We start from the raw sequence: 55981 nt of genomic DNA on the forward strand, positions 1-55981 counted from the left end.
TGGACAAGGTCGACCTGCTGCCCGCGCGCGAATTCCCGCTGACCGAGCAGGCCGCGAAGGAATTCCGCGACAACCTGCGCGAACGCTTCCCCATCGACGTGCGCCGCTGCCCGCTCTACCAGGACATGAAGGAAGGCGTGACGCCGGGCGGCATCGAGTACTACCTGCCGCTGTTCTTCGAACACACCGCGACCTTGTTCGACTACCTCGCCAACGATGCGCTGTTCGTGCTGGGCGAAGGTACCGGCGAGGCCAGCGAGGCGTTCTGGACACAGACCGCCGAACGCTATGACCAGCGCGCACACGACATCGAACGCCCGGTGCTGCCACCGACGGAGCTGTACCTGTCGCCCGAACAGTTGCGCGAGCAGTTGAACAAGCGCCTGCGCGTGGAAGTGGTCGACAGCAGCCACGAACATGCCGTGGCCGCCGGCACGCAGCCGGCGCCGGAACTGCCGCTCAGCCGCAAGGGCGAGGAACCCGGCACCTCGCTGCGCCACTTCCTCGAAAACTATCCGGGCCGCGTACTGATCGCAGCCGACTCGGCCGGCCGGCGCGAAGCGCTGATCGAAACGCTGGCCAGTGCGGGGCTGAAGCCCGAAAACGTTGAAGGCTGGCCTGCGTTTCTCCTCCCCCTGCACGCAGGGGAGGGAGTCAGATTCGCCATCACCATCGCCTCGCTCGAACAGGGTTTCGCTCTCACCAAGCCTGCGCTCACCGTACTCACCGAACGCGAGCTGTTCGGCGAGCGCGTACGCACCGAGCGACGCAAGCGGCGCGGCGCGGCGCGCGACCCCGAAAGCATCATCCGCGACCTCACCGAACTCTCGGAAGGCTCGCCGATCGTGCACGTCGACCATGGCGTGGGCCGCTACCACGGCTTGGTGTCGATGGAACTGGGTGGCATGGAAGGCGAGTTCCTGATCATCGAATACGCCAAGGGCGACAAGCTCTACGTGCCGGTGGCGCAGCTTGGCCTGGTCAGTCGCTACAGCGGCACCGCGCCGGAACTGGCGCCGCTGCATTCGCTGGGCGGCGATGCGTGGGAGCGCGCACGCAAGAAGGCCGCCGAGAAGGTGCGCGACGTGGCGGCCGAACTGCTGGCCATCTACGCACAGCGCGAGGCGCGGGGTGGTCAAGCCATGCCGATCGACCGTCAGCTGGTCGAGGAATTCGGCGCCAGCTTCCCGTTCGAGGAAACCCCCGACCAGGAACAGGCGATCGACGCGGTGCTCGCCGACCTGGCCGCGCCACGCGCAATGGATCGCGTGATCTGCGGCGACGTCGGTTTCGGCAAGACCGAAGTGGCCCTGCGCGCCGCCTTCGCCACCGCCACCGCGGGCAAGCAGGTGGCCGTGCTGGTGCCCACCACGCTGCTCGCCCAGCAGCATTACAGCAACTTCGCCGACCGCTTTGCCGACTGGCCGGTGAAGGTGGACGTGCTGTCGCGTTTCCGTTCGTCCAAGGAAGTGAACGAGGCACTGAAGCGGCTCGCCGACGGCCAGATCGACGTGATCGTGGGCACCCACAAGCTGCTGCAGTCGGACATCAAGTTCAAGAACCTCGGCTTGGTGGTGGTGGACGAGGAACAGCGTTTCGGCGTGCGCCAGAAGGAGCAACTGAAGAAGCTGCGCGCGGAAGTCGACCTGCTCACCATGACCGCCACGCCGATCCCGCGCACGCTGAACATGGCGATGAGCGGCCTGCGCGACCTGTCGCTGATCACCACCCCACCCGCGCACCGCATGGCCGTCCGCACCTTCATCTCGGCGTGGGACCCCGCAACCATCCGCGAGGCGTTCCAGCGCGAACTGCAGCGCGGCGGCCAGGTGTTCTTCCTGCACAACGAGGTGCAGACCATCGAGCGCACCCTGCGCGAACTGGAAGAACTGGTGCCCGATGCGCGCATCGGCGTGGCGCACGGCCAGATGGCCGAGCGCGAGCTGGAAAAGGTGATGGCGGATTTCCACCGCCAGCGCTTCAACGTGCTGGTATGCACCACCATCATCGAAACCGGCATCGACATTCCCACCGCCAACACCATCATCATCAACCGCGCCGACCGCTTCGGCCTGGCCCAGCTGCACCAGTTGCGCGGTCGCGTGGGCCGTTCGCACCACCGCGCCTATGCCTATCTGATCGTGCCGGATCGCAAGTCGATCACCGCCGATGCCGAGAAACGCCTGGAAGCGCTGGCCTCGCTGGAAGAACTCGGCGCCGGCTTCACCCTGGCCACGCACGACCTGGAAATCCGCGGCGCTGGCGAACTGCTGGGCGACGAGCAATCCGGCCAGATCCAGGAGATCGGCTTCGGCCTCTACACCGAGCTGCTCGACCGCGCCGTGCGCGCACTGAAGAGCGGCAAGGTGCCCGACTTCGACCTGACGAGCGAGCACGAGACGGAGGTGGAACTGCACCTGCCGGCGCTGATTCCGGACGATTACCTGCCCGACGTGCACGCGCGCCTGACCCTGTACAAACGCATCGCCAGCGCCCGCAACGACGACCACCTGCGCGACCTGCAAGTGGAAATGATCGACCGCTTCGGCCTGCTGCCCGAGCCGACCAAAACCCTGTTCGCGCTATCCAGCCTCAAGCTGATGGCCACGCCACTCGGCATCCGCAAACTCGACTTCGGTGCCAACGGCGGCCGCATCACTTTCCGCGAAAAACCGGAAGTCGATCCGATGGCCATCATCAAGCTGATCCAGAGCCTGCCGCGTGTATACAAGCTCGAAGGCCAGGACAAGCTGCGCATCACCCTCGACCTGCCCGGCGCCACCGAACGCATTCGCAGCGCGCAGGAAGTGCTGGTACTGCTGGGTGCGCGACGACCGGGTTAGAAGCGAGGAGTGAGTGGAGAGGAGTGAGGCGATAGAGAAAGCGGAAACGCAGCACTTCTCTCACGTCTCACTCCTCTCCGCTTACTCCTCGCTTATCCATGACAGCTGTCAATGGCCCCCGCGCTACTGCGCCCGGACAATCGCCTCGTTCACGGGAGAATGCGATATGCCGGGGAAACCGCAATTCGGCATCGACGCACCCACGCTCGTGCTCGGCTTCGCCATCGGTGGGCCGTTGCTGATCGCGCTCAGTTTCGCCGGCTTTCTCGCCCCGTCCCAGCCACTGGTATGGACGATGCGCTACACCGGCGCGATCCTCGCCGCCGAAGCCGCCTTGATGACGCTGAGCAGCCTGTACGGCAAGCGCGCGTTGCTGCGCCGAATGATCGCCTCGCTCGCACTTCGCGGCGACGAACACCTGCTGGACGTGGGCTGCGGACGCGGCATGCTGCTGCTTGAAGCGGCACGCCACCTGCCACGAGGCCACGCCACCGGACTGGATCTGTGGAGCACTCGCGACCAGAGCGGCAACGCCGCCGGCGCCACCACACGCAACGCCGAACTGGCCGGTCTCACCGAGCGTGTGCAGATCGACACCGGCGACATGCGCCGCATGCCCTACCCCGATGCCAGCTTCGACGTGATCGTCTCCAGCCTCGCCATCCACAACCTGCCCACGCAAACCGACCGCGAGCAAGCCGTGCGCGAGATCGCGCGCGTGCTGAAACCCGGTGGCCGCGTCGCCCTGCTCGACTTCCGCCACACCGCCGACTACGCCCACACCCTGCGCGCCAACGGTCTGGCCGACGCTCGCCGCGATGGGCCAGGATTCCTGATGTTCCCATGGACATGGGTCGTGCGCGGGCACAAGGGCGAAGGCTGAGCGTCAGCGATCCAGCGGATTCAACACGCACTGTTCGCCACGATTGAGCACATGGGTGCAGACCTGCGCCGCACATGGACGTACCAATGCCGCGGGCGCTGTTTGCCATCAGCCAGAATGAATCGCCAGATTTAATCCACGCAAACGCGTTCCGTATGCAAGTTGTAATGCTTCAAGCGCAACCGTGCCCGCACCTGATCCAGCAACCGCGGCGTTGTCGGCCCCGTTACACCCTCACTTTCGCCCGGTAACTCATACCGCCCCAAACGTCGCTGATAACAGCGACAGCATGCTTGCTCACCAGCCCAAGAGCATCCGTGCAAAGCCATGATCTGATGAAAGAATCCGCCGCTTGCGCGGTCAGGATAGGCGCGACATACTCGGTGCAACACCCCACTTTTAGGGCCTACTAAGCGTTAGGCAACAGGGGACGCCATGAATACTCTTCGCATGATTTGGCTCGCAACAATCGTTCTCGGCATTGGCGTAGAAGTCATCCTGCTTTCACTTCAAGCTGAGGCGTTGCGCCGCTATGGGCACAGCAGCTTTTGGCTACTTATAGTTGGTAGCGCATGTGCCGCCGTCTATGCGGCGATCGGAGCCATCCCTTACTTCATCACCCTCAGCGCAGCAGCGCTTACCAACCTTCTAAGTATCGGGCTGGCATTTGCCTTAGTCGGCGTCATATTTGGTGTGTGGGGCACTGTGTCGCTATTTCGTCGATTTGGGCAGCTTCATCGGGTATCAATTGGTGTAAGCGACGAGGCTGCCTAAGGATGTTCTGATTTTGCCCGTCATCCCAGCGAGGCGCTTTTCAACGGCCGAAGGGCCGGTCAAGCTGGGATCCAGTGTCTATAGGCCATTGAAAGCAAAGACGCTGGATTCCTGCTTGACCAGCCCTTCGGCTGTTGAGAGCCGCAGGAATGACGGGAAAAAGCAGATTGATCAGGCCTTCCCTAACTCGTTCAAGGCGCTCAATTCCAGCGTTGGGCCAGTCTAGACGTCACAAAGGTTGATGCATGGAACTGACGAATTTCGACCAATACCAGGATCTCTGTGGCGAGTTCCAAACTCAGTGGGTCGCGCTCCTACGTGACACTCTGCGAAAACACGGAATCCCGGACCGCTCCGCAAAATCAATTTGCGGTGACTTTAGCTTCGATTTATCTATGCTGTTCGATCAGGGCGAGCTCGAATATAAAGGTACCGCGTACCGCCCAGTTGTCGCGTTCACGGACGACGATGAAAGTGCAAAAGTAGTTCTTCGCACAGATGGTCCTCAGTTTCACGAGTACGCCTTCGGTACAACGGCTGACGCCTATGATCTTGATGCATAAATCATCTGTTTTTGGCGCACCGCATTGTGCAGACTGTGTTGCATCGTTCTCATGTAGTAAATTCTGCGCACCTTCACGCGACAAGCCGTCCAAATGTGCCTCGTCGCAGTCGTCTAACATCTCGTTCGAGGCGCCCTCCCAATTCCAGCGTTGATACCTAAGGAGAGCTTCATGCAGGAAAGCGATTTCGAGTACGTAGGCTTCTGGCCACGGGTTGGCGCATCCATCATCGATGCCATCATCGTGTTCATCATTACCGCACCGCCGCTGCTCGCCATCTACGGCTGGGGCTACTTCATAAACAATAATGGACCGCTTGTTGCCGGTCCCGCTGACTTCTTGCTTTCTTGGGTTTTGCCTGCTGTGGCCGTCATCCTCTTCTGGCTTTACAAGCAAGCCACCCCTGGCAAGATGGTAGTGTCTGCCCGAGTAGTGGACGCAAGAACCGGGAAAACGCTCACCGTCGGCCAATCGATCGGTCGTTACCTTGCATACTTCGTCGCGATTCTGCCCCTTTTCCTCGGCATCATCTGGGTTGCTTTCGATCCTCGCAAGCAGGGTTGGCACGACAAATTGGCCGGCTCTGTCGCTGTTCGCCCCAAGCACCGTGGCCCTGAGCCAGTTAGGTTCGGCGGCTAACCAACCGGTGTCCACCTCTGCGCATGAAATCTCTCAATCTCACCGCCAGGTGCAGGTATGGAAACTCAATCACACAACGTACCGTCCCGGGTGGCAGTTCGCTGGCCGTTCCGCATCCTTGCCGCCATCATCGTCTTGGCGGGGCTTGTTGCGGTCGTGGGCGCAACGCTTGCATGGTGGTCCCATGGCGCGGGCTTACCCAAGTGGCGAATGCTGTTCGCGCTCCCAGGCGTCGCCTGGCTGATTCGCGTGGCGTGGACGTCTGCCATCCGCGGTCGTCCACCGGTATCCGAGTATTGGCCGTTTGCCTCCCAAAACATTTTCACGGTGTACGTCATCGTTTTCCTGGTGGCTTCGTACGCCTGATCCATCCGCAAGCGAATCGCTCCGCAGGCTTTGAGGAGGCTCCCGACATGACCTACGACCAATCGCAAATCGACGATGCAGTGCTCGCGCTACTTGCAGCATTCAGTTTTGACGGGTACCGGGCATGGAAAGGGTTTGACTTTGATGTCATGGATCGCCTGTGTGAGCAGGGCTTCATCGACAACCCGGTGGGCAAAGCCAAGTCGGTGTGGCTCACCCCGGAAGGTCTTGAGCGCGGCCGCGCCTTGGCCGAGCGCCTGTTTTGCGCCAGCCCACGCCATCCCGGCTGACATCTCATTCGAGGCGGGTGGCTGCACCGCCGCTCGACTTGCCAACTCCCCTTGAACTTGACCGGTCATGGCCGGGAGTTCTGCATGCGCTCGCGCTTTTGATCTGCGATTTCGATGGCACGCTGGCGAATACGCGCAAGGCTGTATGGATGTGAATGCACGCTGCCGCCACCAGTAGTGCGTGAGGCTTGCCGTCCCCGGATGCCCGCCACTGGCATTGCGCGCCCTGGTGGTCGATCATCGGACGCGTTGATGGCCCGGGATGACCGGGGAACCATCAGCACCCACATGAATGACGAGGTGTCCCATGAAATCCATCGTCACCGCACTATCCCTTCTGGCATTCGCCTGCGCTTCCGGCGTTTCGGCGGCACCCGCCACATCGCATGACCCGGCTTACCATCCGCTACGCCCGGTGTCCTCGTGCCTGCAAACCGATCGCATCAACGAGTGGTACATCGTGGATGCGCGTACGGCCATCGTTCGCACCGGGCCGGATCGCTTTCTGGTGAAACTGCAGTCGGATTGCCCGCGCCTGGGCTATCCGCCCAAGGGATTGATCTTCCACTCGAACCCGGCCAACCAGGCGGTGATGCCGTGGCGCATCTGCGGCGAAGTCGGCGAAACCGTGCGCTCGCGCAACCAGCCACCGTGCGCGATCCAGTCAGTCAGCAAGATCGACAAGGCCGAGTTCGACCGTCTGCGCAAACATGCCGTCCGCCACGGCACGGGCGCGAACCAGCCGAGCAAGCCCTGAATCTCGTCCCGTCATCCATCGGCAGGAGCGGCTTCAGCCACGATGCTTTTGGCAGGGCGTCCGAACAGCCCTGAAAAGCATCGCCCGCGAGCGGGCTCCTGCCGGCGAAACAGTGCTGTCCGAGGGGATGTGGAACCGGCCCCGGCAGTTTGCACGGCACAGAGGCACGAAGCCCGGCATGGAGCCGGGCTTCGCTTTGCACTTTTGCAGACTGGAACGAGCGATCAGTTGCCGTAGTAACCGTCGTCGCGGACGTAACGCGTCGGCCCGTTGTCGTAGACCACGGTACGCGTGGTCACTACGCGACGCGTGACAGGACCACTTTCGTAAACCACCGGCGCACCGTTTTCATAGACCACGGTGGAAGGCGGCCCGTAGATCACGGGGGGCTGCTCGTACACCACGGGCGGGTTCAGCGCATTGCTGACCAGACCCACGACCGCGCCGGTGATAAGCGCGCCGGCGATCCAGCGACCGCCGCTCCAATGACCGCCGCGGTAGTAATGGCCGTGATAACCGCCGTGGTAGCCGTGGTAGCCACCGTGATAGCCGCCACCGTGGCCCCAGCCGTGCGCCGAAGCACCCAATGGCATTGCCACCGCCGCGGCCAACCCAAGGCCGATCGCCATCCACTTGCCGAGAGATTGCTTGGTCATGAGAGACCTCCGGTTGTTCATGGGGCTCATGCTGGGCCGTCGGCACTTAATCAAAACTGAAGGGTTCACTTTTTAATGCGAGCGCTGTCCCAGGGATTCACATTGGCGTCAGGCCGATGTGGCCGAAGCAGCCAGCAGCCATGGATATCGGCGCGGCGGGCGAAATCGAACGGAATGCTGGGCGCGCTCCAGTCCTCGATCTCGAACCGTTCCGCCAACGCTTCGTGGTCGAGCTTGAAGCGGCGGAAATTGTTGGAAAAAACGATCACGCCATCGCCGGCCAGGCGCTCACCGCAGGCTTCCAGCAGTTTCACGTGGTCGCGCTGCACATCGAAATCGTCGGCGCGTTTGGAGTTGGAGAACGTCGGCGGATCGACGTAGATCAGCCCGTAATGCGCTTGATCGCGTTGCAGGAAAGCCAGCGCATCGGCCTGCATCAGGCGATGCTTGGCGCCGGTGAAGCCGTTCAACGCCAGGTTGCGCGAGGCCCAATCCAGATACGTGGCGGACAGGTCGACACTGGTGGTGTCGCGTGCACCGCCGGCCGCGGCGTACACGCTGGCCGTGGCGGTATAGGCGAACAGATTGAGGAAACGACGATCCTTGGCCAGCTCGCGCAGCTTCGCGCGAACCAGGCGGTGGTCGAGGAACAGGCCGGTGTCGAGATAGTCGGTAAGGTTGACGCGGAACGTGAGCGCGCCCTCCTCCACGTCGATGAACTCGCCGCGCTGGTCGAACTGGCCATACTTGGAGCCGCCCTTGCCGCGCTCGCGCGTCTTCAGCGCAATGCGCTCGCGCGGCACACCGAACACCTCGCCGGCCACGCGCACGACCTCGCGCAAGCGCGTGCGCGCGACGTCGGCCGGGATCTCGGCCGGGGCGCGGTATTCCTGGACATGCAGATGGTCGTGGCCACGCGTGTCACCGTACACGTCGATGGCCACGGCGTATTCGGGCAAGTCCTGGTCGTAGCCGCGCCAGCAGCGGATGCCTTCGCGCTGTACCCGCTTGCGCAGGTGGCGCAGGTTCTTTTCCAGCCGGTTCTTCAGCATCTGCGCGCCGGGCGACAGCGGCTTCGGTTCGCGCGGAGTGTCATCGCGCGCATGCAGCTCGAAGGTGAGCAGCACGGTTTCCAGTGCGCCGTTGTAGAGCGCGTATTTCTTTTCCGCGCGCAAGGCCAGGGTACGGCCGAGTTCGGCATCGCCCGCAAGCACGGCGGCGCGCCAGCCGGTGAAGCGCGTGCGCAACGCATCGCCCACGGAGCGGTACAACGCCGGCATCTGCGCGCGTTCGCCCAGGCGCTCGCCATACGGCGGATTGGTGACGACCAGGCCCGTTGCCACGCCCGGCGGCGGCGCGGCGTGCGCCACGTCGCGCTTCTCCAGCGTGAAGAAGCCGGCCACGCCCGCCTCCTGCGCGTTGCGCTTGGCGGTCTGCACCATGCGTGGATCGGCATCGGAGCCGAAGAAGCACGGGCGCAAGCTGCGCAGGCCGGCTTCGGCGCGCTGGCGCGCCTCGTCCAGCAGGCCACGCCACAACGCGATGTCATGCTGCTGCCAGCCAAGGAACCCGTAGTAGTCGCGGTGCAGGCCGGGTGCCACGTCGGCCGCCATCCACGCGCCCTCGATCAGCAAGGTGCCCGAGCCGCACATGGGATCGAGCAGCGCCCCGCCCGCAGCGTAGGTTTCCGGCCAGCGCGCGCGCAGCAGGATCGCCGCGGCGAGGTTTTCCTTCAGCGGCGCCTCGCCCTGCAGCTCGCGCCAACCGCGTCGGTGCAATGGTGAACCGGCCAGATCCAGCGACACGATGGCGCGATCACGGCGCAAGTGCAGGTTGATGCGCACATCCGGCTCGTCGGTATCCACGCCCGGACGTGTGCCGTCCTTCTGGCGGAACTGGTCGACCACGGCGTCCTTCACCCGCTGGGCGATGAACTGGCTGTGGGTGAGCTTGCTCTGCGCAGTGTGCGCATCCACCGCCAGGGTGGCATGGGCGGCCAGGTGCAGCGACCAGTCGATAGCCTGCACGCCGGTGTACAGCGCATCGTCATCGGCGGCGTCGAATTCGGCCAGCGGCATCAGGATGCGGCTGGCCAGGCGCGACCACAGGCATGCGCGGTAGCCGGTTTCCAGCGTGCCGGAGAAGTACACCCCGGCCAGCGCCTCGCGGACATCCTGCGCGCCCATGGCGACCAGTTCGTCGCGCAACAAGTATTCCAGGCCCTTCGGGCAGGTGGCGAAATAGGCGTTCAAGCGGAGGCTGCCAATGTCGTGAGGAAATGTCGGAACTGCGCGGCGATCATGTCCATGCTGTCGATCAGTCGGTGATTGTCGTCAAGCACCACCAGCGGCAGGTGACGACGACCCGCAAATGCATGCACGCCAGCCAGCGGACAGACTTCGTCGCGCCAGCCGTGGATCAGCAATGTCGGCACGTCCGCGCGCGTATCGAACGCACGCGGATAACCGGGGATCGCGCTGGGCGTGGCCAGCAGGAACAGGCCGGCCACCGGCACATCGAGCGAGGCCAGGCCGGAAGCGAATGCGCCCATGCTGGAGCCCACCAGCACCGGCGCGACCGGGCTGGCCTCGATGGTGGCGCGCAGGCGGGCGATGCGTGGCGCCACCGATCCGGCAAAGCCGCGCGCATCGTCGTGGCGGTAGTCCGGCCGCTGCGTGTCCCAGCCCAGCGACTCGGCCAGTGCTGCCAGCGCACTGACCTTGGTGGCGTCGGGGCTGGAATCCGAGCCGTGCGAAAGAATGATCCGGCCGCGCATCGCGGTCTCCATGGCATGGTGCTGAGGCGCCCATGATAGCCGGCAACCGTGCGAGACTCCGGTTTCCGTCCCTTTTCCGCCACCGCATGTCCCTCCCTATCCACGACCAGCTGCTGCCCTACGTCACGCAGTTGCCTGAACGCCCCGCCGAAGCCGTGACCCTGGTGGTAATCCATTGCACCGAGCTGCCCGACCTGGCCACGGCCCGCGAATACGGCGAGAAGGTGCTGTACGACAGCGGCGCCGGCAACAGTGGCCATTACTACATCGACCGCGATGGCGCGACATACCGCTACGTGCCCGGCACCCGCATTGCCCACCACGTGCGCGGCCTCAACGCGGAATCGATCGGTATCGAGCTGGTGAACAGCGGCCGCTATCCAAACTGGTTCGACTCGCGCCAGCAGATCATGCGCGAGCCCTACACCGACGCACAGATCACCGCGCTGCGCGAACTGCTTGCGATGCTACGGGAAGCATTCCCGAACCTGCGCCATATCGCCGGCCACGAAGACCTGGATACCGCGATGGTGCCGGCCAGCGACAATGCTTCGCGACAGGTATCGCGCAAGCTCGACCCGGGCATCCAGTTCCCATGGGACGAAGTGCTGGAAGGCAGCCGGCTGGAGCGGCTGGCCCGGCGCTGACGTCCATCCGCCCCGAAAGAAGACATCCCGCTGGTGTCTCGACGAACCGGCGCAGGCAGCGAGTCCCGCCCGGCTATAATCACCGTATTACCCGGCATCCAGGCTCCCCCATGCGCGAAGAACACGTCAACGAACTGGTTCAACTGCTCCAGCTCGAACGACTGGAGGACAACCTGTTCCGTGGTCAGAGCCGCGACATCGGCACGCGCTTCGTGTTCGGCGGCCAGGTGCTGGGACAGGCGCTGGCCGCGGCGCAGCAGACGGTGGATGCCTCGCGCGAAGCCCATTCGCTGCATGCGTATTTCCTGCGTGCCGGCGACATCGAGGCGCCGATCGTCTACAGCGTGGAACGCACCCGCGACGGCGGTACGTTCTCGGCACGACGGGTGGTGGCGATCCAGCACGGCCAGCCCATCCTCAACGGCTCGATTTCGTTCCAGGTACCGGAAAAGGGCTTCGAGCACCAGGTCGCGATGCCGGAAGTACCCGCCCCCGAAGACCTGGAGCCGATGCGCCACCTGCCGCCGGACGAACTGGCCAAACTGCCGGTGAAACTGCAGCGCTGGCTGGGCATCGACGGGCCGTTCGAGTTTCGCCAGGTATGGCCGCGCGACGAACTGCACCCGCCCAAGCGCCCGCCGATTCAGCACATCTGGTTCCGCCTCACCGCCCCGATCGGCGATACCGCGATCCTGCATCGCGCCCTGCTCGCCTATGCCTCGGATTTCCACCTGATCGGCACGGCCACGCTGCCGCACGGCATCTCTTATCTCACCAGCAACGTGCAGATGGCCAGCCTCGACCACGCGATGTGGTTCCATCGCCCGTTCCAGGTCGACGAGTGGCTGCTGTATTCGTTCGACAGCCCGACGGCCCAGGGCGGCCGCGGCCTGGCGCGCGGGCAGATTTTCAGCCGTGACGGCCGGCTGGTGGCCTCCACCGCGCAGGAAGGCCTGATCCGCCTGCACAAAGACTGACCGGAAGACTTGCCGCATGCGCCAGCTCTATACCTCTCCACGCCAGGAAAACATCGACCGCGTGGTGGCCCTGATGACCGAACAGGGCATCGAGACCAAGGTGATGAACCGCTCCAACTGGAACCGGCCCACCTACCAGCGCTTCAGCTATACGCACCGCGACAACCAGCCCGGCAACGAGCGCGAGAGCTGGCCGCAGGTGTGGATATGCCATGCCGACGATTACACCCAGGCCCGCGTGCTGCTGCGCGGACTGGGCATCGAGCCGACCACCCGCCACGCCGAGGAGCTGGCTGCCGCGCGTGATCCCTCGCCGGCTGCGCGGCGCAAATACACCGTGGCCAGGGTGCGGCGCATCGTGCTGCTGGCGATCGGCGCCGTGTTCGTGCTGGCGATGTTGCGTTCGCTGCACCTGTTCTGAGGATTTGCGCCGGATGCCGACCGGGCCCTGCACTGGCAAGGCTTCTTCACGGATGCAGGCGCGTTCTGCGCCTGGGAGCGTGGGCGGTAGAAACTTTCGAGGCGAAAAAGTGGCTGCGTGAGGACAGATTTTCGACGATTCGCCGGCCCATAGTGGTTCTATGGGCCAAGAAGCGGCGGAAATATGGACCACACAGACACTTTTGCAGCCCGGAAGATTTCTGCCGCCCACGCTCCTAGAATCGGACCATGCGCTCCGATCCCGTCCGCCTGTTCCAGACCCTGCCGCACGCCTGCGGCTACTACGCCGAGCGTACGGCGCAGAATCTGGTGCTCGATCCGGCGGCGCCGCAACTGGACAAGATCTACGGCTCGGCGCTGGAACACGGCTTCCGTCGTGCCGGCGGCCACCTGTATTTTCCGCACTGCCCGCAATGCCGCGCCTGCACACCCTGCCGCATCGACGTGGAAAAGTTCGCGCCCGATCGTTCGCAGCGTCGCTGCCTGAAACGCAATGCCGACCTGAGCCTCATCGAGGTCACGCCGGGCTACAACCACGAACGCCACGCGCTGTACCGCGATTACCTGCAAAGCCGCCACGCGGGCGGTGGCATGGACGAAGCCGACGCCAGCGACTTTCGCCGTTTCCTCACCGCACCATGGAGTCCCACCGTGTTCCTGGAACTGCGGCTGGGCGAGCGTCTGCTGGGCGTGGCCGTCACCGACATCTGCCCGAACGGCGTATCGGCCGTGTACACCTTCTTCGACCCGACCGAAGCGGCTCGCGGCCTCGGCACGTTCGCAATCCTGCAACAGGTGGAACTGGCTCGCCGGCGTGGCTTGGCGTGGGTGTATCTCGGTTTCTGGATCGCCGGCCATCCGAAGATGGATTACAAGCGGCGCTTCCGGCCGCTGCAGGTGCGCAGGGCCGACGGCTGGCACGAGATGAGGGATTCTGAGGAGTGAGTGGAGAGAAGTGAGAAGTGAGAGAGAGCAAAACCACTGCGCAACCTGCATGGCTTTCTCTCACTCCTCACTTCTCTGAACTCACTTCTCAGCTCTCACCGGATACGGAAACAGCTTCACCAGCGGCACCGACACGCCGTCGTTGCCCATCACGCGGCAATGCGTGCGATCGAGCTGGCGCGGGTCATCCAGGCCACAACTGTGGGCAATGATGCCGACCTCGTGCATCACGTTCCTGGCGTAGTTCGCCACCTTTTCGGTCTTGTCGGTGACCACCAGTCCGCGCTGCAACTTCGGATCCTGCGTGGTGATGCCGGTGGGACAGGTGTTGCGATTGCATTGCAGCGACTGGATGCAGCCCAGCGACAACATGAAGCCACGCGCAGAGTTGACGAAGTCCGCGCCCATCGACAGCGCCCACGCCACGTCGTAGGCGGTAATCCGTTTGCCCGAGCAGATCACCTTGACGCGGTCGCGCAGGTCACGTTCGATCAGCAGGTTGACCAGTTGCGGCAGTGCTTCCTGCAACGGCAGGCCAACGCCTTCCATCAGCGTTTGCGGTGCGGCGCCGGTGCCGCCTTCGGAACCGTCCACGATGATGAAGTCCGGCGCGCTCTCGATGCCGCGCCTGACCACCTCGTCGCACAGTTCCTCGACCATGCGCATGTCGCCGAACACCGCCTTGAAGCCGGTCGGCTTGCCGGTGAGATCGCGGATGTGCGCGATGGAATCCATCAGCTGCGACACGTTGGCAATGTCCAGGTGACGGTTCGGGCTTTGCGAATCCTGGCCCACGGGAATGCCGCGGATCGCGGCGATCTCCGGCGTGACCTTGGCACCCGGCAGCAAGCCGCCCATGCCTGGCTTGGCGCCCTGGCCAAGCTTGATGCTGACCATCTTCACCTGCTTGTGCGCGCAGATATCCTGCAGCTTCTGGTCGTCCAGCTGGCCGTCCGGCGTGCGCACGCCGTACTTGGCGGTGCCGATTTCGAACACGATGTCGCAACCGCCTTCCAGGTGATACGGCGCCAGGCCGCCTTCCCCCGTGTCCATCCAGATACCGGCCTTGGCCGCACCATGCGACAAGGCCCGCACCGCCGGCGCCGACAAGGCGCCGAAGCTCATCGCCGAGATGTTGAAGAACGCGGTGTGCTCATACGGCTCGCGCGCATACGGCCCGATGCGCAGCGGCTTGGCATCCACGTGATGATCACCCAGCGCGGGAAACGCCGCGTTGACGAAAAACGGCACGCCTTCGGCGCGCAGGTCGCGGGTGGAACCGAATGCGGCGGTGTTCTCCGCATTCTTCGCCGCCCGATACACCCACACGCGCTCGGCACGATTGAACGGCAGTTCCTCGCGGTCGCTGGAATACAGGTATTGCCGGAAAAATTCGCCCAGGCGCAGGAAGCCGTAGCGAAAATGCCCAACCACCGGAAAGTTGCGCAGCACGGAATTGGACGACTGGTTGCGGTCCACCAGCCACGTGATCAGTATCACCACCACGCCGATGGCGAAGGCCAGCAGGAACACCACCGCCACCGCTTCCACCAGCGCTACCAGCCAGTGCGCAAAACCCGTTGCTTCCATTGTCGTCCTCCGTCCGGAGCGGCCACAGCCGCCATGACATCAGTGAGCAGCTGTGCTGCATGGTTATCCCGCGATGCTACAGGGTTACGCGCAGGGTCCGCGCCGCACGCACCGCTTTCGCCTTCGCCGCCTCGATATCCGCATCGCGTGCCAACGTCACCGCCATGCGCCGGCGTCCCTTCACCTCCGGCTTGCCGAAGATGCGCAATTGCGTATCCGGTTCGGCCAGCGCGTCGGCCACGCCGTGATACTGCGGCGCCCGCCCGTCACCTTCCACCAGCACCGCGCACGAGGCGGATGGCCCAAGCTGACGGATCACCGGAATCGGCAGGCCAAGAATCGCGCGCGCATGCAGGGCGAATTCGGACAGGTCCTGCGAGATCAGCGTCACCAGCCCGGTGTCGTGCGGGCGCGGGCTGACCTCGGAAAAGATCACCGCATCGCCTTTCACGAAAAACTCCATGCCGAACACGCCCCAGCCGCCCAGCGCGGCGGACAAGGCGCCGGCCTGTCGCTGTGCTTCGGCCAACGCTGCAGCGGCTACCGGTTGCGGCTGCCATGACTCGCGATAGTCACCGTCTTCCTGGCGGTGGCCGATCGGCTCGCAGAAAGAAGTACCGTCGCGATGGCGCACGGTCAGCAAGGTGATCTCGGCATCGAAATCGACGAAGCCTTCGACGATCACCCGGCCCTTGCCGGCGCGCCCGCCCGATTGCGCGTAATCCCATGCATGCTGCAAACCATCGGCATCGCGCACGATGCTCTGGCCCTTGCCTGACGAACTCATCACCGGCTTGATCACGAACGGAAAACCGATCGCCTTTGCCGCGGCGTGGTATTCGTCTTCGGTATCGCAGAAACGATACGGCGACGTCGGCAAGCCCAATTCCTCGGCCGCCAGCCGGCGGATGCCTTCGCGGTCCATCGTCAGCCACGCGGCGCGCGCCGTGGGGATCACATGCAGGCCGTCCTTTTCCATCTCGACCAGGGTCGGCGTATGGATGGCCTCGATCTCCGGCACCACCAGGTCGGGCTTTTCCAGTTCGATCACCGCACGCAGGGCGGCACCGTCGAGCATGTCGATCACGTGGCTGCGATGCGCCACCTGCATCGCCGGCGCGTCGGCGTAGCGATCCACCGCGATCACCTCCACCGCCAGCCGCTGCAGCTCGATCGCGACTTCCTTGCCCAGCTCGCCCGCGCCCAGCAGCAGCACGCGCACGGCGTGGTCGGAATAAGGGGTACCGAACGGCTTCATCCGGATATCTCCGCGCAAAGCGACATTGTACGGGCAGCAGGCAGGTTACCAACGCACCCGGCTGGCGCATTGGGCCGGCCCGCTTCCCGTCATTTGCGGAAGCAGCCGTTTTTGACAGGATTCAGCGGGCTTCGGTCGTGCCAGGCAACGGTCGCCACGACAACTGCGGAAGATGCAGCAGGCGCAGCCCGGGATGGGCCGTACTGGTGACGAACAGCCAATTGTCTTCCAGCACGATGTCCTTGACGCCGGCCACCGACAGGCGTCGCAGGGGGCGACCGTCCGCGGCGTCATAAACCACCAGTTCGCCCGTGTCGGGCTTGGCCATCAGCAGCCAGTCACGCCCTTCGCCGCGCCAATGCGCGAAAGTGTGTCCGTTTGCGGCCGATCCGTTCGCGGTCGATGGAAGCGGCGTTGCCAGCCAGGCAGCGCCCAGAACCAGCGTCATGGCCAGCGTCGCGATGACGAGCCGAGCACGCCATCCGAAGCGCGGCGACGACGTGAATCCAGTCGCCGCATGTGGCATCGACAAAGAGGGCAGGCTCATGTCCATGCCCCGATGCTCGCAGCCAGCCATGACAGCCGCGTGACGGCTGCCCCGCCATCAGCGGCCTGATCGCTGCCCCAGAGTCAGACCCAGCGCGATCCAGCCGACGATGAAAGCCACGCCGCCAAACGGCGTGACGATGCCGGTCCAGCGCGGCGCCCCCAGCGCCAAGGCATAAAGGCTGCCGCTGAACAGCACGATGCCAATGGCAAACGCAGCGACGGCGCAACGCCCCGTCCGCCCGCTGCCCACCCATGCGGCCAATCCCAGCGCCAGCGCATGCCAGAAATGGTATTCCACAGCGGTGTGCCACAACTCGCGATGATCCGCATCGAGCACGCCACGCAACGCATGCGCACCGAAGGCGCCGAACAACACGGCGCTGGCGCCGGCCACGCCGGTCAGCAGCCCTGCGCGCGAGTGGACAATTTGTCGCATGAGCGGGGTTTCCTGGTGTTTTCGGCCGACGCACCGAAAGCGCCGGCGTATGCTGGAATGAACGCAACCGTCCGGATTCTCGCATGAAGCTGTCGCGCACCGCCCTGTTCGCCCTGCTGCCATTACTGCTCATCGCCAGCCTGCTGCTGGCCGGCTGTCAGCATGAGCCCCCGCCGTGGCAACTCACCAGCATTCGCGGGCACATGCCCGACCTGTCGTTCAAGCTCACCGACGACAGCGGCAAGAGCGTCACCGCCGCCGACTACAAGGGCAAGGTGACCCTGCTGTACTTCGGCTACACGCATTGCCCGGATGTGTGCCCGCTCACCCTGGCTCACTTGCACGCCGTGATGCAGAAGCTCGGCAAGCAGGCCGATGACGTGCGCATCCTGTTTGTCACCGTGGACCCGGCGCGCGATACGCCGGCCGTGCTGCACGACTACGTGCGCGCCTTCGACTCGCACGCCATTGGCCTCACCGGTTCGCCAAGCACCATCGAATCACTGGTGAAGCGCTACCGCGCCTCGTTCTCGCGCGAACCGGACAAGCACGACAGCGGCTACGAAGTGAGCCACAGTTCGGCCATCTATATCTTCGACCGCGCCGGCAAGGCCCGCTTGCTGGCCACGCCGGCCGATACCCAGCCCCAGCTCGTGCATGACCTGCACCTGCTGATCAGCAGCGGAGATTGACCATGCAGCGCCATCACTTTTCGCTGTTGCTCGCCGGGCTGTTGCTGGCCGGCGGCGCCCACGCCGCCCAGGCCGACCACGTCAAGGCCAGTCACGCCTGGATCCGCCTGCTGCCGGCCGGCCTGCCCGCCGGCGGTTACGTCACGCTGGACAACGACGGCAGTCAGGCCGCACGGCTGACCAACGCCAGCAGCCCCGATTACGCCAGCGTGATGCTGCACCAGAGCACCGAGCACAACGGCATGAGCCAGATGACCATGCTTGATCATCTCGACGTGCCCGCGCACGGCATGGTGTCACTGGCACCGGCCGGCTATCACCTGATGATGATGAAGGCCGACCGTGCATTGAAGCCTGGCGACAAGGTCAAGGTGATCCTGCGCTTCGCCGACGGCAGCACCCTGCCCGTCGACTTCCTTGCACGCCCGGCCAACGCCACCGGCGCAGGCTGACGCCACCCTTCAGGCGCGTTCCGCACCGAAGCCGTGCAGGAGCGCACCCTGTGCGCGAAAGGCTCTTGGTCACGTCTCGCGAAAAGCCATTCGCGCACGACCGCAGGAAGTCCCTTGTGGACAGGGGGCGCTCCTACGAAAGCGGACTGACCACGTCCGTCTCCACACCGCGTCGCAGGCGCGAGTCGCGGCGGATCCGGCCGCTGCGCGACAAGCGCAGCCAATGCTGCATCGCCATCAGTGCGCCGATGCTTTCCACCATCGCCGCCGGCACCCAGATGATCAGGCCGCCGATCATCTGGCCGGTCAGCACGTTGAAACTGAAAGCACGACCGCACACTTCGAAGATCGGATAAAGATCGTGCCGCGAGAACGTGATGATCGCACCGGCCAGGATCTGCGGCGACATCGTGATGCCCGGCGACAGCACGCGCATCCCCGCCACCATCCGTCCCGGCGGATGCGACCGGTGATCCAGCACCAGCCACCAGTAGACGAAACCGCTGACGATCATCGACCAGTTCATGAAGCGGTACACGCGCCAGTCCAGCATCGCCAGCGTCTGGAACCACGGCACCAGCCAGATCAGGATGAACACCACGAACAGCAGCGTCGCCACCACGGGATTGAACAACACGCCGCTGATGACACGCCAGACCAGCGAGCGCTGCGCCGGCCGCAGCCAACGCGCCCGCCACGACAGCGGCAACCCCGCGCGCAACACGCTGCCCGGGCACGAGGCCACGATGACCAACGGCACGATGTGGTGCAGCAGCAATTGCTGCAGGCGGTGCATGAAGAACTCATGCTCGGCGTAGAAATCGAGGTAGGTGTGCAGCGTCAGGTACATCATCGCCATGCCGCACCAGAACGTGACCTGCCGCCCGGTGCCCACCCGCAAGCGCCGGCTGCCGCGCAAATACAGCACGCAGGCCAGCACGAAGGTGATCAGGAAGGTCCAGGAGAACTCCCACGGCACCAGCCATTTCAGCAAGATCGCGATCATTGACCCTTCCACGCCGACATCGGCGACAACGACCCAGCATAACGCGTGGCCGTGCCCGCCTCGCCCCGCCGTGCTTGCGGCAGATTGCCGCCCGGCAACCCGTGCGGGTCAGCGCCCGCCACGCCGGTTGCGACGCATCCGGCGCCAGCCGTAGAGCAGGCCGATCAGCACCAGCAGCGCCGGCACCAGCACGATGTTGATCACCTTAAGGCGGAAACCCAGCGCATCGATCTCGGCGTTGAGCTGGTGCTGCACGTCGCGCAGCTCCTTGCTGATCGCCAGCTTGCGCTTGAGGAATTGCTCGATCTCGCGCTTCTGCTCTGCACTGGCCGTGCTGTCGTGGTCGCCCTTGACCGGCTGCAGTTCCGCCAGCCGCTGCTTGGTCTCGGCCAGCTCGCTTTCCAGTTCCTGCTTCTTCTGCAGGAATTTCCGGTCGGCGGCGCGCTGCAGTGACTCCACGCGGGTGAACGGGCGTTGCGAGGTGGCACGCCCGCGGATCGACAGCAACGCCGACGAACCGCTGAGGTTGTCCACCAGGTTGGTGACGAAATCGCCATTGTTGGCGATCGCGACCAGGGTGGGCTGGCCGAGGAAGGTCTGCGTGTCCACCCACAGTCGATCGGTCAGCAGGTCCGTATCGGCCACCAGGATCACTTCGCTGTCGGGCTTGGACGCGGCCAGGTGTCCCGGTTGTCCGGCACGATCCGGGAACGCGCTGGTGAAGGTGCCGCGCAGGCGCGCGGCGATCGTGTAGAGCTGGTTGCCCGGCTGATAACCCTGCAGCAGCGAAGCGGGATCGCTGCTGGCCTCGATCACCCGCTGCGCCGGTACCAGCTCGGCGTCGGCGCTGCTTTGCAGCAGCGGAATCAGGCGCGTGGTGGCATGTGGAGCCAGGTCGAAATGGCCGGCGCTGGACACATTCACGCGCTGCAGGCTGGCGGTCACCACATCGTCATGGTTCAGTTCCTGCGTGCCCAGGCCAAGCATCGCCGGATGGGTGAGATTCACCCCGGCCAGTTCGATCGGCAATGCGCGCGCGCGGTCCAGCAGCACCTGGGTCGGGTCGTAGAGCACGCCCCAGTCGGCAAACAGTTTCGGCAGATCGGAATTGTGATCGTCCGTGGCACCGGTTTCGGCATTGATGTACGGCGTGGTGTCGGACTCCGCATCCGGGTCGACGAACACCACCAGGTGCCCGCCGCCCAGCACGTATTGGTCCAGCGCGTATTGCGCATCGTCCGACAGGTGCTTCGGATGGATCAGCAGCAACACCTTGATGTCGGCGGGCACGCGCTTGAGCTTGGCCGGATCCAGCGACTCCACGTCGAACAGTTGCTGCAACTGCCGCATCACCGTCCACGGCGGCTTGCCGAGGATGGGGTTGCCCAATACCTGCAAGCTGCTGATCACGCCGATGTGCGGCTTGTCCGGCTCGTTCAATTCGTACAGCAGTTTGGCGATGTCGTATTCGAGGAACACCTCGCGCGAGGGATCGAAGAACGGAATCGACAGGGTGCGTCCTCCGGCCACGGTCGCGTCATCCGGGTCCTGCTCGCTGTCGATACCCGGCGGCAAGGTGCTGCCGACCAGGCCGAAGAACACCCGCTCGCCATTGCTGCCGCCACTGGCCGCGGTGAGGCCGTTGCCTTCGGCGCTGGCCTCGTCGTCGGAATACGGCACCGGGTCGACCACGCGCAGGCGGATCCGCCCGTGCGAGCGTGCCACCATTTCCTGCAGCATCTCGTTGACGCGCTGCTCGTAACTGCGCAGCTGCGGCAGGTCCCGCGTGGCGTGTTCGGAGAAATACAGGGTGAGTCGCAGCGGGCGATGCAGGCTGTCGATGATCCGCTTCGTGCCGGGCGCCAGCGTGTACAGATGATCGGTGGTCAAATCCACCCGCGCCGGCCCGACCCAGCGGCTGCTGCCCAGCACCACGGCGACATACGCCAACACCAGCAGCACCAGGGCGCTGATCAGGACCGGACGGCGACGGAGGTGAAGGCGGCCCATCTCAGCGCATCCGTTTCAGGTCGAGCACCAGCACGCCGGCGGTCAGCCACGCCACGATGGTGAGCAGGAAATACAGCAGGTCGCGCACATCCAGCACACCGCGGGCGATCGCCTCGAAGTGACGCAACAGGCTGAGGTGCGCCACCGCGTTGACCAGCTTGCGCGGCAGCGTGCCCTGGAAGAAATCGATCACCTGCGCCTGCCCGGCGAGGATCAGCAGCACGCATACCAGCGCGGTAAGAATGAATGCCACCACCTGGCTGCGGGTCAGCGTGGAAATGCACGTGCCGATGGCCAGGAACGCACCGGCCATCAACCAGCTGCCGAGGTAACCGGCCACGATCACGCCGTTGTCCGGCGAGCCGAGATAGTTCACCGTGATCCAGATCGGGAAGGTCAGCAGCAGCGCCAACCCCACGAACAACCATGCCGCGAGGAACTTGCCCAGCATCGCCTGCACCAGGGTCACCGGCAGCGTCAGCAGCAGTTCCAGCGTGCCGCCCTTGGCCTCCTCGGCCCAGATCCGCATCGACACCGCCGGCACCAGGATCAGGTACAGCCACGGATGCATCGAGAAGAACGGCTGCAGGTCGGCCTGCCCGCGCTCGTAAAAATCGCCCACGTAGAAGGTGAGGATGCCCGCCAGCACCAGGAAGATCACCAGGAACACATAGGCCACCGGCGTCACGAAATAGCTGCGCAATTCGCGCCGGGCCACCGCCATCACCGGATTCATGCCGGCACCTCATCGCCCAGCGTGATCTGCCGGAACACCTCGTCCAGGCGGCCACGTTCAAGCTGGATCTCGGACACTTCCAGTCCCTGCTCGCGCAGCAATTGCTCGACCGGCTCCAGGATGCGCTCGCCGGGTCGTGGAAACACCGTGACGCGGCCATCCAGCGGATCCACTTCGACCCCGGCCACTTGCGGCAGGCGCCCCAGCATTTCCTGCGACACGCCACTTCCCGCGGCGCTGAACGACACCGCCCCGTGATAGCGCGAACGTGCCTCCAGCTCCGCCGGCGTGGCGTCGGCCAGCAGCTTGCCGCGGGCGATGATCACCACGCGGTTGCACAACGCGTGGACTTCTTCCAGCAGGTGGGTGGAGATCAGGATGGTGCGTTCGCGCGCCATCGCATCGATCAACTGGCGCACGGCGTGCTTCTGGTTCGGGTCGAGGCCATCGGTGGGTTCGTCCAGCATCAGCACCGGCGGGTCGTGCAGGATCGCCTGGGCCAGGCCCACACGGCGGCGCAGGCCTTTCGACAAGGTGTCGATGCACTGCTCCAGCACCTCTTCCAGTTGCAGCCGCCCCACCACTTCATCGAACCGACGGCGCCCCACGTCGGCCTTGAGGCCACGCACACGCGCGATGAACACCAGGAACTCGCGCACGGTCATCTCGCCGTAGCTGGGTGCTCCCTCGGGCAGGTAGCCCAGGGCACGGCGTGCGGCCAGCGATTCGCGCTGCACGTCGTGCCCGCACACGCGGGCGGTGCCCGAACTCGGCGCGAGGAATCCGGAGATCATGCGCATGGCCGTGGACTTGCCCGCACCATTGGGCCCCAGCAGGCCAAGCACCTGGCCGGGCTCGGCGCGAATGCTCAAGGCATCCACCGCAACGAGGTGGCCATAGCGACGGGTGAGCTGGTCGGTCTCGATCATGTCCGGGCTAAGTGGGAAGGGATGCGCGCGGCGAAATCACGGCGCTCTGCAATGTACCGCATGACGCCGCAAAAGTTCTTCCCGACACGTGGATGCTGCAGCGTGGAAACAGCGGAAACGAAAAGGCCCTCCCCGCGAGGGAAGGGCCTTTCATCGTGCCAGCGGTAGCGCTTACTGCGCGCTGCTGGCCGCAGCCGGTGCGGCGCTGGAACCGGCCGGTGCCGGGGCGGAACCCGCCGCGGCCGGAGCCTGGTCGCCACTGGCGTCCAACGAAGGCTGGGCAATGCCGGCAGCCTGTTCCGGCGTCTGCTGCGGCAGCGTGCCACCGTTGGCCGAGTCGGTGATCGGCAGGTAGACGTCAAACTTGGCGTAAGTGGTGATGTTGCCCTTGTCGTCCTGCACTTCCGGCTGCACCTGGATGTCGTACAGGCGGTGGACCACTTCGTCGTACTTGTAGCCGTGGGTCTGCGCGTAGGCCTTCAGCATGTCGCGGGTCTGCGGCACGCCGGCGGCGGTACCGTTCCACACGCCTTCCAGCGCGGGACCACCGAACGCCAGGGTGGCGCGCACCTTGCCGTCCACGACCAGGCGGCCATCCTTGTCCAGCTCGCCCGGCTTCAGCACCACTGCGGCGGCGGGTGCACTGCTGGAGCTGTCCGAAGCCGGTGCGCTGCTGCTCTCGGCCGGAGCCGTGCCGTCGGCGGACAGGGCCGGCTGCTTGGCGGCCGCCAGCGTGTAGCTCTGGCCATTGATGGTCAGGTCGCTGGCGTCGATCGGCAGCGCGACGTCGAAGCTGTAGGTCTCGTCACCGTAGTTGGTGGTGAAGGTGATGCGCGGACCGGTCACATTCACGCCGAGCTTCTTGGCCGCGGCCTTGATCGCAGTGAGGTCGGTGTTCATCACGTCGTCCAGACCGGCCAGGCCGTCCTTGCGCGGGCTGGAGTCGGAAATCAGCAGCACCGGCGTCGGCTTGGTCTGCACGATGTACGGAATCAGGTCGCTGTAGTCGACGTTCGGCACCGCGGCCAGCACGTTCTGCAGGTTGCTCAGGCTGTACTGGATCAGCGAATCCGGATCGCCATGGATGTACAGGCGCGAATAGCGGTTGATCAGGTTGAAGCCATAGGCCACGTCATACGACCAGGTGATCTTGGTCAGCTTGCCCTGGCGGCCCTGACGATCCAGATCGATCGTGAAGTGCTTGTCGTTGCCGTGCCAGTTGTTGTCCAGGTTCCAGATGATCGTGGCGTGCTTGACGGTCGGATCGATCTTGTTGAAGTCCGGCTGCGCGCTGGCGATGGTCAGCTTGCCGTCGCCCACCTTGTCGTTGCCACCCGTCCACGACAGCGTGGCACCCGGGCCGAAGGCCGGGCCGGACAACGCATACTGGATCTTCGGGTCGTCGCTGCGTTGCGTGCTGTAGTCGGGGAAGCGACGGAGGTTGTCCATCACATCATAGACTTGGCGAATGTCCTTGCCGACTACCAGCGACCGATCCACATGGCCGGTGCTGGGCATGACAAAGCCCGCCACGACGCCAAGAACGGCGACGATAATCAGGGCAACAATGATTTCCAGAACACGCGTCATTCCAGGGGTCTCCGAACGTCTTCTTCTCGACATGATGCGTCACTGGCCACCGGGCATCGGGAAAATCCCGCGGGAATGCGCCCAAGCGTGGCCCAGCAACGCCGAAGCCACCGATGTTACTTGCTCGCGCGCCCGAACGCTACGGCCTGCGAAAACACCCTCGAATTGGCGCCAGAGCACGCCATTCAGCCGTCCGGATGGCCATCACGGCATCGCCCGAAAAACCATGCGCACGCGCATGTCGCGCGAAAATCCCTCGCCCCGCCCATGGCGGCCAACGCCCTAGACGATGCCCAGTTCCAGCGCCTTGAGCACCGCCCGGGTGCGATCGCGCACGCCCAGCTTGGACAGGATGTTGGAAACGTGGTTCTTCACCGTCCCCTCGGCCACCTTCAGCGAATTGGCGATTTCCTTGTTGGAATAGCCACCGGAAAGCAGGCGCAGGATCTCGGTTTCGCGTTCGGTCAGCGGATCGGGCTGCTCCAGGCTGGTGAACTGGTTCTGCATGCGCCCCACCCCGGCCAGCAGGCGCTGGGTGACCATCGGCGCCACCAGCGAGCCGCCCGCAGCCACGGTGCGCACCGCCTCCACCAGTTGCTCCAGCGACACATCCTTCAGCAGATAACCGCGCGCGCCGGCCTTCAGGCCCTGCAGCACCAGTTGGTCGTCATCGAAGGTGGTGAGAATGATGGTGGGCGGCAACTCGTTGCGGGCGGCCAGCGCCTGCAGCACTTCCAGACCACTCATGTTGGGCATGCGCAGGTCCAGCAGCACCACGTCCGGTTTCACCCGCGGAATGTCCTGCACGGCCTGGGCACCATCGGCGCATTCGGCCACCACGCGGATGTCCTCGGCCAGATCGAGCAGCGAGCGGACGCCCTGGCGTACCAGGTTCTGGTCGTCGACGAGACAGACGGAGATCATCGTGAATCCTCGTGGCAAAAGCGGCACGTCATGTGCCGTGGACAGGCAATGAAAAGGGGGCCTGACGGAACATTCTTGCAGGCCATCATCCCAGGCTCAACGCCGGGGGCTCGAACCGTGCCGGCGCATGCGCCAGCGCGGGCGTCTCGCCCAGCGGCAAGCGCACGGTGAGCTCGAAGCCGCGACCGGCCCCACTCTCCACCGTCACGCTGCCGCCGAACTCCACCAGCCGCTCACGCATGCCCGACAGGCCATTGCCGGGCGCGACGTCGGCGGCGCCGCGACCGTCGTCGCGCGCGTGCAACCCGAGCAGGTCGGTTTCCGCATAGGCGAAATGCAGCCACAGGTTGCGCGCGTTGGCGTGCTTGGCCGCATTGGTGATGATTTCCTGCGCACAGCGCAGCAGCACCTGCGCGCGCAGCGGATCCTCCACGCTGAAACGGGGTGGCGTGGTCACGTGAACGGCCAATCCGGGCACGCCCTCGACCAGGCTGCGCAGCGCCTGGGTCAGGTCGATGGCATCGTCCTGGCGCAATTCGCTGACCGCCTCGCGCACATCGGCCAGCAGATGCTTGGCCGTGGCCTGGGCCTTGCCGACGTGTTCGGCCGCCGCCGGGTTGACCAGGTGGCTGGCCACTTCAAGATTCAGGCTCAACGCGGTCAGATGGTGGCCGATCAGGTCATGCAGGTCGCGCGCGATGCGCATGCGCTCGGCGATGCGGGTGGACTCGGCCAGCAGCGCGCGGGTAGCGCGCAGCTCGGAATTGAGCCGGCGCTGCGCCTCGCGCTCCTCGGTCTGCTGGCGCGCCACCAGCGAGGTGAAGAAGGCCAGCGCGGACATGCCCAGGTACATGCACACCTGCAGCAGCGCGGTGGGAATCGTCCAGCCCATGTAGCTGGAGATCACCGGGATCAGCATCAGGTTCTGCCCCAGCATCCACACCAGCCCGACCGCCACCGGCAACTGCCACGGCAGCACCACCGAAATCACCACCATCAGCATCGCGGAGAGACCGCTGCGGCTGGCCCAGCCCATGATGATGGCCGAACCGGTCAGCACCACCAGCCCGCACAGGCGGACGAGCTGCGCGCGACCGCCCTGCGCGGTCATGCCGTCGCGGCTGGTCAGGGCCAGGTAGGTCAGTGCAAAAACCAGGTTCGAGGCAATGCAGACCCAGGGCGAACGCACCCCCGCGCCGATCCCCCAGCTGCTCGGCAACAACTGCAGCAGCGGCAACGACACGCAGACGCAGGTGAACAGGCCGGTATAGCGCAACAACCGGATGTGGCTGAAGTTGGTCCATGACATGCCGTGCATGATAGGCCCACGTCCCCCTCGCGCAATGCGCGGGAAGTCACCCCTGCCGAAAGCCATGCATGCCGGCGTTTTACAAACACTTAAGACCTCGCCCGAAGGGTTGCCTTGATCGGGTTGCCATACGGCAGGGCGCGGCCAGCCAGACCGCTGCGCCACGCACGACCACCTGACGACCCAGAACAAGGTAACGCAAGCCGTGGAGAGACTTTCACTGGCAGACTTCGAGCAGACCCCTCATGGCGCAGCGCGAGATGTGCCGAAAGGGTGCGCATGGCATAATGCCGCTATTGCCGGGTCGAGCCTTGGCCCTGTCCTTGAAACATTTTCCATAGCGGAGCAACGCATGGCTCTTGCCATCCGCGACGTGCATGAGCACGAACTGGATGCCGTGCTGGCAATCAACAACGCCGCCGGCCGCAGCATCCTCTCTCTGGACAAGGCGCAACTGCGCTACTTTTTCGAACATGCCGACTACTTCCGCGTGGCCGAAATCGACGGTCACCTGGCCGGGTTCCTGATTGCCCTGCGCGAGGGCAGCGACTACGCCAGCGCCAACTACCGCTGGTTCTGCGAGCACTATCCGCAGTTCGTCTACATCGACCGCATCGTGATCGCCAGCACCTACCATCGCCATGGCCTGGGTCGCATCTTCTATTGCGACGTCAACAGCTTTGCCGAGGTTCGCGTGCCGCTGCTCGCTTGCGAGGTGTTTCTGGAACCGCGCGACGACGTGGTGGTGCTGTTCCACGGCACCTACGGCTTCCAGGAAGTCGGCCAGCAGCGCACCACGCCCGAGAGCCGGCAGGTCAGCCTGCTGGCCAAGGAACTGCCCAGTTACGCCTACGTGCGCGATACCTATCTGGAACATGGCGGCCTGCCCCAGCTGCCGTGGCTGGCCGGTCGCCAGTTGTCGCCCGCACACCCCGTCCAGCCACGCCGCCTCGCCGGAGAGCGGCACCAGTGAATGCACGCATGACATCCAGTCGAACAACGAACAGCGAAGAGGCCTGCGACCTGCGTTTCGGTCAGGTCGGTATGGCCTGCGTGCGCGTGCGTCGCGCCGATGCCGCAGCGCTCTGCGAAGAGCTTGAGCGCCGCGTGCACAGCGCCCCGCAACTGTTCGCGCGCGCCGCCGTGGTGCTCGACCTCAGCCATTTCCTCGACCTGCCCGACGACGGCACCGTGGATGCCCTGCTCGAAGCCGTGCGCAGCGCCGGCATGCTGCCGGTGGGTCTGGCCTATGGCACCAGCGAAACCGAAGCCCTGGCCAAGCGCATGGGCCTGCCGCTGATCGCCAAGTTCCGTGCCGCCTACGAGCCGGCCAACGGTGGCAGCGTGGCCCCGCCCGCTGCCGCGGAGCCCGCACCGCGTGCCGCCGAACCGCCACCGCGCGAGCCGATCCTCGCCGAGCCCGCGCCCGGTCAGGCGCAGGGCTCCATGCACCATGACGGCGCGGTGCGTTCCGGCCAGCAGATCTACGCCCGCGACCGCGACCTGGTGATCACCGGCACCGTCGCCAACGGCGCCGAAGTGATCGCCGATGGCGACATCCACATTTACGGTGGCCTGCGTGGTCGCGCGATGGCGGGCGCCCAGGGCGACACCCGGGCGCGCATCTTCGTTTCCGACTTCCGCGCCGAACTGGTGGCCATCGCCGGTCATTACCGCGTATTTGAACAGATACCGAACGACCTGGAAGGGCAATCCGTGCGATGCTGGCTCGAAGGCGACAAACTGTTGATCGCCCGGCTGTGACGGCGACCCGCCACGACCACCCCATTACAAAAACAACATTTTTCACGGAGATGCGCCCTTGACTGCTGAGATTATCGTTGTCACTTCCGGCAAAGGCGGCGTCGGCAAGACGACGACCAGTGCCTCGCTGGCCACCGGCCTGGCGATCGCCGGCAAGAAAGTCGCAGTGATCGACTTCGACGTCGGCTTGCGCAACCTCGACCTGATCATGGGCTGCGAGCGCCGCGTGGTGTACGACTTCATCAACGTCGTGCAGGGCGAAGCCACGCTGAAGCAGGCGCTGATCAAGGACAAGCGGCACGACAACCTCTACGTGCTGGCCGCCAGCCAGACCCGCGACAAGGACGCGCTGACCCAGGAAGGCGTCGAGAAGGTGCTCGACGGGCTGTCCGAGGAAGGCTTCGACTACGTCGTCTGCGATTCGCCCGCCGGCATCGAAAAGGGCGCCCACCTGGCCATGTATTTCGCCGACCACGCCGTGGTGGTGGTGAACCCGGAAGTGTCCTCGGTGCGCGATTCCGACCGCATCCTCGGCCTGCTTTCCAGCAAGACCCGCCGTGCCGAGCGCGGCGAGGGCGCGATCACCCAGCACCTGCTGCTGACCCGTTACAACCCGGCCCGTGTCGAAGCTGGCGAAATGCTCAGCGTGAAGGACGTCGAGGACATCCTCGGCATCAGCGTGGTCGGCGTCATTCCCGAATCGGAAAACGTGCTGGCCGCCTCCAACTCGGGCGTGCCGGTAATTCTCGACGCCAATTCGCTCGCCGGCCAGGCCTACAGCGACACCGTGGCCCGCGTGCTTGGCGAAGACCGCCCGTTGCGTTTCATCGACGCACCCAAGAAGGGCTTCTTCCAGCGCGTGTTCGGAGGTTGATCACGATGGGCATTCTCGATTTCCTCAAGCGCAAGCCGGAACCGACCGCCACCGTGGCCAAGGAACGCCTGCGCATCATCGTGGCGCAGGAGCGCTCCACCCGCGGCGCGCCGGATTACCTGCCGATGATGCGCAACGAGCTGCTCGAAGTGATCAAGAAATACGTTCACGTCGACCTCGATGCGATCAACATCAATTTCGAGCGCGACAGCGGCCACGAAGTGCTGGAGCTTTCCGTCGCCCTGCCGGACGGCAAGGCGTCCGCCACCCCGGCCGCCTGAGCGGAAACATTCGCGGCTCGCACCCGCGCGCCGCTTTTTTCTCGTCATTCCGGCGCAGGCCGGAATGACGGCTCCGCAGACGGCGACCACAACCTGGTTTTCAGATTGCGTCGACCATGCCGCTCCAGCTGATGCCAGATGACTTGCGTGCCCCATGATCTCGCCCGATCCTTCCACACTGGTGCTCCGCCTCGCCGATATCGGCGATGAAGCGCCCGCCGCCCTGCTCGCCCGGTACGGGCTGACGCTGCAGCACGTGGCCGATGGCGAACCGATTCCCGGCAGTTACTGGGGCGATGAGGAAGCCGGCATCATCGGCTGCACCGTGCATGCCCGCGCGGACACGCCGGTGCATTCACTGCTGCACGAGGCCTGTCACCTGATCGTGTTGCCTTCGGAGCGGCGCGCACAGGTACATACCGACGCCACCGACTCGGTCGAGGAAGAAGACGCCACCTGCTACCTGCAGATCGTTCTGGCCGACAAATTGCCCGGCGTGGGCCGCCACCGGCTGATGGCCGACATGGATGCCTGGGGCTACACGTTCCGACTCGGCTCCACCCGCGCCTGGTTCGAGCAGGACGCCGAGAATGCGCGGGCCTTCCTGGCCGAACGCAAACTGCTCTGACCCACGAGCGTGGCCGGCAAGGGCATCTGATGCCCCATCCATCCCCGGCGCAAGCCGCGAATCGCTAGAATGTGCCCGAATCAATCGGGGCATGTCCTGACCGACGCTGAATATCCCGTCATATGCAAAGCGAAAATCACCTCGCTCGTCGTGGCGCGCGGCCTTCGCGCCATCCACCCCTGACTGGTTTGGACATGTCCAGAAGCTCCGTTTTGCCGCCCGGTATCCACACGCTGCGCCGCCGCCTCGCCAATCGCCTGACCCGGCTGCTTCTGGGGCGCTCACCGGAAGCGGTATCGACACCGCTTCCGACCACGGGCATCTATCGCATCCTGATCTGCCACACCAGCCACAGCCTGGGCAACACGCTGCTGCTCACGCCTCTGCTGCAGGAGCTTGAGCAGACCTACCCCGCGGCCGAAATCGACATCCTCACGCGCAGTCCGGTGGCGCAAGATATCTACGGGCATTACTTCAACCTGCGCCGGTTGCTGCCCATGCCCGCCCACGCCGTGGGCCACCCATGGCAGGCTATGCGCAACTTGCGCCGCATGCGCGCGGTTCATTACGACCTGGCCATCGATCCCGAGCCGCAGTCGCAGACGTCCCGGCTGCTGCTGCGACTCGCCCACGCCACCTGGAAGCTGGGTTTCAACGGGCCACGCAAGCAGGGGCATGTCACGCACGACGTGGCCATACCCGGGGACCTGTCGAGCAAGGGCCGCCTCCCGGTCTATCTGTTGCGCACGGCATCGGGGCGCAGCGACGCCGCCTATCCCCCGCCGGACCTCCGGCTCAGTGCGCTGGAGAAGTCGGAAGGGCGCCTGGCGCTCGAACGCGTGCTCGCCGCACACCAGGTGCCGCGCAAGCGTGGCGTGATCGGCATTTTCGCCAACGCCACCGGTCCCAAGCTGATGCCGCCGGCATGGTGGGATGCATTCCTGCTCGCGCTGGAGCCCATCCGCGAGCACTTCTCATTGCTGGAAATCGTGCCGGCTTCCGGCCAGTCGATGCTCGGCTCTCGTTACCCGGCCTATTACTCCAGCGACTTGCGCAAGCTGGCCAGCATGCTGACCAGTCTCGACGCCCTGATCACCCTCGACGCCGGCGTCATGCACCTGGCCTGCGCCTCGCCCGTGCCAACGCTGAGCATTTTCACCGTCACCAGTACCGCCGAATGGGGACCGTACGGCAAGCACGACATCATCGTGCAGGCTCTTGATCGCCCACCAGCCCGGGTCGCGGAAGATGTCCTTGCCGCTTGCATGGCGCGTACATCGTCAGCCTGAAGCGCCCGCGCGGGCTCGATCACGCGATGTTCCGGGCCGAGTCTGCATGACACCGCCACACGCGAGTCTCTTTGGCCAAGCGCGGTGTCGTGGGATGGCACGTCGAATGGCGCCGGCTCAATCCTGTGCGAACAATCGCTGCGCGTCCGCGTGGCCCAGCGTTGATTCGAGGCGATCGAAACCGCCACTTGAACGCACCGCTTGCGCCGCTACATCCGCCGCGCCGAGTGCAATCGTGGCCAGTCGCGTGGCCATGCTGACCCGGGCCACGCCGATCCGCGCCAATTCTTCCAATCCAGGCAAGCCGGGCCGGGCGCCGACATTCACCGGCGCATCCAGCTCACGCACGAAGGCCTCCAGCACAGCGATATCACCCAGGCCGATCGGGTAGACGCAGTCGGCGCCCGCCGCCAGATAGGCGCGAGCGCGGTTGACCGCGTCGGCGAAGCGCGCGGCATCATCCTTGGCGGGCCGTATCCACGCATCCACCCGCGCGTTGATGACGATCGGCACGCCCGCATCGGCACCTGCGACTCGTGCCGCCGCGATCCGCGCTGCTGCACCGGCCACGTCACGCAAGCCGCCATGCAGGCTGTCCTCCAGATTGATGCCGACGGCACCGGCCTCGATCACCGCGCGCACGGTCTCGCCCACTGCCGCGGACGTTTCGCCGTAACCGGCCTCGATATCGGCCGTCACCGGCAACGCGGTCACTCGCGCGATTCGCGCAATCGCCGCCAGCACCTCATCCAGCGGCGCCTGTTCGCCATCGGCATAACCGAGCGACCAGGCCACGCCGCCGCTGGTGGTGGCAATCGCCGCGAAGCCGCGGCTCGCGAACAGCCGTGCGCTGCCGGCGTCCCATGCGTTCGGCAACAGCAACACGCCAGACCGATCGTGCATCTTGCGGAATGCCTGCGCCTTGGCGACCTGCTGCTGGCTCGTGGTCATGTAGCACCCTTGCTGATGAAAGCAGCAGCGTACTCCGCACCTGCGCGCACCGAAAAGCCGGGCTCCCCACGCACGCAGCATTGACGACAGCCCGCCTTCTTCCGCTAGCATGGCGGGAAAGGAGATGGCATGCCTCCGGTTCCACCTCGGAACAAACCGCCCCGATGTCATCAAACAGGGGCTGATGATGCCTGCACCACCGGTTTCCGGCGGCGCAGGCGTGCCTGTCGCCGCGAACACAACGTTTCGCAGACAGGAGATCTACCCTCGTGACCCTCGCTGGATTCCTTGCCGTCGGCTTCGGCGGTGCCATCGGTTGCTGGATGCGCTGGATGCTCGGCATCGCACTCAACCCGATGTTTCCCACCCTGCCGCTGGGCACGCTTGCGGCCAACCTGCTCGGCGGCCTGATCATGGGCTGCATGATGGGCATCTTCACGCACTTCCAGGCACTGCCACGTGAGCTGCAATTGTTCGTGATGACCGGTTTCCTGGGCGGCCTGACCACCTTCTCCACCTTCTCGGCCGAAGCCAACACGCTGCTGTTGCGCCAGCAATACCTGTGGTTCGGCACGCATGTCGCGGTGCACCTGGTCGGCACCCTCGGCATGACGATGCTCGGCCTGTTCCTTACCCGCGGCCTGCTGCGCCACTGATCGATGGAGACACGTGCAATGACCCGGGAAAATCTGATTGACGGCGTGCACCTGCGCTTCTACACGCACGCGCACACCAAGCACGACGGCATGCTGCTGTCCGAATGGTTGCTGGAGCAGGCCAAACGCCACAAGCTGGGTGGCGGCTCGGTATTCCGTGCCGTCGCCGGCTTCGGCCGCCACGGTGTGCTGCACGAGGAAGCCTTCTTCGAACTGGCCGGCGATCTGCCGGTGAAGGTGGAGTTCCTGCTTCACGAAAGCGAGGCGGAAACCCTGCTTCAATTGGTTCGCGAAGCGGGCGTGGAACTGGTCTACGCACGCATGCCGATCCGTTTTGGCGTACTTGGCAAGGAGACATGAACACGATGAGCCAGGATTCCCTGAAGCACCGCGCCATCGAGCTGCTGCAACACGCCGGCATCCACCTCGACGGCGATGCACCCACCGATATCCGCGTGCACGACGAACGCCTCTATGCGCGCGTGTTCGCCCACGGTTCGCTGGGCCTTGGCGAGGCTTACATGGACGGCTGGTGGAGCGTGCCCGACCTTCCCGGCTTCATGACGCGGCTGCTTTCCTCGCACCTGGACGAGCACCTGAAGACGCTCGACACCTTGCTGGCGCACCTCAAGGCGCGCTTCGTCAACCTGCAGCGCGGCGAGCACGCGTTCGAGATCGGCAAGGCCCATTACGATCTCGGCAACGACCTGTTCAAGGCCATGCTCGGCAAGCGGCTGGTGTACTCGTGCGGTTACTGGGCCAACGCGGACAACGTGGACGACGCCCAGGAAGCCAAGCTCGACCTGGTCTGTCGCAAGCTGCAGCTGAAGCCGGGCCAGCGTGTACTCGACATCGGCTGCGGCTGGGGCGAGGCGCTGAAATACGCGGCGGAGAAATACGGCGTCAGCGGCGTCGGCGTCACCGTGTCGCAGGAGCAGGCCGAATTCGCGCGCGAGCTGTGCAAGGGCCTGCCGATCGAGATCCGCCTGCAGGATTACCACGAACTGGACGAACGTTTCGACGCGATCATGTCGATCGGCATGTTCGAACACGTCGGCGGCAAGAATTACCGCAGCTATTTCGAGGTGGCGCGGCGTTGCCTGCCCGATGACGGCCTGTTCCTGCTGCATTGCATCGGCAGCAACGGCGCCCCGGCGCAACCCGATCCGTGGATCGAGAAATACATCTTCCCGAACTCGATGATCCCCGCCGCCAGCCAGGTCACCGCCACGCTGGAAGGCCTGTTCGTGGTCGAGGACTGGCACAACTTCGGCGCCGACTACGACCGCACGCTGACCGCCTGGCATGCCAACTTCGATGCGGCGTGGCCGGAACTGTCGAAAAGCTACGACGCACGCTTCCAGCGCATGTGGCACTTCTACCTGGCCTGTTCCGCCGCGGTGTTCCGCACCCGTCGCGACCAGCTGTGGCAGCTCACCCTGTGCCCGCGCGGCGTGCCGGGCGGCTACCGCGTGCCGCGTTGACGCGGCGGGTGCGCTTTCGCGGATTGATCCTCGCACTGCTGCTGGGCGCCAGCGGCAGCGCGCTGGCACATCCCGCGCTATGGGTGGTGAAGGATGCCGACACCACCATCTATCTGTTCGGCACCGTGCATCTGCTGCCGAACGACGTCGACTGGCATTTCCCTGCGCTCGACCAGGCGCTGGAACAGAGCCAGTCGCTGTACGTCGAGATCACCGACGACGAGCCCGCCCACATGACCACACTGGTCATGCGCTACGGCATCGACCCGGCCCATCCGCTGTCCGGCCTGCTCACACGCAAGGAAAACGCCGCACTGGACGCTGCGGCGATAACCGCTGGCGTGCCGGGCGGAAGCGCGGCGTTGAACGTCATGCGACCGTGGCTGGCCGCGCTGACGCTGACGGTAGCGCCGCTGCTGAAAGCCGGACTCGATCCCGCGCATGGCGTGGACAAGCAGATCAAGGCGCAAATGGAGAAAGCCGGCAAACCGGTGCACGGGCTGGAAACCGCCGAGCAACAGATCCGCTTCCTCGCCGACATGCCTCCGGCGATGCAACTGTCGTTCCTGCGCCAGACCCTGCGCGATACGGAGAACGCCCAAGCCGAGCTGACGGCGCTGATCGACGCCTGGAAAAACGGCGACACCGCCCGACTCGCCCAGCTGGAAAACGAGGACATGCAGCAGTACTCGCCACGGCTCTACCGCACGCTGATCGTCAAGCGCGACAAGGCCTGGGCCGGCAAGATCGCCACCTTGCTGAAAACGCCGGGTACCGTGTTCATCGCGGTCGGCGCCGCCCACCTGGCCGGACCGGACAGCGTACAGGCCGAGCTGAAGAAGATGGACATCAACGCCGCCCGCCTGTAGGAACGCACCGTGTGCGCGACGCTTTTGCTCTTCAGCCCCATGGGTAACCGGAAAGAGCAAAAAGCCTCGCGCACACGGTGCGCTCCTACAAGAACGGGCGGCTTTCTGGCACCATCGTCCGGCTGCCCGCGCGGATTGCGCAGGCTCTTGGACTGACGTAACCGAATGAACCTGCAAGCCAATTACGAACAAATCCCGCTGAAGGAATACGCCGAGCGGGCCTATCTCGACTATTCCATGTACGTGGTGCTGGATCGCGCCCTGCCCTTCGTGGGCGACGGCCTGAAGCCGGTGCAGCGACGCATCATCTACGCGATGAGCGAGCTGGGCCTGAACGCCACTGCCAAGCCGAAGAAATCCGCGCGCACCATCGGCGACGTGATCGGCAAATTCCACCCGCACGGCGACAGTTCCAGCTACGAAGCCATGGTGCTGATGGCACAGCCGTTCTCGTACCGCTACCCGCTGGTCAACGGCCAGGGCAACTTCGGCTCGCCGGACGACCCGAAGAGCTTCGCGGCGATGCGCTACACCGAGTCCAAGCTCAGCCCGATCGCCGAAGCCCTGCTGGGCGAACTGGGCCAGGGTACGGTCGACTGGGTGCCGAACTTCGACGGCACGCTGGAAGAACCCAGCTGGCTGCCGGCGCGCGTGCCGCACGTGCTGCTGAACGGCTCGATGGGCATTGCCGTGGGCATGGCCACCGACATTCCGCCGCACAACCTGCGCGAAGTGGTCACCGCCTGCATCCGCCTGCTCGATGATCCCGCCGCCAGCGTGGCTGACCTGTGCGAACACGTGCTGGGTCCGGACTACCCCACCGCGGCCGAGATCATCACGCCGCGCAAGGAGTTGCTGTCGATCTACACCACCGGTGCCGGCTCGCTGCGCGCCCGCGCCATCTACCAGCACGAGGATGGCAACACCGTCATCACCGCGCTGCCGCACCAGGTCAGCCCGTCCAAGGTACTCGAGCAGATCGCCGCGCAGATGCGTGCGAAGAAACTGCCGATGATCGAGGACCTGCGCGACGAGTCCGACCACGAAAACCCGACTCGCCTGGTGATCGTGCCGCGCTCCAGCCGCGTCGACGCGGACGAGATGATGCAGCACCTGTTCGCCACCACCGACCTGGAAAAGAGTTTCCGCGTCAATCTCAACATGATCGGTCTGGATGGCCGCCCGCAGGTGAAGGATCTCAAGCGCATCCTCACCGAATGGCTGAGCTTCCGCACCGACACCGTCACCCGCCGTCTCAACCACCGCCTGGTCAAGGTCGAGCGCCGCCTGCACCTCCTGGAAGGCCTGCGCATCGCGTATCTGAACCTCGACGAGGTGATCCGTATCGTCCGCACCGAGGACGAGCCCAAGCCGGTGCTGATGGCGCGCTTCAGGCTCAGTGACGAACAGACCGACTACATCCTCGAGACCAAGCTGCGCCAGTTGGCGCGGCTGGAGGAAATGAAGATCACGGCCGAGGCCAGCCAGCTCGAAGAGGAGCGCGCGCGCATCAACGTGCTGCTGAAATCACCGGCCAAGCTCAAGGGCCTGATCAAGGAAGAGCTGCGCGCCGACGCGGCGAAGTTCGGTGACGACCGCCGCTCGCCGCTGGTCGAACGCGAAGTGGCGCAGGCGCTGGACGAAAGCGCGCTGGTGGCCAGCGAACCGGTCACCGTGGTGCTGAGCCAGAAGGGCTGGATCCGTGCCGCCAAGGGTCATGACGTGGACGCCGAAGGCCTCAGCTATCGCGAAGGCGACGGCCTGCTGGCCGCGGTGAAAGCGCGCACCACGCAACAGGCGGTGGTGATCGACTCCACCGGCCGCAGCTACTCCACGCCCGCGCATACCCTGCCGTCCGCACGCGGCAATGGCGAGCCGCTGACCGGTCGCTTCAGCCCCGCCGCCGGCGCCAGTTTCGACGCGCTGGTCGCCGGCGACAACGATACCAAGCTGATCCTTGCCACCGACTTCGGCTACGGCTTCGTCACCCGCTTCGAGGCGCTCACCGGCCGCAACAAGGCCGGCAAGCAGGCCATCAACCTGCCTGACGGCGCAAGGATTCTCGCGCCGCAAATCACTGCCGATCCGGCGCGCGATCGCATCGTGGTGGTCACCAGCGAAGGCCACCTGCTGATGTTCTCGGTGGCCGAGCTGCCGGAACTGGACAAGGGCAAGGGCAACAAGCTGATCGAGATTCCCAAGGCCAAGCTGACCAGCGGCGACGAACGCGTAGCCGGCGTGGCCGTGGTCAGCGAAGGCAAAGGCGAAGTCACGATGTATGCCGGCGCGCGCAAACTCACGCTGAAATGGGCCGACCTGGTCGAATACGGCGGCAATCGCGCCACCCGCGGCGGCCTGCTGCCACGCGGCCTGCGCCGGGTGGAACGGATCGAGACCACGGGCTGACGCGCTGCAGGCATCACGATGCCTGCGGCAGGAGCGGCTTCAGCTGCGATGTCGCGGCCTTCAAGCAGCAGCGACGCATTGGGAAATTTCGAACAAGCGCTTTTTTTGCTCGTCATCCCGGCTTTCGCCGGGATGACGCAAATTGCGAAGCCTTTCGATGTTCCCATCGCGGCTGAAGCCGCGCCTGCCGCGACCGATACGTCTCCGGTGTACGCTCGGCCTCTGGAACTTCCGTCCGCCGCGCCTTTCCAACAAGGATGTGCACGCTGTCGTTCCCTCGCGCGTTGACACACCCAGTCCCCGGAGTCTCTCCATGAACATCACGCGCCCGCTCCTGACCTTCGCCGCCAGCCTGCTGGCCGCTTCCGCCATGGCGCAAACCAGCACCAAGCCGCTGAATCTCAAGCTGCCACCCAACAGCCTGCCCGCCGCCAGCAGCACCGCTGCACCGCCTGCCAGCGGCAGCACAACCAGCACGACCGCCAAGCCGGTCAGTCCAACCAGCCGCTCCCCCGGCGTCTACTACGGCGACACCAGCGGCCGCATGGGCAATACCGAGGAAACCGCCCGCACCCAATCTGACTGCGACGATTCCACCTACAACCAGCCGCAGGTCCACGGCAGCGTCGGCATGGGCGTGGTCGGTGGCAGCCACTTCAGCGGCAACTACCAGACCGGCACGGTCAACATCAGCCGGGCCTTCGGCAGCTGCGACGATCCCCATGGCGGCGTCAGCATTTCCATCGGCGGCGGCACCGGGCATTTCCACGGCCACTGAGCAACTCGCCCCATCCTGAACTCGCGGGACGGCATGGGGTGGCGCGGCAGCTTCGCCACACACGCCGCTATCATGTTGCCAACGTCCGTCACTGAAGGACTCGCAACATCATGCACGGCGAATACAAGATGCCCGGCGGCAAGCTGGTGGTGATCGATCTCGATGTCCGTGAAGACCACCTGGCCCATGTGCAGCTGAGTGGCGACTTCTTCCTCGAACCCGATCAGGCGCTGCAAGCCATCAACCGCGCGCTCGAAGGCCGCTCCATCGAGCTCGACGATGACGCGCTGGCCGACGTCGTGCGTGACGCATTGCCCCCGGGCACCGTGATGTACGGCATCTCGCCCGAGGCCATCGCGGTGGCCGTGCGCCGCGCTCTGCTCGCGGAGGCCAGCTGATGCGTACGACATGGCACGACCACGACTGGCAACTGATTCACGAGGCCCCGCAGGCACCGACCCTGCACATGGCACTGGACGAAGCGCTGACCGACGCCGTGGCCAGCGGCCAGCGCCCGCCCACGTTGCGCATCTGGGAATGGGCGTCGCCGGCGGTGGTGATCGGCCGCTTCCAGTCGCTGCGCAACGAGGTGGACAGCGACGCCGCGCAACACCACGGCATCGAGGTCGTGCGACGCATCAGTGGCGGCGGCGCGATGTTCATCGAACCCGGCAACACCATCACCTATTCGCTGTACGCACCGACGTCGCTGGTCGAAGGCCTGACCTTCCAGGAATCCTACGCACTGATGGACAGCTGGGTGCTTGAAGCGCTGGGCGAACTGGGTATCCGCGCGTGGTACCAGCCGCTCAACGACATCACCTCCGAAGCGGGCAAGATCGGCGGCGCGGCGCAGACCCGCCGTGGCGGCGCGGTACTGCATCACGTCACCATGGCCTACGACATCGACGCGGCGAAAATGCTGCAGGTGTTGCGCATCGGCCGCGAGAAGCTTTCCGACAAAGGCACGCAAAGCGCAGCCAAGCGCGTGGACCCGCTGCGCAGCCAGACCGGCCTGCCCCGCGAAGCCGTCATCGCCCGCATGGTCGACACCTTCCGCCGCCTGCACGGCCTCGCCGACGATCGCCTGCATGACGATGAACTGGCGCACGCGCAGAAGCTCGTGCGCGACAAGTTCGGCACGATGCCATGGCTTCTCGATGTGCCCTGAAAACCCGAGGCCAAGTGTAGGAGCGCACCCTGTGCGCGAAATGGTTTTCGCCAGACACCGACAAAAGCATTCGCGCACAGGGTGCGCTCCTACACCATGGTTTTTGCCGTCAGCAACGGCAGGATGTGGTGGAAGCTCAACTGCGCCACCGGCACATCAGGTACCGCAGGATCGACCCAGCGCAGCTCTTCGATTTCGGCACGCGGTTGCGGCTCGCCATCCACATCCACCACGTAGATCCGCCCCTCGACGACATGACCGCGCTCGTTCGCCGCAGGTGCCTCGGCCTGGCACAGAAAGCGCACCGAGTCCGTACGCAGTCGGCAACCCAGTTCCTCGTCCAGCTCACGTGCCAGCGTGGCGAGATCGTCGACATCGCCGGGATCACGCTTGCCACCGGGTTGCTGGAACACTTCGGCACCGCGCTTGCGCACCAGCAGCACGCGCCCAGTCGCATCGCGGATCACCGCCGCAACGATGCGAATGCGCAGCGCGTCATCCAGCGGGTTCACAGCCGCGTGCACGACCACGACTGCAGGCGTCCGTTCTTGTATGGCATCACGCCGTGGAACGGGCGCGGATCGTCGTCGAACACCAGCGGCAGGAAATGCCGGTCGCCTTCCCACATCGGCAGGTCCATCAGCTTCTCGCGCGGCACCCACTCCAGCGTGCCTTCGTGGTTGCCGCCGTGCGATTGGCCACTGAAACGGTCGATCAGGAAGATGAAGCCCAGCCAGTCCTCGCCCTGCTTGCCGAAACCGGGCCAGTTGAGCGTGCCGCGCAGGGACATCGATTCGCATTCGATACCGGCTTCCTCGCGAATCTCGCGACGCATGCATTCGGCGATGTCCTCGCCCGGCTCCATCTTGCCGCCAAGGCCGTTGTACTTGCCCAGGTGCTGGTCGTCCGGGCGCGCATTGCGATGGATCATCAGCACCTGCCGGCGATCCGGCGAAAGCACGTAACCGAGCGTGGCGACTATCGGCGTGTAAGGCATGGCTCGAAACATGGCAGGAAAGCCGCAGTTTAAGGGCTGCGGGCTGAGCTGTCGCGCGACGGGGTTGCATCGGGTACGTGGGGGAAGCCACCATCGGGGGATGTCTTTACGCATGAACCTATCCCGCTTCCGCTACGGCGCGATCGCATCGCTGTTGCTCGCCGCCGTCATGATCGGTGGCTGTTCCGCCCCGGCCAAGGCGCTGGACAGCCGCGACGTGGACTTCCACGGCAGCAGCTTCCGCGTGGTCCGCATCGACCTGCACCACGATGCGCTGAGCCTGCACTGGCGCGATCCCGCCACCGATCAGCCCTACACCGACATCGACAACCTGCGCGTCTGGGGCGAGGCGCACGGCAAGCACCTGCTGTTCGCCGCCAACGCCGGCATCTACGACCGCAAGGCCGCACCGCTGGGCCTGTACGTGGAGAACGGCAAGACGCTGGTGCCGCTGAACCTGGCGCGCGGCAATCCGGCGGCGGGCAATTTCTCGCTGCAACCCAATGGCGTGTTCGCGATCTATCCTGACGGCCACGCCGCCGTGCGCACCAGCGCCGATTTCAAAGCCGACGCCAAGCCTGCGCAATGGGCCACGCAATCGGGCCCGATGCTGTTGATCGACGGCAAGATCAACCCGCGCTTCGACGACGGCTCGACCAGCCTGAAGTGGCGCAGCGGCGTCTGCGCCAGCAGCCCGCACGAGGTGGTGTTCGCGGTAAGCAAGACGCCGGTGAATTTCCATGATTTCGCCGCGCTGTTCCGCGACAAGCTCGGCTGCCGCAATGCGCTGTACCTGGACGGTAGCATCTCGCAAATCTACGTGGACGGCGAAGGCTACGCCGGTGCGCCCGCCTTCATGGTCAAGCCCTACGCGGGCATCTTCGCGGTCTTCTCCCGATGACGAAAAAATCCCGCCGTTTCCGCTGGCTCACCGGGCTGGCGTTGGCCGTGCTGGCGCTGCTGCTCATCGCCGTCGGCACCGGCTGGTGGCTGCTGGCCGGCAGCCGCGCGCAACTGGATGGCAGCCGTCATCTCGCCCAACTGGCCCACCCGGTCAGCATCACCCGCGATGCGCTGGGCACCGCCACGTTCACCGGTCAGTCGCGCGACGACATCGATGTCGCGCTGGGCTACGTGCATGCACAGGAACGTTTCTTCGAGATGGACCTGATGCGCCGCATGGCCGCCGGCGAGTTGTCCGCACTGGTCGGCCCGGCGGCGCTGAAACTCGACCTCAATCATCGCCGCCATCGCCTGCGTGCGGTGGCCGAAGCGGCTTATGCGCGCTTGTCGCCGGCCAGCCGGCACACGCTGGAGCTGTACAGCGAAGGCGTCAACGCCGGTCTCGCCGCGATGCGCGAGCGCCCATGGGAATACCTGCTGCTGCGTACCCGGCCGCAACCGTGGAAACCGGAGGATTGCCTGCTGGTGATCGCCGCGATGTATCTCGACCTGAACAGTGACGGCCGCAACCAGCGCGAATTGCGTCTGGCGCAGATGCGTGCGGTGCTGCCCGCGTCCCTGACCGACTTCCTGCTCTCGCCTGCCCCCGTGTGGGAAGCGCCGCTGCAAGGTGGCCTGTCACGCTCGCCGGTGGTCCCGGGGGCGAACGTGTTCGACTTGCGCCAGTCCGGCACGCCGGCAGGCACGGCCAAACTTGCTGCCACGCTGGCACCCACGCTGGAAGCGAAACGTCCCGGCAGCAACAACTTCGCGGTCGGGGGCCAGCTGACCCAAAGCGGCGCGGCCGCCCTCGCCAACGACATGCACCTGGGCCTGAGCGTGCCCGACATCTGGTTCCGCACGCGCCTGCGCTACCCCGACGCCAGCGCGCCAAACGGCCAGCGCGACGTGGTCGGCGTCAGCCTGCCCGGCACGCCGGCGATGGTGGTCGGCTCCAACGGCCAGATCGCCTGGGGCTTCACCAACAGCTACGGCGACTGGCTGGACTGGGTCCGCGTGCAGCGCGATCCGCAGGATCCCTCGCGCTACAAGGTGCCCGGCGGCTGGGCCAGCATCCAGACCCACGACGAAACCATCCAGGTGAAGGGCGCGCCGTCGCATGTGCTGAAAGTGGAAGACACGCGCTGGGGCCCGATCATGGGCAAGGCGCCCGACGGCACGCCGCTGGCGCTGGACTGGATCGCCCAGCATCCGCGCGCCTACAACCTCGATCTGATGCAGCTTGAGCATGCCGGCGACGTGAAGGCGGCGCTCGACCTCGCGCCCGGTTTCGGCATGCCGCCACAGAACCTGCTGGTGGCCGACAGCGACGGCCACATCGGCTGGACGATCGCCGGCAACGCGATTCCGTTGCGCCACGGTTTCGATCCACAGCTTCCCGCCGACTGGTCGCAAGCCGGCAGCGGCTGGATCGGCTGGGCGGCGCCCGCGCAATATCCGCGCATCGAAGATCCTGCCGACCATCGACTGTGGACCGCCAACAACCGCACCGTCGGCGGCAGCGCGCTGGCCCTGCTCGGCAACGGCGGCCACGACCTCGGCGCCCGCGCGCAGCAGATCCGCAACGACCTGCACGCCCGCGCCGGTTTCAGCCCCGGCAACCTGCTCGACATCCAGCTCGATGATCGCGCAGTGTTTCTCACCCGCTGGCAGCGCCTGCTGCAACAAACCCTGGCGCACACCGACGATCCTGCCTTGCTGAAGCTGAAGAAACTCACGGCCATCTGGCGCGAACGCGCTGCGCCGAACAGCGTGGACTACCGCCTCGTGCGCGCCTTCCGCAACCAGGTGAAAGCCGAGGTGATGGCACCGTTCGTGGCACACGTGAAACAGCACTACCCCGACTTCAGCTGGCCACGTCTGGACAATCCCGAGGCGGCCGTGTGGGCCCTGGTCCACCAGCAACCGGCAAACCTGCTCGACCCGCGCTTCAAGGATTGGCACGCGCTGCTGATCGCCGCCGCCAAACACGTGACCGACACCCTGGGCAGCGAGCCCGGCGGACTGGCCGCACGCACCTGGGGCGAAGTGAACCACGCCGACATCGACCACCCGCTGGCCCGCGCGCTGCCCGGCTTCCTCGCCCACTTCCTCGACATGCCCGACGACGAACTGCCCGGCGACCACGACATGCCGCGCGTAGCCGCCCCCGGCTTCGGCGCCTCCGAACGGCTCGACGTGACGCCCGGCCACGAGGCCCGCGGCATCCTGGAAATGCCCGGCGGCCAGAGCGACAACCCGCTGTCGCCCTACTACGGCGCCGGCCACGAAGACTGGGTCCACGGCCGCCCCACGCCGCTGCTGCCGGGTCCGGCCCAGCACACGCTGACGCTGGAGCCTGCCACTTGATCGAGGCCTCAGCGAGCCAGCCAACACCCGAAGATGCAACTCTTGTCTCACCGGTTGGCCGGTAGCATCCAATCGCGACGTGGCTGCACCGCTCTTCCCTCCCTTCGTGAAGCGGCGCATGGCGTAGGACAAGGCCCGCAGGGTGGCCGGCCAGTTCGACGCCAGGGCAGGAAGCCCTGTCGGCGAACCCCCGTAGCCATGCGCGGACCCGCCGGCTCGCAGAGCCGGTGGGCGCGAACGCAGGGTGCCCCTCTTTTGGTTCTGTTTTCTCGGGCAAGCGAGAAAATGAACCCGCCCGCCCGCCCGCCGGCAGGCGGACGGAACCTCCGTCACCATAGGTGGCGGCCCGCAGGCAAAAGCTTCCCAGCAGAGCGATACAACTCCCATACAAGTCGCCCAGCGTGCGTGACTCCTCAAAGGTAGTGCTTGCCCACTTGGCGGAAACACCCCCTGGAAAACCTGTCGATTCCTCACACACCCATTCGTCGTTTCCACAAAGGCCGCACAACGCGGCCTGCCACCAGGAGACACGACAATGCGATGCATGGTGATGGTCAAGGCGACTGAACTCTCGGAGTCCGGGGCATTGCCCACGAGCGGGCAACTCGAGGAGATGACGCATTTCAACCAGGAGCTGGCGAAGGCCGGGGTGCTGCTGGTCGGCGAAGGGCTCACGCCCAGTCGCCGAGGCAAGCGCGTGCAATTCGATGACCATGGCAAGCGCACGACCGTAGACGGTCCATTCGCCGAAACCAAGGAACTGGTGGCCGGTTTCTGGCTGTGGCAGGTGCGCTCGATGGACGAGGCGATGGAATGGGTGCGCCGTTGCCCCGCGCCGTTCGAGGGCGAATGCCAGATCGAGGTTCGCCCCCTGCTCGAAGCCGAGGACTTCGGTGCCGCGCTGTCGCCGGAACTGCGCGCCGCGGAGGAGCGACTACGGGCCGATTTGGCCTCGCGCGGCTGATGCGCCCTTGTGGCCGTGCGCACGGCATGCTGTGATCGGCTCCATGCACGGAGCCGACACCCACCAGGCCATCGAAACCGTCTGGCGCCTCGAATCGCCACGACTGATCGCCGCGTTGATCCGCGTGGTGCGCGACATCGACCTGGCCGAAGAACTGGCCCAGGACGCCCTGGTCGCCGCGCTGGAGCACTGGCCGCGCGAGGGCGTGCCGGACAACCCCGGCGCGTGGCTGATGACCGCCGCCAAGCGGCGCGGCATCGACCAATTGCGCCGGCGCCGGCTGATCGAACGCAAGCATGCCGAGCTGGGCGACGATCCGGAACACGCGGCATTCAGCATGCCTGACCTCGAAGCCCTCGACGACGATATCGGCGACGACCTGCTGCGACTGATCTTCACTGCCTGCCATCCGGCGCTGTCGGTCGATGCGCAGATCGCGCTCACCCTGCGCCTGCTCGCCGGCCTCAGCACCGAGGAAATCGCCCGCGCCTACCTCGCCGCCGAACCCACCATCGCCCAGCGCATCGTGCGCGCCAAGCGCACCCTGGCCAAGGCCAACGTGGTGTACGAAGTGCCACGTGGCGAGGCACTGGCGGAACGCCTGGGTGCCGTACTCGGCACGATCTACCTGATCTTCAACGAGGGCTACACCGCCACTTCCGGCAGCGACTGGATGCGCCCGGCGCTATGCGAGGAAGCGCTGCGCCTGGGGCGCATGCTGGCTGCGTTGATGCCACGCAACGCCGAAGTCCACGGGCTGCTTGCATTGCTGGAAATCCAGGCCTCGCGCAGCCACGCTCGCGTATCGGCGGACGGCCAGCCGATCCTGCTGCCGGAGCAGGATCGCAGCCGCTGGGACCGCCTGCAGATCCAGCGTGGGCTGGCGGCACTCGAGCGCGCGGAAAAACTCGACGCCGCGCGTGGCCCGTACACCTTGCAAGCCGCCATCGCCGCCTGCCACGCCCGCGCCGCCAGCGCGGAACAGACCGACTGGCCACGCATCGCCTCGCTCTACGCCGAGCTGGCCCGCGTCACGCCTTCGCCGGTGGTCGAACTCAACCGCGCGGTCGCCATCAGCCGTGCCGACGGTCCCGCCGCGGGCCTGCGCCTCATCGACAGCCTTCGCGACGAGCCGGCGCTGGCGAATTACCACCTGTTGCCCGCCGTGCGTGGCGACCTGCTGGAAAAACTCGGACGCCACAACGAGGCCCGCGTGGAATTCAAGCGTGCGGCCAGCCTGACGCGCAATGCGCGCGAACGCGACGTGATGCTGGCGCGAGCGGGCAAGCAGGAACCGGCGCCTCCGTCATGAATGCACGGCAGCGGCTGGCGTGTTCGTCACCGCGCGTTATGATCACGCTCGCCATGCCATGATCGTCGTCACCGCCAGAACACGCCCGACGCCACGTCTGCGGCCTGATGCCCGGGCCGGATTCCGCGCAACCACAGGATGATTCGCCCATGACCGTCACCCGCACCGCCGAGCATCAGCAGCTGGACCGGCTGCTGCTGCAATCCGGGCGCAGCGACCAGCAGGCATTCGCCGAGCTCTATCGACGCACCTCGTCGAAACTCATGGGCGTGTGCCTGCGCATGCTGCGCGATCGCGGTGCCGCGGAAGAAGTGTTGCAGGAGATCTACATCACGGTCTGGCACCGCGCAGCCAGCTTCGACGCGGCCAAGGCCAGCGCCATGACCTGGCTCACCACGATGTCGCGCAACAAGGCGATCGACCGCCTGCGCCAGCACCGCGAAGAGCGGCTGGACAACCCGCTCACGCTCGATGAGATGGTCGACGACCAGCCCTCGCCCGGCGCCAACGCCGAGAACAGCCAGGAGTACCGCCGGCTCGAAAGCTGCCTGGATGCACTGGAACCCCGACAAAGACGCTCCGTGCGTGAAGCCTTTTTCAGCGGAGCTACGTATAACGAATTGGCAGCACGCTGCGACGTGCCGCTGGGAACCATGAAAAGCTGGATCCGTCGCAGCCTGATGCAACTCCGCACGTGCCTGGACTCATGAACACGCCCATCGACGACAACAACCACAACCTGCGCTACGCCGAGTATGTGCTGGGCGTGCTTGACGCCGACGCCCGTGCCGAAGTGGCGCACGAAATGCTGGCCAGCGACGAGGTCGCCACCGCCGTGGCCTTGTGGCAGAGCCGTTTGCTGCCGCTGACCGAAAGCATCGAGGACGTGGCGCCCGCCCCATACGTGTGGGCACGCATCCACGACGCGCTGAAACTGGATGCCCCCGCATCCACGCCAGCCCGGGCCACGCCGCGCCCACGGCTGTGGGACAACCTGGCGCTGTGGCACTGGCTGGGCCTTGGCGCCAGCGCGGTGGCCGTGGCGCTGCTGCTGGTGGTCGCGCTGCCGCGGCATGCCAACGTCACGGCCCCATCGGCGACCAGCGTCGCCTACATGGCTTCGACGATCAAACAGGACAACGGCGCCACCGGCTGGACCGCCACCATGGACCTGCAGCACGGCCGCATGATCGTGGTGCCCGCCGCACCCCAGGCACTCGCCCAGGGCAAGGCACCCGAGCTGTGGCTGATTCCCGCCGGCCAGAAGCCGATCGCGGTCGGCATGATCTCGCGCGAACAGCCCACCACGCTGGCGCTTGCCCCGGCGCTGCTGAAGCAACTCGGCGCAACCGCAGCCCTGGCCGTTTCGGTCGAACCGCCGGGCGGCTCGCCGACCGGTCAACCGACGGGCCCGGTGATCGCCAAGGGTGCCATCGGCGCCGCGCCGGATGTACAGGGCAACAAGGTGGCCATGAACGGCGACGGACACGTGGAGCGGACCCGGGCCTGATCCGGCCCGGCCTGTTCGCGCGCGATATGTCCGCCCGTATCCCGTTCCTGCCTGGCCCGGTTTGCGCATGAGCACCGCGCTGGTCGTGTTCCGGCGCGACCTGCGTCTGGCCGACAACCCGGCGTGGAGCGCCGCCTGCGCCGCTCACGCGCAGGTGATTCCCGTCTACATCCACGCCCCCGGCGAGGATGGCCCATGGTCCATCGGCAGCGCCAGCCGCTGGTGGCTGCATCACTCGCTGGCGGCGCTGGACCGGCGATTGCGCGCGCATCATGTCGCGCTGCATCTACGCCAGGGCGACACGCTGGAGGTCCTGCGCGAGCTGGTCCGGCGCAGTGGCGCCGACGCGGTGTACTGGAATCGGCTGTACGAGCCAGCGTTGATAGAACGCGATACCCGCATCAAGAGCGCACTGCGCGAACAAGGCACCGCGGTGCACAGCCACCCTGGCACGCTGTGGTGCGAGCCGTGGCAGATCGCCACGCAACAGGATGCGCCGTACAAGGTGTTCACGCCCTACTGGCGCAAGCTGCGCACGCTATTGCAGCCGGTCGAACCGTTGCCCGAGCCGGTCGTGCCCGGCTGGCAGGCATTGTCGGGCAGCTTGCCGCTGTCGGCGCTGGCATTGCTGCCGCGCATCGGCTGGGACAGCGGTCTGGCCGAGACTTGGCAACCGGGCGAGGACGGCGCGCACGAACTGCTGGAGATCTTCGCCGACGACGCCATCGGCGACTACGCCCATGCCCGCGACCTGCCCGCCCGCCACGGCACCTCGCGACTGTCGCCGCACCTGCACTTCGGCGAAATATCCCCGCGCCAGATCCACTTCGAACTGGACCGCCGCGCCCGCGCCATCGACGCCAAGCGGCGCCCGGATATCGAGCCGTATCTGCGCGAGCTGGGCTGGCGCGAATTCGCCCACCACCTGCTCTACCACTTCCCGCACACACCCACCGACAACTTCAATCCACGCTTCGACGGCTTTCGCTGGGCAGCGGCGGATCAGTCATTGATCGAACGCTGGCAACACGGTCGCACCGGCATTCCGCTGGTCGACGCCGGCATGCGCGAGCTGTGGCATACCGGTTGGATGCACAACCGCGTGCGCATGATCGTGGCCAGCCTCCTCACCAAGAACCTGCGCCAGCACTGGCAGCACGGCGCGCGCTGGTTCTGGGACACGCTGGTGGACGCCGACCTCGCCAACAACACGCTGGGCTGGCAATGGGTGGCCGGTTGCGGCGCCGACGCCGCACCCTACTTCCGCGTGTTCAACCCGGTGACCCAGGCGAAGAAGTTCGATCCGGACGGCACCTACCTGCGCCGCTGGCTGCCGGAACTGGCCGCTGCGCCGCTGGCACTGCTGCACGAGCCGTGGAAGGACGAAGCCCTGCTCAAGCGCAGCGGCTATCCAGCCCCGATGATCGACCTTGGCCAGTCGCGACAGCGGGCGCTGGATGCCTACGCTGCGCTGGCACGCTGAATTCGCACTCACAGCAACCTGTCTCTTCTCTCACCGTCGCCCCAGCGAACGCTGGGGTCCAGCGCCTCTGGTTGCCCGCAAGCCGCTGGGCGACCAGACCCAGGTCTGTTGAAAAGCACTTCCTGCTGACCCCACCCTGCGGCCATTGAAAAGCGCTTCGCAAAAATGACGAAAACGGAAATTTTCGACAAAACATGATGCCTTTCGGTGCCGGGAAGTTTGACCCTGGCCCGAACGCGGCCGTGTAACGTCTACGCCGATGCCTTTTCGACATCCACCACGTGGGCTGATGCGGCCAGTGCACGCGCTTCGGCGGCCCCCTTGCGCTCGCTGTAACGATCGACCAAATAGTCGCTGCGACCACGCACCAGCAAGGTGAATTTGAACAACTCCTCCATCACGTCGACCACGCGGTCGTAGAACGGCGAGGGCTTCATGCGGCCGGCGTCGTCGAACTCCTGCCAGGCTTTGGCCACGGACGACTGGTTGGGGATGGTGAGCATGCGCATCCAGCGCCCGAGCAGGCGCAAGGTGTTCACCACGTTGAACGATTGCGAACCACCGCAGACCTGCATCACCGCCAGCGTGCGCCCTTGCGTGGGACGCACGCTGCCGTCTTCCAGCGGCAGCCAGTCGATCTGGTTCTTGAACACGCCGGTCACCGCGCCGTGCCGCTCCGGGCTCACCCATACCTGCCCTTCGGACCACAGCGACAGCGCGCGCAACTCCTGCACCTTGGGATGACTGGCCGGCACGCTGTCCAGCAGCGGCAGTTCATGCGGATCGAACACGCGGGTCTCGGCGCCGAACCGGCGCAGGATGCGCTCGGCCTCCAACGCCAGCTTGCGACTGAACGATTGCGGCCGCAGCGAGCCGTACAGAATCAGGATGCGCGGCGGATGGCGGGCATCCCCCGGCAACCCCAGCCGTTCCAGGCTGAGTGTCTCCAGCACACCGGCGTCGATATGGGGCAGATCCTGCATCGTCATGGCCACGGCTTGGTGTTGTATCGGTCAAACAATTCTATAATCATGGAAATATGGAATTCAATCCGAGGCATGCCATGCATCCCTGCCGCGTCCTGTTCATCTGCACCGGCAACTCCGCCCGCAGCATCCTGTCCGAAGCGACGCTCAATCACGTCGGCAAGGGCCGCTTCGAGGCGCTCAGCGCCGGCAGCCAGCCCAGCGGCCGCGTCCATCCCGCTGCGCTGGAACAACTCGCGGCGCTCGGCATGTCCACCGACGGCCTTGCCAGCAAGTCGTGGGATCGCTTCGCACAAGCCGGCGCACCAGCGCTGGATATCGTGATCACCGTGTGCGACAACGCGGCGAACGAGACCTGCCCGGTGCTGTTCGGCCCCTTCGTGAAAAGCCATTGGGGCCTGCCCGATCCGGCAGCGACCCGCGATGCGGAGGCGCTTGGCGAAGCGTTCCGCAAGGCCCACGCGCTGATCATTCGCCGCGTCACCGCCCTGCTTCAACTGCCGGTGGAAACCATGCACCGCGACGAGCTGCAGCAAGCGCTGGACCGTATCGCCACGATAACCGACGACGAGGCCACGGCATGAGCCACGCGCCAGCAAAAGCAACGGCCGCCGGCAACACTGCTGCCGATGACGCCCGTATCGGTTTCTTCGAACGCTACCTCACGATCTGGGTGTTGCTGTGCATCGCCGCCGGCACGCTGCTCGGCCACGTGCTGCCTGGCAGCTTCGAAGCGCTGGGAAACATGCAGGTCGCCGAGGTGAACCTGCCGGTGGCGGTGCTGATCTGGCTGATGATCATCCCGATGTTGCTGAAAATCGACTTCGGCGCGCTGGGCGGCGTGCGCCGGCAATGGAAAGGCATCGGCGTCACGCTGTTCGTCAACTGGGCGGTCAAACCCTTCTCGATGGCGCTGCTGGGATGGATCTTCATTCGCCACGTATTCGCCGGCTACCTGCCCGCCGACCAACTCGACTCCTACATCGCCGGCCTGATCCTGCTGGCCGCCGCGCCATGCACGGCGATGGTGTTCGTGTGGAGCAACCTGTGTCGCGGCGAAGCGAACTTCACGCTGAGCCAGGTGGCGCTGAACGACGCCATCATGGTGGTGGCGTTCGCACCCATCGTCGCGCTGTTGCTGGGGATTTCGTCGATCACCGTGCCGTGGAACACGCTGCTGCTGTCGGTGCTGCTGTACATCGTGGTGCCGGTAGCGATCAGCGTGCTGCTGCGACGCCGGATGCTTTCGCATGGCGGCGAGGCAAAGCTGCAATCGCTGCTGCAACGGCTGGGTCCGATATCGCTGGGTGCGTTGCTCGCCACGCTGGTCTTGCTGTTCGGTTTCCAGGGCCGGCAGATTCTCGCGCAACCCGCCGTCATCGCGATGCTCGCCGTGCCGATCCTGATCCAGGTGTACTTCAATGCCGGCCTCGCCTACGCGCTCAATCGCCGCTTTCGCGTGCCGCACTGCGTGGCCGGCCCCTCGGCGCTGATCGGCGCCAGCAACTTCTTCGAACTGGCCGTGGCCACCGCCGTCGGCTTGTTCGGCGTGCACTCCGGTGCGGCACTGGCGACCGTGGTCGGCGTGCTGATCGAAGTGCCGGTGATGCTTTCGGTGGTCCGCATCGTCAACCGCAGCAAGCGCTGGTACGAGGCGGCGCAGGCCTGATTGCGCGCGCGTCATCGAATCCACCGCCAGCCCGTTCCCATCTAGGAGCGTGGGCGGCAGAAATCTTCCGGGCTGCAAAAGTGTCTGCGTGGTCCATATGTCCGTCGCTTCTTGGCCCATAGAACCACTATGGGCCGGCGAATCGTCGAAAATCTGTTCTCACGCTGCCACTTTTTCGCCTCGAAAGTTTCTACCGCCCACGCTCCTAGGAGACACACCATGGCCGCTCCGATCATGCAGACACCGCAAGCCATCGCCGCCCTGTCCGCGCTGGCGCAGGATTCGCGCCTGGCCATCTACCGCTTGCTGGTACAACACGCGTCCGATGGACTGGCCGCCAGCGCGATCGCGCGGCGGCTGGACTTGGCCAATGCCACGCTGTCGTTCCACCTCAAGGAGCTGGTCCATGCCGGCCTGGTCGCGGGCCGCCAGGAGGGTCGCTACATCTACTACCAGCCGAAGATGGAGGCGATTGCGGCACTGGTCGCCTTCCTCACGGAAAACTGCTGCAGTGCAGGTACGGGCCGCTGCGCACCGGCACCTGGGCGAGGCTGAGGGCGACCTGACCGGCCCGCCTTGCAGCCGTCATTCTCGCGATTCTCGACGGCCGAAGGCATGACGAGCCACATCAGAGTTTCGCAGCCACATCCGGCAACAGCCGCCCCCGGCCCGCTCCGGCGTGATCCGTTGGCCGCGCGACGCCGTATGAAAGCCCGGTCGTGCCGTTTGCAGGGAGCACTTCTTCGCGAAGCATGGACCTGCGCTGCTCTTCACGCCGTCCATGACGCACCGCGTGGCAAAACCTTCCCATTCGCAGCGAACAAGGAGCCAGACATGAACCGTCCCCAGCAAGTTGCAGGTCTGCTCGGCTGGCTGCTGCTCAGCTTCGTGACCGCGGCCATCGGCGCACTGGCGTCCGTGCAGGCGGCCGGCTTCTATGCCGCCATGGCACAGCCTGCCTGGGCACCGCCGTCCGCCGTATTCGGCCCGGTGTGGTCGCTGCTCTACGCATTGATGGCCATCGCCGCATGGCTGGTCTGGCGCGGGCACGGCTGGCACCGGCATCGCGTCGTGCTGGCGCTGTTCGTGGTGCAGCTGGTGGCCAACGGCCTGTGGAGCTGGCTGTTCTTCGCCTGGCATCTGGGCGCCGCAGCCTTCGTCGACATCGCGCTGCTGTGGCTGCTGATCGCCGCTACGCTCATCGGGTTCTGGCGGGTGCGTACATGGGCCGGCGTTTTGCTGCTGCCCTATCTGGCTTGGGTCAGCTTTGCCGCGGCGCTGAACCTTGCGGTGTGGCAGCTCAATCCGCAGATACTGAGCTGAAAATCCGTGAAGGAATCGCCGGCTATGGCGACCGCCACTGGCGGTGCCTTGCCGTGTGCACGCAACCACAACGATCGCCGACATCCGATGCATCCGAAGCAGGCAGACGTCCGTAGACAATATCGAAATGGCACCCAGACACTGCCGATGCGGGCACCCGCAAATGACGCATCGACCCGTGCTGCGGCCGGTCGCGTGACCAGTCTAGGCGCTGCTTGTGACACAAGCCGGTGCTGAAACATGCCCAATCCGGTCGACAACCAACACGCGCCGCACGATGGCGATTTCGCGGCTGCCTTGTCTTCGCCCCTACGGAGTATCCCCAATGAAAGCCATGTCCTTCGTCATCGCCACTGCCGGATTGCTGTCCTTGGCGCCGGCCCACGCCGCGAAGCCTGCCAATCCGGTCAGCGTGCACGTGCTCAACATGCAGGACGGCCTGCCCGCCCCTGGCGTCGAGGTCATCCTGGAGCGCATGGGCTCGGGCGGCAAATGGGACAAGCTCGCCGACATGCATACCAACGCACAAGGACGCATCAATGCACTGTACCCGGCAGGCCAGCCGCTGCAACAAGGCACCTATCGCGTGATTTTCGAAACCGGCCACTGGTACCAAGCGCACGGCAAGCAAAGCTTCTTCCCGCAGATCCCGGTGGTATTCGCCATCGACGGCAGCCTGCCGCACTACCACGTGCCGCTGCTGCTCAGCCCCTACGGCTACTCGGTGTACCGGGGAAACTGATTGACCCGCCTGCGCCTGCTGCTGGGCGACCAGCTGAACCCGCGTCACGCGTGGTTCGACACGGTCTCGTCCGACGTGCTCTACGTGTTGATGGAGGTGCGGCAGGAAACCGATTACGTGCTGCACCATGCGCAGAAGATCCTGGCGATCTTCGCCGCGATGCGCCGCTTCGCGCAGCAACTGCGCGAGGCCGGCCATCGGGTGGCCTACCTGTGCATCGATGATGCCGACAACCAGGTGTCGCTGACCGCCAACCTCGACCGGCTGATCGCGCAACACGGCGCCACCGCGTTCGAATACCAGGCGCCCGACGAATGGCGGCTGGACCGGCAACTGGCCGACTATGCCGCGCAGCTGTCGCTGCCCGCCCGCTGCGTGGACAGCGCGCACTTCCTCACCACGCGCCACGACGTGGCGGATTTCTTCGCCGCGCGCAAGCGCTGGACGATGGAGCCGTTCTACCGCCACATGCGCCAGCGCCATGGTGTGCTGCTGGAACCCGATGGTGCGCCGCTGGGCGGTCGCTGGAACTTCGACGCCGAGAACCGCAAGCCCTGGCGCGGCGAGCCGCCGGAGCCGCCAGACCTGCGCCCGCGGCACGACCACCGCGCACTGTGGGCGCGCATCCAGGCCGCGGGCGTGAAAAGCTTCGGCGAGCCATCGGCGGCAGCGTTCCGCTGGCCGATCGACCGCGCCGAGGCGCTGGCCCAGCTCGATGCCTTCGTCCAGCACGCCTTGCCGCATTTCGGTACCTACCAGGATGCACTGAGCCATCACGCGACGCGGCTGTTCCATTCACTGCTTTCCTTCGCGCTGAATGTGAAGATGCTCGACCCGTCCGAAGTGATCGCGCGGGTGACGGCCGCGGGCCGCGCGGGGTGGGCACCGCTGGCAGCCGTGGAAGGCTTTGTCCGGCAGATTCTGGGATGGCGCGAGTACGTGCGCGGCGTGTACTGGGCGCGCATGCCCGGCTACCCGGCCAGCAACGCCTTCGATCACCACCGCCCGCTGCCGGAATGGTTCTGGACCGGCGGCACGCAGATGGCCTGCCTGCGCAGCGCCATCGGCCAGTCGCTGGCGCACGCCCACGCGCATCACATCCAGCGGCTGATGGTGATCGGCAATTTCGCACTCTTGGCGGGGCTGGACCCGCAGGCGCTGCACCGCTGGTACCTGGGCATCTACATCGATGCCTTCGAGTGGGTGGAGCTGCCCAACACCGTGGGCATGAGCCAGTTTGCCGATGGCGGCCTGCTGGCCACCAAGCCCTATGCAGGTTCCGCCAACTACCTGCACAAGATGGGCGACCACTGCACCGGCTGCACCTACCGGCACGCCCAGCGCAGCGGGCCGCGCGCCTGCCCGTTCAACGCGCTGTACTGGGATTTCCTGGATCGCCACCGCGAGCGGCTCGGCGCCAATCCGCGCCTGGCCATGCCCTACCGTCTGCTGGCGCGGATGGCGCCGGCCACTCGCCATGCCCTGCAGCAGCAG

Annotated in this window: 59 protein-coding genes and 1 riboswitch (2 of these 60 cut by a window edge); of the genes, 41 read left to right on the plus strand and 18 right to left on the minus strand. The window is 65.5% G+C overall.

What is annotated here, in order from left to right; genetic code table 11:
* The 8 genes from mfd to AB7849_RS00305 all read left to right on the plus strand — a co-directional run.
* On the plus strand, positions 1-2843 hold the 3' portion of the coding sequence (gene mfd, locus AB7849_RS00270) for a transcription-repair coupling factor (RefSeq protein WP_369500536.1). Its footprint begins 622 nt before the window's first position; 2843 of the gene's 3465 nt are visible here — the last part of the coding sequence; its start codon lies off the left edge, out of view; its stop codon occupies positions 2841-2843.
* Between the two features lie 166 nt (positions 2844-3009).
* On the plus strand, positions 3010-3726 hold the full coding sequence (locus AB7849_RS00275; protein WP_369500471.1) for a class I SAM-dependent methyltransferase: 717 nt from the start codon (positions 3010-3012) through the stop codon (positions 3724-3726).
* A 435-nt stretch (positions 3727-4161) separates the two neighbouring features.
* Positions 4162-4500, plus strand: coding sequence for a hypothetical protein (locus AB7849_RS00280; RefSeq protein WP_037101315.1), 339 nt, complete (start codon positions 4162-4164; stop codon positions 4498-4500).
* Positions 4501-4745: 245 nt separating this feature from the next.
* Positions 4746-5063, plus strand: coding sequence for a hypothetical protein (locus AB7849_RS00285; RefSeq protein WP_037100874.1), 318 nt, complete (start codon positions 4746-4748; stop codon positions 5061-5063).
* Between the two features lie 171 nt (positions 5064-5234).
* Positions 5235-5702, plus strand: a complete 468-nt coding sequence (locus tag AB7849_RS00290) for an RDD family protein (protein ID WP_369500472.1) — start codon at positions 5235-5237, stop codon at positions 5700-5702.
* Positions 5703-5759: 57 nt separating this feature from the next.
* On the plus strand, positions 5760-6068 hold the full coding sequence (locus AB7849_RS00295) for a hypothetical protein (RefSeq protein ID WP_157618138.1): 309 nt from the start codon (positions 5760-5762) through the stop codon (positions 6066-6068).
* Positions 6069-6115: 47 nt separating this feature from the next.
* Positions 6116-6358 carry a DUF6429 family protein gene (locus AB7849_RS00300; protein WP_008213493.1) on the plus strand — a complete coding sequence of 81 codons (243 nt, stop codon included), beginning with the start codon at positions 6116-6118 and terminating at the stop codon, positions 6356-6358.
* Between the two features lie 307 nt (positions 6359-6665).
* Positions 6666-7115 carry a DUF6491 family protein gene (locus AB7849_RS00305; RefSeq protein WP_008213492.1) on the plus strand — a complete coding sequence of 150 codons (450 nt, stop codon included), beginning with the start codon at positions 6666-6668 and terminating at the stop codon, positions 7113-7115.
* Positions 7116-7339: 224 nt separating this feature from the next.
* On the opposite strand, the gene AB7849_RS00310 is transcribed toward AB7849_RS00305, so the two are convergent.
* From AB7849_RS00310 to AB7849_RS00320, 3 genes are all read right to left on the minus strand, one after another.
* On the minus strand, positions 7340-7771 hold the full coding sequence (locus AB7849_RS00310; RefSeq protein WP_008213490.1) for a hypothetical protein: 432 nt from the start codon (positions 7769-7771) through the stop codon (positions 7340-7342).
* A gap of 65 nt (positions 7772-7836) precedes the next feature.
* Positions 7837-10023 carry a bifunctional 23S rRNA (guanine(2069)-N(7))-methyltransferase RlmK/23S rRNA (guanine(2445)-N(2))-methyltransferase RlmL gene (rlmKL, locus tag AB7849_RS00315; RefSeq protein WP_008213489.1) on the minus strand — a complete coding sequence of 729 codons (2187 nt, stop codon included), beginning with the start codon at positions 10021-10023 and terminating at the stop codon, positions 7837-7839.
* Entirely contained in the window at positions 10020-10547 is a 528-nt protein-coding gene (locus tag AB7849_RS00320) for an alpha/beta hydrolase (protein WP_147627735.1), read from the minus strand. Before AB7849_RS00320 ends, rlmKL begins: the two co-directional genes overlap by 4 nt.
* Before the next feature lie 86 nt (positions 10548-10633).
* Here AB7849_RS00320 and AB7849_RS00325 point away from each other — a divergent pair, with 86 nt between their 5' ends.
* From AB7849_RS00325 to AB7849_RS00340, 4 genes are all read left to right on the plus strand, one after another.
* Positions 10634-11194 carry an N-acetylmuramoyl-L-alanine amidase gene (locus tag AB7849_RS00325; RefSeq protein WP_008208617.1) on the plus strand — a complete coding sequence of 187 codons (561 nt, stop codon included), beginning with the start codon at positions 10634-10636 and terminating at the stop codon, positions 11192-11194.
* Between the two features lie 110 nt (positions 11195-11304).
* Positions 11305-12171: an acyl-CoA thioesterase II gene (gene tesB, locus AB7849_RS00330; RefSeq protein WP_008208615.1), complete on the plus strand. Its 867-nt coding sequence runs from the start codon at positions 11305-11307 to the stop codon at positions 12169-12171.
* Between the two features lie 16 nt (positions 12172-12187).
* Complete coding sequence (locus tag AB7849_RS00335; protein WP_008208613.1) at positions 12188-12592, plus strand: hypothetical protein; 405 nt, start codon at positions 12188-12190, stop codon at positions 12590-12592.
* 248 nt (positions 12593-12840) lie between these two features.
* Positions 12841-13557 carry an arginyltransferase gene (locus AB7849_RS00340; RefSeq protein ID WP_008213251.1) on the plus strand — a complete coding sequence of 239 codons (717 nt, stop codon included), beginning with the start codon at positions 12841-12843 and terminating at the stop codon, positions 13555-13557.
* An 81-nt stretch (positions 13558-13638) separates the two neighbouring features.
* On the opposite strand, the gene AB7849_RS00345 is transcribed toward AB7849_RS00340, so the two are convergent.
* The 4 genes from AB7849_RS00345 to AB7849_RS00360 form a co-directional block, all read right to left on the minus strand.
* Positions 13639-15147, minus strand: a complete 1509-nt coding sequence (locus tag AB7849_RS00345) for an FMN-binding glutamate synthase family protein (protein WP_008213252.1) — start codon at positions 15145-15147, stop codon at positions 13639-13641.
* A gap of 76 nt (positions 15148-15223) precedes the next feature.
* Positions 15224-16405, minus strand: coding sequence for a formate-dependent phosphoribosylglycinamide formyltransferase (gene purT / locus AB7849_RS00350; RefSeq protein ID WP_369500473.1), 1182 nt, complete (start codon positions 16403-16405; stop codon positions 15224-15226).
* A gap of 121 nt (positions 16406-16526) precedes the next feature.
* Positions 16527-16958: a hypothetical protein gene (locus tag AB7849_RS00355; protein ID WP_008213253.1), complete on the minus strand. Its 432-nt coding sequence runs from the start codon at positions 16956-16958 to the stop codon at positions 16527-16529.
* Positions 16959-17009: 51 nt separating this feature from the next.
* Positions 17010-17390, minus strand: coding sequence for a DUF423 domain-containing protein (locus AB7849_RS00360; RefSeq protein ID WP_008213255.1), 381 nt, complete (start codon positions 17388-17390; stop codon positions 17010-17012).
* An 83-nt stretch (positions 17391-17473) separates the two neighbouring features.
* On the opposite strand from AB7849_RS00360, the gene AB7849_RS00365 reads away from it, so the two are divergent.
* Both AB7849_RS00365 and AB7849_RS00370 read left to right on the plus strand, forming a co-directional pair.
* Positions 17474-18082, plus strand: coding sequence for an SCO family protein (locus AB7849_RS00365; protein ID WP_008213256.1), 609 nt, complete (start codon positions 17474-17476; stop codon positions 18080-18082).
* 2 nt (positions 18083-18084) lie between these two features.
* The gene (locus AB7849_RS00370) at positions 18085-18534 is read left to right on the plus strand and encodes a copper chaperone PCu(A)C (protein WP_008213257.1); all 450 of its coding nucleotides are present in this window, start codon (positions 18085-18087) and stop codon (positions 18532-18534) included.
* 133 nt (positions 18535-18667) lie between these two features.
* On the opposite strand, the gene AB7849_RS00375 is transcribed toward AB7849_RS00370, so the two are convergent.
* The 7 genes from AB7849_RS00375 to AB7849_RS00405 form a co-directional block, all read right to left on the minus strand.
* The gene (locus AB7849_RS00375) at positions 18668-19540 is read right to left on the minus strand and encodes a cytochrome c oxidase assembly protein (protein WP_008213258.1); all 873 of its coding nucleotides are present in this window, start codon (positions 19538-19540) and stop codon (positions 18668-18670) included.
* A 108-nt stretch (positions 19541-19648) separates the two neighbouring features.
* On the minus strand, positions 19649-21550 hold the full coding sequence (locus AB7849_RS00380; RefSeq protein ID WP_008213259.1) for a GldG family protein: 1902 nt from the start codon (positions 21548-21550) through the stop codon (positions 19649-19651).
* Between the two features lies 1 nt (position 21551).
* On the minus strand, positions 21552-22286 hold the full coding sequence (locus AB7849_RS00385) for an ABC transporter permease subunit (RefSeq protein ID WP_008213260.1): 735 nt from the start codon (positions 22284-22286) through the stop codon (positions 21552-21554).
* The gene (locus tag AB7849_RS00390; RefSeq protein ID WP_008213261.1) at positions 22283-23215 is read right to left on the minus strand and encodes an ABC transporter ATP-binding protein; all 933 of its coding nucleotides are present in this window, start codon (positions 23213-23215) and stop codon (positions 22283-22285) included. The genes AB7849_RS00385 and AB7849_RS00390 overlap by 4 nt, the downstream gene beginning before the upstream one ends.
* 171 nt (positions 23216-23386) lie before the next feature.
* On the minus strand, positions 23387-24805 hold the full coding sequence (locus AB7849_RS00395) for a polyketide cyclase (RefSeq protein WP_147627745.1): 1419 nt from the start codon (positions 24803-24805) through the stop codon (positions 23387-23389).
* 282 nt (positions 24806-25087) lie between these two features.
* Complete coding sequence (locus tag AB7849_RS00400) at positions 25088-25729, minus strand: response regulator (protein ID WP_008213048.1); 642 nt, start codon at positions 25727-25729, stop codon at positions 25088-25090.
* 85 nt (positions 25730-25814) lie between these two features.
* Positions 25815-27038, minus strand: a complete 1224-nt coding sequence (locus AB7849_RS00405) for a sensor histidine kinase (protein WP_369500474.1) — start codon at positions 27036-27038, stop codon at positions 25815-25817.
* Positions 27039-27390: 352 nt separating this feature from the next.
* Between AB7849_RS00405 and AB7849_RS00410 the strand changes: the two genes are divergently transcribed.
* The 6 genes from AB7849_RS00410 (at position 27391) to AB7849_RS00435 (ending at position 31874) form a co-directional block, all read left to right on the plus strand.
* The gene (locus tag AB7849_RS00410; RefSeq protein ID WP_008213053.1) at positions 27391-28011 is read left to right on the plus strand and encodes a GNAT family N-acetyltransferase; all 621 of its coding nucleotides are present in this window, start codon (positions 27391-27393) and stop codon (positions 28009-28011) included.
* Positions 28012-28019: 8 nt separating this feature from the next.
* Positions 28020-28802, plus strand: coding sequence for a septum site-determining protein MinC (gene minC, locus AB7849_RS00415; RefSeq protein ID WP_147627747.1), 783 nt, complete (start codon positions 28020-28022; stop codon positions 28800-28802).
* A 58-nt stretch (positions 28803-28860) separates the two neighbouring features.
* Positions 28861-29676, plus strand: coding sequence for a septum site-determining protein MinD (gene minD, locus AB7849_RS00420; RefSeq protein ID WP_008210853.1), 816 nt, complete (start codon positions 28861-28863; stop codon positions 29674-29676).
* Between the two features lie 5 nt (positions 29677-29681).
* Positions 29682-29957, plus strand: coding sequence for a cell division topological specificity factor MinE (minE, locus tag AB7849_RS00425; protein ID WP_008210855.1), 276 nt, complete (start codon positions 29682-29684; stop codon positions 29955-29957).
* A gap of 154 nt (positions 29958-30111) precedes the next feature.
* Positions 30112-30585 (plus strand): hypothetical protein, encoded by a 474-nt coding sequence (locus tag AB7849_RS00430; RefSeq protein ID WP_008210857.1) that lies wholly within the window; start codon positions 30112-30114, stop codon positions 30583-30585.
* Positions 30586-30779: 194 nt separating this feature from the next.
* Entirely contained in the window at positions 30780-31874 is a 1095-nt protein-coding gene (locus AB7849_RS00435) for a glycosyltransferase family 9 protein (protein WP_157618067.1), read from the plus strand.
* Between the two features lie 117 nt (positions 31875-31991).
* Here the strand turns inward: AB7849_RS00435 and AB7849_RS00440 are convergent, their stop codons facing one another.
* Complete coding sequence (locus AB7849_RS00440) at positions 31992-32825, minus strand: isocitrate lyase/PEP mutase family protein (RefSeq protein ID WP_008210860.1); 834 nt, start codon at positions 32823-32825, stop codon at positions 31992-31994.
* A 111-nt stretch (positions 32826-32936) separates the two neighbouring features.
* Positions 32937-33026, plus strand: a riboswitch (Fluoride riboswitch).
* 68 nt (positions 33027-33094) lie between these two features.
* Between AB7849_RS00440 and crcB the strand changes: the two genes are divergently transcribed.
* From crcB to AB7849_RS00480, 8 genes are all read left to right on the plus strand, one after another.
* Positions 33095-33481: a fluoride efflux transporter CrcB gene (crcB, locus tag AB7849_RS00445; RefSeq protein WP_008210862.1), complete on the plus strand. Its 387-nt coding sequence runs from the start codon at positions 33095-33097 to the stop codon at positions 33479-33481.
* Positions 33482-33499: 18 nt separating this feature from the next.
* Entirely contained in the window at positions 33500-33841 is a 342-nt protein-coding gene (locus AB7849_RS00450; protein ID WP_008210864.1) for a DUF190 domain-containing protein, read from the plus strand.
* A 5-nt stretch (positions 33842-33846) separates the two neighbouring features.
* Positions 33847-34965, plus strand: coding sequence for a cyclopropane fatty acyl phospholipid synthase (gene cfa / locus AB7849_RS00455; RefSeq protein WP_008210866.1), 1119 nt, complete (start codon positions 33847-33849; stop codon positions 34963-34965).
* A gap of 23 nt (positions 34966-34988) precedes the next feature.
* Positions 34989-35834 (plus strand): TraB/GumN family protein, encoded by an 846-nt coding sequence (locus tag AB7849_RS00460; RefSeq protein WP_237711804.1) that lies wholly within the window; start codon positions 34989-34991, stop codon positions 35832-35834.
* Between the two features lie 165 nt (positions 35835-35999).
* Positions 36000-38240 (plus strand): DNA topoisomerase IV subunit A, encoded by a 2241-nt coding sequence (gene parC, locus AB7849_RS00465; RefSeq protein WP_008210869.1) that lies wholly within the window; start codon positions 36000-36002, stop codon positions 38238-38240.
* A gap of 313 nt (positions 38241-38553) precedes the next feature.
* Positions 38554-39018, plus strand: a complete 465-nt coding sequence (locus AB7849_RS00470; protein WP_008210871.1) for a hypothetical protein — start codon at positions 38554-38556, stop codon at positions 39016-39018.
* A gap of 110 nt (positions 39019-39128) precedes the next feature.
* Positions 39129-39416, plus strand: a complete 288-nt coding sequence (locus tag AB7849_RS00475; protein WP_008210872.1) for a hypothetical protein — start codon at positions 39129-39131, stop codon at positions 39414-39416.
* A complete protein-coding gene (locus tag AB7849_RS00480; protein WP_008210874.1) occupies positions 39416-40189 on the plus strand; it encodes a lipoate--protein ligase family protein in 774 nt (257 codons plus the stop codon). Before AB7849_RS00475 ends, AB7849_RS00480 begins: the two co-directional genes overlap by 1 nt.
* A gap of 89 nt (positions 40190-40278) precedes the next feature.
* On the opposite strand, the gene AB7849_RS00485 is transcribed toward AB7849_RS00480, so the two are convergent.
* Positions 40279-40713 (minus strand): NUDIX hydrolase, encoded by a 435-nt coding sequence (locus tag AB7849_RS00485; protein ID WP_008210876.1) that lies wholly within the window; start codon positions 40711-40713, stop codon positions 40279-40281.
* Positions 40698-41186 (minus strand): NUDIX hydrolase, encoded by a 489-nt coding sequence (locus AB7849_RS00490; protein ID WP_008210878.1) that lies wholly within the window; start codon positions 41184-41186, stop codon positions 40698-40700. Before AB7849_RS00490 ends, AB7849_RS00485 begins: the two co-directional genes overlap by 16 nt.
* A gap of 112 nt (positions 41187-41298) precedes the next feature.
* Between AB7849_RS00490 and AB7849_RS00495 the strand changes: the two genes are divergently transcribed.
* The 7 genes from AB7849_RS00495 (at position 41299) to AB7849_RS00525 (ending at position 49767) form a co-directional block, all read left to right on the plus strand.
* Positions 41299-42087, plus strand: coding sequence for a phosphodiester glycosidase family protein (locus AB7849_RS00495; RefSeq protein WP_008210880.1), 789 nt, complete (start codon positions 41299-41301; stop codon positions 42085-42087).
* A complete protein-coding gene (locus AB7849_RS00500; RefSeq protein ID WP_369500475.1) occupies positions 42084-44498 on the plus strand; it encodes a penicillin acylase family protein in 2415 nt (804 codons plus the stop codon). The genes AB7849_RS00495 and AB7849_RS00500 overlap by 4 nt, the downstream gene beginning before the upstream one ends.
* A 535-nt stretch (positions 44499-45033) precedes the next feature.
* Entirely contained in the window at positions 45034-45462 is a 429-nt protein-coding gene (locus tag AB7849_RS00505; protein WP_008217196.1) for a YciI family protein, read from the plus strand.
* A 43-nt stretch (positions 45463-45505) separates the two neighbouring features.
* On the plus strand, positions 45506-46774 hold the full coding sequence (locus tag AB7849_RS00510) for an RNA polymerase sigma factor (RefSeq protein WP_037102721.1): 1269 nt from the start codon (positions 45506-45508) through the stop codon (positions 46772-46774).
* 149 nt (positions 46775-46923) lie between these two features.
* On the plus strand, positions 46924-47484 hold the full coding sequence (locus tag AB7849_RS00515; protein WP_008217191.1) for a sigma-70 family RNA polymerase sigma factor: 561 nt from the start codon (positions 46924-46926) through the stop codon (positions 47482-47484).
* The gene (locus AB7849_RS00520; protein ID WP_092703939.1) at positions 47481-48284 is read left to right on the plus strand and encodes an anti-sigma factor; all 804 of its coding nucleotides are present in this window, start codon (positions 47481-47483) and stop codon (positions 48282-48284) included. Before AB7849_RS00515 ends, AB7849_RS00520 begins: the two co-directional genes overlap by 4 nt.
* Before the next feature lie 67 nt (positions 48285-48351).
* Positions 48352-49767, plus strand: coding sequence for a cryptochrome/photolyase family protein (locus AB7849_RS00525; RefSeq protein ID WP_008217189.1), 1416 nt, complete (start codon positions 48352-48354; stop codon positions 49765-49767).
* Between the two features lie 251 nt (positions 49768-50018).
* On the opposite strand, the gene arsH is transcribed toward AB7849_RS00525, so the two are convergent.
* Entirely contained in the window at positions 50019-50756 is a 738-nt protein-coding gene (arsH, locus tag AB7849_RS00530) for an arsenical resistance protein ArsH (RefSeq protein WP_008217188.1), read from the minus strand.
* A gap of 74 nt (positions 50757-50830) precedes the next feature.
* Between arsH and AB7849_RS00535 the strand changes: the two genes are divergently transcribed.
* The 6 genes from AB7849_RS00535 to AB7849_RS00560 form a co-directional block, all read left to right on the plus strand.
* A complete protein-coding gene (locus AB7849_RS00535; protein ID WP_008217185.1) occupies positions 50831-51337 on the plus strand; it encodes an arsenate reductase ArsC in 507 nt (168 codons plus the stop codon).
* Complete coding sequence (arsB, locus tag AB7849_RS00540) at positions 51334-52422, plus strand: ACR3 family arsenite efflux transporter (RefSeq protein ID WP_369500476.1); 1089 nt, start codon at positions 51334-51336, stop codon at positions 52420-52422. Before AB7849_RS00535 ends, arsB begins: the two co-directional genes overlap by 4 nt.
* 234 nt (positions 52423-52656) lie before the next feature.
* Entirely contained in the window at positions 52657-52977 is a 321-nt protein-coding gene (locus tag AB7849_RS00545; RefSeq protein ID WP_037099048.1) for an ArsR/SmtB family transcription factor, read from the plus strand.
* Positions 52978-53256: 279 nt separating this feature from the next.
* Positions 53257-53745, plus strand: a complete 489-nt coding sequence (locus AB7849_RS00550; RefSeq protein WP_008209825.1) for a TspO/MBR family protein — start codon at positions 53257-53259, stop codon at positions 53743-53745.
* 325 nt (positions 53746-54070) lie between these two features.
* Complete coding sequence (gene uraH, locus AB7849_RS00555; protein WP_008209823.1) at positions 54071-54487, plus strand: hydroxyisourate hydrolase; 417 nt, start codon at positions 54071-54073, stop codon at positions 54485-54487.
* Positions 54488-55981, plus strand: partial view of a cryptochrome/photolyase family protein gene (locus AB7849_RS00560; protein WP_369500477.1) — the 5' portion only. The gene runs 36 nt beyond the window's last position; the window shows 1494 of its 1530 coding nt (coding positions 1-1494); its start codon is at positions 54488-54490; the stop codon falls past the right edge of the window.

Source organism: Rhodanobacter sp. FW021-MT20 (genome assembly GCF_041107475.1).
GTDB classification, from domain to species: Bacteria; Pseudomonadota; Gammaproteobacteria; order Xanthomonadales; family Rhodanobacteraceae; genus Rhodanobacter_A; species Rhodanobacter_A glycinis.

Coding starts and splice junctions, on each gene's coding strand:
- AB7849_RS00470 (WP_008210871.1), top strand. CDS start 38,554: ATGAACATCACGCGCCCGCTCCTGACCTTCGCCGCCAGCCTGCTGGCC.
- AB7849_RS00490 (WP_008210878.1), bottom strand. CDS start 41,186: ATGCCTTACACGCCGATAGTCGCCACGCTCGGTTACGTGCTTTCGCCG.
- AB7849_RS00340 (WP_008213251.1), top strand. CDS start 12,841: ATGCGCTCCGATCCCGTCCGCCTGTTCCAGACCCTGCCGCACGCCTGC.
- parC (WP_008210869.1), top strand. CDS start 36,000: ATGAACCTGCAAGCCAATTACGAACAAATCCCGCTGAAGGAATACGCC.
- AB7849_RS00310 (WP_008213490.1), bottom strand. CDS start 7,771: ATGACCAAGCAATCTCTCGGCAAGTGGATGGCGATCGGCCTTGGGTTG.
- AB7849_RS00335 (WP_008208613.1), top strand. CDS start 12,188: ATGCGCCAGCTCTATACCTCTCCACGCCAGGAAAACATCGACCGCGTG.
- minC (WP_147627747.1), top strand. CDS start 28,020: ATGACATCCAGTCGAACAACGAACAGCGAAGAGGCCTGCGACCTGCGT.
- AB7849_RS00550 (WP_008209825.1), top strand. CDS start 53,257: ATGAACCGTCCCCAGCAAGTTGCAGGTCTGCTCGGCTGGCTGCTGCTC.
- AB7849_RS00545 (WP_037099048.1), top strand. CDS start 52,657: ATGCAGACACCGCAAGCCATCGCCGCCCTGTCCGCGCTGGCGCAGGAT.
- AB7849_RS00505 (WP_008217196.1), top strand. CDS start 45,034: ATGCGATGCATGGTGATGGTCAAGGCGACTGAACTCTCGGAGTCCGGG.
- AB7849_RS00300 (WP_008213493.1), top strand. CDS start 6,116: ATGACCTACGACCAATCGCAAATCGACGATGCAGTGCTCGCGCTACTT.
- tesB (WP_008208615.1), top strand. CDS start 11,305: ATGCGCGAAGAACACGTCAACGAACTGGTTCAACTGCTCCAGCTCGAA.
- AB7849_RS00405 (WP_369500474.1), bottom strand. CDS start 27,038: ATGTCATGGACCAACTTCAGCCACATCCGGTTGTTGCGCTATACCGGC.
- AB7849_RS00285 (WP_037100874.1), top strand. CDS start 4,746: ATGGAACTGACGAATTTCGACCAATACCAGGATCTCTGTGGCGAGTTC.
- AB7849_RS00395 (WP_147627745.1), bottom strand. CDS start 24,805: ATGACGCGTGTTCTGGAAATCATTGTTGCCCTGATTATCGTCGCCGTT.
- arsH (WP_008217188.1), bottom strand. CDS start 50,756: ATGACGATGCAGGATCTGCCCCATATCGACGCCGGTGTGCTGGAGACA.
- cfa (WP_008210866.1), top strand. CDS start 33,847: ATGAGCCAGGATTCCCTGAAGCACCGCGCCATCGAGCTGCTGCAACAC.
- AB7849_RS00480 (WP_008210874.1), top strand. CDS start 39,416: ATGCGTACGACATGGCACGACCACGACTGGCAACTGATTCACGAGGCC.
- minE (WP_008210855.1), top strand. CDS start 29,682: ATGGGCATTCTCGATTTCCTCAAGCGCAAGCCGGAACCGACCGCCACC.
- AB7849_RS00375 (WP_008213258.1), bottom strand. CDS start 19,540: ATGATCGCGATCTTGCTGAAATGGCTGGTGCCGTGGGAGTTCTCCTGG.
- AB7849_RS00495 (WP_008210880.1), top strand. CDS start 41,299: ATGAACCTATCCCGCTTCCGCTACGGCGCGATCGCATCGCTGTTGCTC.
- AB7849_RS00515 (WP_008217191.1), top strand. CDS start 46,924: ATGACCGTCACCCGCACCGCCGAGCATCAGCAGCTGGACCGGCTGCTG.
- AB7849_RS00295 (WP_157618138.1), top strand. CDS start 5,760: ATGGAAACTCAATCACACAACGTACCGTCCCGGGTGGCAGTTCGCTGG.
- AB7849_RS00290 (WP_369500472.1), top strand. CDS start 5,235: ATGCAGGAAAGCGATTTCGAGTACGTAGGCTTCTGGCCACGGGTTGGC.
- AB7849_RS00390 (WP_008213261.1), bottom strand. CDS start 23,215: ATGATCGAGACCGACCAGCTCACCCGTCGCTATGGCCACCTCGTTGCG.
- AB7849_RS00385 (WP_008213260.1), bottom strand. CDS start 22,286: ATGAATCCGGTGATGGCGGTGGCCCGGCGCGAATTGCGCAGCTATTTC.
- AB7849_RS00500 (WP_369500475.1), top strand. CDS start 42,084: ATGACGAAAAAATCCCGCCGTTTCCGCTGGCTCACCGGGCTGGCGTTG.
- uraH (WP_008209823.1), top strand. CDS start 54,071: ATGAAAGCCATGTCCTTCGTCATCGCCACTGCCGGATTGCTGTCCTTG.
- AB7849_RS00525 (WP_008217189.1), top strand. CDS start 48,352: ATGAGCACCGCGCTGGTCGTGTTCCGGCGCGACCTGCGTCTGGCCGAC.
- AB7849_RS00430 (WP_008210857.1), top strand. CDS start 30,112: ATGATCTCGCCCGATCCTTCCACACTGGTGCTCCGCCTCGCCGATATC.
- AB7849_RS00275 (WP_369500471.1), top strand. CDS start 3,010: ATGCCGGGGAAACCGCAATTCGGCATCGACGCACCCACGCTCGTGCTC.
- AB7849_RS00280 (WP_037101315.1), top strand. CDS start 4,162: ATGAATACTCTTCGCATGATTTGGCTCGCAACAATCGTTCTCGGCATT.
- AB7849_RS00510 (WP_037102721.1), top strand. CDS start 45,506: ATGCACGGAGCCGACACCCACCAGGCCATCGAAACCGTCTGGCGCCTC.
- AB7849_RS00400 (WP_008213048.1), bottom strand. CDS start 25,729: ATGATCTCCGTCTGTCTCGTCGACGACCAGAACCTGGTACGCCAGGGC.
- arsB (WP_369500476.1), top strand. CDS start 51,334: ATGAGCCACGCGCCAGCAAAAGCAACGGCCGCCGGCAACACTGCTGCC.
- AB7849_RS00370 (WP_008213257.1), top strand. CDS start 18,085: ATGCAGCGCCATCACTTTTCGCTGTTGCTCGCCGGGCTGTTGCTGGCC.
- AB7849_RS00520 (WP_092703939.1), top strand. CDS start 47,481: ATGAACACGCCCATCGACGACAACAACCACAACCTGCGCTACGCCGAG.
- purT (WP_369500473.1), bottom strand. CDS start 16,405: ATGAAGCCGTTCGGTACCCCTTATTCCGACCACGCCGTGCGCGTGCTG.
- AB7849_RS00450 (WP_008210864.1), top strand. CDS start 33,500: ATGACCCGGGAAAATCTGATTGACGGCGTGCACCTGCGCTTCTACACG.
- AB7849_RS00410 (WP_008213053.1), top strand. CDS start 27,391: ATGGCTCTTGCCATCCGCGACGTGCATGAGCACGAACTGGATGCCGTG.
- AB7849_RS00320 (WP_147627735.1), bottom strand. CDS start 10,547: ATGCGCGGCCGGATCATTCTTTCGCACGGCTCGGATTCCAGCCCCGAC.
- AB7849_RS00305 (WP_008213492.1), top strand. CDS start 6,666: ATGAAATCCATCGTCACCGCACTATCCCTTCTGGCATTCGCCTGCGCT.
- AB7849_RS00360 (WP_008213255.1), bottom strand. CDS start 17,390: ATGCGACAAATTGTCCACTCGCGCGCAGGGCTGCTGACCGGCGTGGCC.
- AB7849_RS00475 (WP_008210872.1), top strand. CDS start 39,129: ATGCACGGCGAATACAAGATGCCCGGCGGCAAGCTGGTGGTGATCGAT.
- AB7849_RS00380 (WP_008213259.1), bottom strand. CDS start 21,550: ATGGGCCGCCTTCACCTCCGTCGCCGTCCGGTCCTGATCAGCGCCCTG.
- AB7849_RS00435 (WP_157618067.1), top strand. CDS start 30,780: ATGTCCAGAAGCTCCGTTTTGCCGCCCGGTATCCACACGCTGCGCCGC.
- AB7849_RS00440 (WP_008210860.1), bottom strand. CDS start 32,825: ATGACCACGAGCCAGCAGCAGGTCGCCAAGGCGCAGGCATTCCGCAAG.
- AB7849_RS00345 (WP_008213252.1), bottom strand. CDS start 15,147: ATGGAAGCAACGGGTTTTGCGCACTGGCTGGTAGCGCTGGTGGAAGCG.
- AB7849_RS00355 (WP_008213253.1), bottom strand. CDS start 16,958: ATGGACATGAGCCTGCCCTCTTTGTCGATGCCACATGCGGCGACTGGA.
- AB7849_RS00325 (WP_008208617.1), top strand. CDS start 10,634: ATGTCCCTCCCTATCCACGACCAGCTGCTGCCCTACGTCACGCAGTTG.
- AB7849_RS00365 (WP_008213256.1), top strand. CDS start 17,474: ATGAAGCTGTCGCGCACCGCCCTGTTCGCCCTGCTGCCATTACTGCTC.
- AB7849_RS00535 (WP_008217185.1), top strand. CDS start 50,831: ATGCATCCCTGCCGCGTCCTGTTCATCTGCACCGGCAACTCCGCCCGC.